The organism is Paenibacillus spiritus (genome assembly GCF_008710135.1).
Taxonomy (GTDB): Bacteria; Bacillota; Bacilli; order Paenibacillales; family Paenibacillaceae; genus Paenibacillus_AQ; species Paenibacillus_AQ glufosinatiresistens.
On sequence record NZ_VYKK01000021.1, the window covers coordinates 57,534 to 115,204 of the forward strand.

General features: G+C 59.4%; 51 protein-coding genes, 1 tRNA gene and 1 other annotated feature (2 of these 53 cut by a window edge). Of the genes, 46 read left to right on the forward strand and 6 right to left on the reverse strand.

Annotated elements, in window-relative coordinates; translation table 11 throughout:
• Positions 1-1,296: the beginning of a DEAD/DEAH box helicase gene (locus tag F4V43_RS14660; protein ID WP_223879907.1), read on the reverse strand. Its footprint begins 2,220 nt before the window's first position; the window shows 1,296 of its 3,516 coding nt (coding positions 1-1,296); the start codon lies at positions 1,294-1,296; its stop codon lies off the left edge, out of view.
• A 247-nt stretch (positions 1,297-1,543) separates the two neighbouring features.
• Between F4V43_RS14660 and F4V43_RS14665 the strand changes: the two genes are divergently transcribed.
• The 4 genes from F4V43_RS14665 to pstA all read left to right on the forward strand — a co-directional run bounded on the left by F4V43_RS14665 (position 1,544) and on the right by pstA (position 5,799).
• Entirely contained in the window at positions 1,544-2,971 is a 1,428-nt protein-coding gene (locus F4V43_RS14665; RefSeq protein WP_150459000.1) for an LpqB family beta-propeller domain-containing protein, read from the forward strand.
• 52 nt (positions 2,972-3,023) lie between these two features.
• The gene (locus F4V43_RS14670; RefSeq protein ID WP_150459001.1) at positions 3,024-3,884 is read left to right on the forward strand and encodes a phosphate ABC transporter substrate-binding protein; all 861 of its coding nucleotides are present in this window, start codon (positions 3,024-3,026) and stop codon (positions 3,882-3,884) included.
• A gap of 83 nt (positions 3,885-3,967) precedes the next feature.
• Positions 3,968-4,918: a phosphate ABC transporter permease subunit PstC gene (gene pstC / locus F4V43_RS14675; RefSeq protein ID WP_150459002.1), complete on the forward strand. Its 951-nt coding sequence runs from the start codon at positions 3,968-3,970 to the stop codon at positions 4,916-4,918.
• On the forward strand, positions 4,915-5,799 hold the full coding sequence (gene pstA, locus F4V43_RS14680) for a phosphate ABC transporter permease PstA (RefSeq protein WP_150459003.1): 885 nt from the start codon (positions 4,915-4,917) through the stop codon (positions 5,797-5,799). Before pstC ends, pstA begins: the two co-directional genes overlap by 4 nt.
• Positions 5,800-5,807: 8 nt before the next feature.
• Here the strand turns inward: pstA and F4V43_RS14685 are convergent, their stop codons facing one another.
• The 3 genes from F4V43_RS14685 to F4V43_RS14695 form a co-directional block, all read right to left on the reverse strand.
• Entirely contained in the window at positions 5,808-7,142 is a 1,335-nt protein-coding gene (locus F4V43_RS14685) for a DUF2252 domain-containing protein (RefSeq protein WP_150459004.1), read from the reverse strand.
• Positions 7,132-7,950 carry an Rpn family recombination-promoting nuclease/putative transposase gene (locus F4V43_RS14690; RefSeq protein ID WP_150459005.1) on the reverse strand — a complete coding sequence of 273 codons (819 nt, stop codon included), beginning with the start codon at positions 7,948-7,950 and terminating at the stop codon, positions 7,132-7,134. The genes F4V43_RS14685 and F4V43_RS14690 overlap by 11 nt, the downstream gene beginning before the upstream one ends.
• A 100-nt stretch (positions 7,951-8,050) precedes the next feature.
• A tRNA-Arg gene (locus tag F4V43_RS14695) sits at positions 8,051-8,124 on the reverse strand.
• A 132-nt stretch (positions 8,125-8,256) separates the two neighbouring features.
• Between F4V43_RS14695 and F4V43_RS14700 the strand changes: the two genes are divergently transcribed.
• The 18 genes from F4V43_RS14700 (at position 8,257) to F4V43_RS14785 (ending at position 30,723) form a co-directional block, all read left to right on the forward strand.
• The gene (locus F4V43_RS14700; RefSeq protein WP_191089599.1) at positions 8,257-9,180 is read left to right on the forward strand and encodes a hypothetical protein; all 924 of its coding nucleotides are present in this window, start codon (positions 8,257-8,259) and stop codon (positions 9,178-9,180) included.
• A 125-nt stretch (positions 9,181-9,305) separates the two neighbouring features.
• A complete protein-coding gene (gene tig, locus F4V43_RS14705; protein WP_150459006.1) occupies positions 9,306-10,640 on the forward strand; it encodes a trigger factor in 1,335 nt (444 codons plus the stop codon).
• Positions 10,641-10,876: 236 nt separating this feature from the next.
• A complete protein-coding gene (clpP, locus tag F4V43_RS14710) occupies positions 10,877-11,467 on the forward strand; it encodes an ATP-dependent Clp endopeptidase proteolytic subunit ClpP (RefSeq protein ID WP_150459007.1) in 591 nt (196 codons plus the stop codon).
• A 13-nt stretch (positions 11,468-11,480) separates the two neighbouring features.
• The gene (gene clpX / locus F4V43_RS14715; protein ID WP_150459008.1) at positions 11,481-12,737 is read left to right on the forward strand and encodes an ATP-dependent protease ATP-binding subunit ClpX; all 1,257 of its coding nucleotides are present in this window, start codon (positions 11,481-11,483) and stop codon (positions 12,735-12,737) included.
• Positions 12,738-12,893: 156 nt separating this feature from the next.
• Complete coding sequence (gene ispG, locus F4V43_RS14720) at positions 12,894-14,030, forward strand: flavodoxin-dependent (E)-4-hydroxy-3-methylbut-2-enyl-diphosphate synthase (RefSeq protein WP_150459009.1); 1,137 nt, start codon at positions 12,894-12,896, stop codon at positions 14,028-14,030.
• Positions 14,031-14,257: 227 nt separating this feature from the next.
• Complete coding sequence (lonB, locus tag F4V43_RS14725) at positions 14,258-15,967, forward strand: ATP-dependent protease LonB (RefSeq protein WP_150459010.1); 1,710 nt, start codon at positions 14,258-14,260, stop codon at positions 15,965-15,967.
• A gap of 135 nt (positions 15,968-16,102) precedes the next feature.
• Positions 16,103-18,472, forward strand: a complete 2,370-nt coding sequence (gene lon, locus F4V43_RS14730) for an endopeptidase La (RefSeq protein WP_150459011.1) — start codon at positions 16,103-16,105, stop codon at positions 18,470-18,472.
• Positions 18,473-18,495: 23 nt separating this feature from the next.
• Positions 18,496-19,173, forward strand: a complete 678-nt coding sequence (gene yihA, locus F4V43_RS14735; RefSeq protein WP_150459012.1) for a ribosome biogenesis GTP-binding protein YihA/YsxC — start codon at positions 18,496-18,498, stop codon at positions 19,171-19,173.
• A gap of 276 nt (positions 19,174-19,449) precedes the next feature.
• A complete protein-coding gene (hemA, locus tag F4V43_RS14740; RefSeq protein ID WP_150459058.1) occupies positions 19,450-20,826 on the forward strand; it encodes a glutamyl-tRNA reductase in 1,377 nt (458 codons plus the stop codon).
• Between the two features lie 16 nt (positions 20,827-20,842).
• A complete protein-coding gene (gene ccsA, locus F4V43_RS14745; protein WP_223879909.1) occupies positions 20,843-21,667 on the forward strand; it encodes a cytochrome c biogenesis protein CcsA in 825 nt (274 codons plus the stop codon).
• 4 nt (positions 21,668-21,671) lie between these two features.
• Positions 21,672-22,325 (forward strand): bifunctional precorrin-2 dehydrogenase/sirohydrochlorin ferrochelatase, encoded by a 654-nt coding sequence (locus tag F4V43_RS14750; protein WP_150459014.1) that lies wholly within the window; start codon positions 21,672-21,674, stop codon positions 22,323-22,325.
• Position 22,326: 1 nt separating this feature from the next.
• Complete coding sequence (gene hemC / locus F4V43_RS14755) at positions 22,327-23,268, forward strand: hydroxymethylbilane synthase (protein WP_150459015.1); 942 nt, start codon at positions 22,327-22,329, stop codon at positions 23,266-23,268.
• 6 nt (positions 23,269-23,274) lie between these two features.
• Positions 23,275-24,822 carry a uroporphyrinogen-III C-methyltransferase gene (cobA, locus tag F4V43_RS14760; protein ID WP_150459016.1) on the forward strand — a complete coding sequence of 516 codons (1,548 nt, stop codon included), beginning with the start codon at positions 23,275-23,277 and terminating at the stop codon, positions 24,820-24,822.
• Between the two features lie 179 nt (positions 24,823-25,001).
• On the forward strand, positions 25,002-25,988 hold the full coding sequence (locus F4V43_RS14765) for an SPL family radical SAM protein (RefSeq protein ID WP_191089600.1): 987 nt from the start codon (positions 25,002-25,004) through the stop codon (positions 25,986-25,988).
• A gap of 122 nt (positions 25,989-26,110) precedes the next feature.
• Positions 26,111-27,097: an aldo/keto reductase gene (locus F4V43_RS14770; RefSeq protein WP_150459018.1), complete on the forward strand. Its 987-nt coding sequence runs from the start codon at positions 26,111-26,113 to the stop codon at positions 27,095-27,097.
• 317 nt (positions 27,098-27,414) lie between these two features.
• The gene (gene hemB / locus F4V43_RS14775) at positions 27,415-28,416 is read left to right on the forward strand and encodes a porphobilinogen synthase (protein WP_150459019.1); all 1,002 of its coding nucleotides are present in this window, start codon (positions 27,415-27,417) and stop codon (positions 28,414-28,416) included.
• A gap of 55 nt (positions 28,417-28,471) precedes the next feature.
• The gene (gene hemL / locus F4V43_RS14780; RefSeq protein WP_150459020.1) at positions 28,472-29,773 is read left to right on the forward strand and encodes a glutamate-1-semialdehyde 2,1-aminomutase; all 1,302 of its coding nucleotides are present in this window, start codon (positions 28,472-28,474) and stop codon (positions 29,771-29,773) included.
• Between the two features lie 50 nt (positions 29,774-29,823).
• Entirely contained in the window at positions 29,824-30,723 is a 900-nt protein-coding gene (locus F4V43_RS14785; RefSeq protein WP_150459059.1) for an RluA family pseudouridine synthase, read from the forward strand.
• 109 nt (positions 30,724-30,832) lie between these two features.
• Here the strand turns inward: F4V43_RS14785 and greA are convergent, their stop codons facing one another.
• Complete coding sequence (gene greA / locus F4V43_RS14790) at positions 30,833-31,318, reverse strand: transcription elongation factor GreA (protein ID WP_150459021.1); 486 nt, start codon at positions 31,316-31,318, stop codon at positions 30,833-30,835.
• Between the two features lie 197 nt (positions 31,319-31,515).
• On the opposite strand from greA, the gene F4V43_RS14795 reads away from it, so the two are divergent.
• The 11 genes from F4V43_RS14795 to radC all read left to right on the forward strand — a co-directional run bounded on the left by F4V43_RS14795 (position 31,516) and on the right by radC (position 45,665).
• Positions 31,516-32,814: a LysM peptidoglycan-binding domain-containing protein gene (locus tag F4V43_RS14795; protein ID WP_191089601.1), complete on the forward strand. Its 1,299-nt coding sequence runs from the start codon at positions 31,516-31,518 to the stop codon at positions 32,812-32,814.
• A 145-nt stretch (positions 32,815-32,959) separates the two neighbouring features.
• Entirely contained in the window at positions 32,960-33,352 is a 393-nt protein-coding gene (locus F4V43_RS14800) for a GntR family transcriptional regulator (RefSeq protein WP_150459023.1), read from the forward strand.
• 10 nt (positions 33,353-33,362) lie between these two features.
• On the forward strand, positions 33,363-34,793 hold the full coding sequence (locus F4V43_RS14805; RefSeq protein ID WP_150459024.1) for a DUF5808 domain-containing protein: 1,431 nt from the start codon (positions 33,363-33,365) through the stop codon (positions 34,791-34,793).
• A gap of 438 nt (positions 34,794-35,231) precedes the next feature.
• The gene (locus F4V43_RS14810; protein WP_150459025.1) at positions 35,232-37,898 is read left to right on the forward strand and encodes a valine--tRNA ligase; all 2,667 of its coding nucleotides are present in this window, start codon (positions 35,232-35,234) and stop codon (positions 37,896-37,898) included.
• A gap of 7 nt (positions 37,899-37,905) precedes the next feature.
• Positions 37,906-39,291 carry a bifunctional folylpolyglutamate synthase/dihydrofolate synthase gene (locus F4V43_RS14815; protein WP_150459026.1) on the forward strand — a complete coding sequence of 462 codons (1,386 nt, stop codon included), beginning with the start codon at positions 37,906-37,908 and terminating at the stop codon, positions 39,289-39,291.
• Positions 39,292-39,298: 7 nt separating this feature from the next.
• Positions 39,299-40,687, forward strand: a complete 1,389-nt coding sequence (gene murC, locus F4V43_RS14820; RefSeq protein WP_150459027.1) for a UDP-N-acetylmuramate--L-alanine ligase — start codon at positions 39,299-39,301, stop codon at positions 40,685-40,687.
• 226 nt (positions 40,688-40,913) lie between these two features.
• Complete coding sequence (locus tag F4V43_RS14825) at positions 40,914-42,092, forward strand: GGDEF domain-containing protein (protein ID WP_150459028.1); 1,179 nt, start codon at positions 40,914-40,916, stop codon at positions 42,090-42,092.
• A gap of 127 nt (positions 42,093-42,219) precedes the next feature.
• Positions 42,220-43,623 carry an SPOR domain-containing protein gene (locus F4V43_RS14830; protein ID WP_150459029.1) on the forward strand — a complete coding sequence of 468 codons (1,404 nt, stop codon included), beginning with the start codon at positions 42,220-42,222 and terminating at the stop codon, positions 43,621-43,623.
• A 136-nt stretch (positions 43,624-43,759) separates the two neighbouring features.
• Positions 43,760-44,005, forward strand: coding sequence for a DUF4321 domain-containing protein (locus tag F4V43_RS14835; protein ID WP_150459030.1), 246 nt, complete (start codon positions 43,760-43,762; stop codon positions 44,003-44,005).
• Between the two features lie 14 nt (positions 44,006-44,019).
• Entirely contained in the window at positions 44,020-44,628 is a 609-nt protein-coding gene (locus F4V43_RS14840) for a Maf family protein (protein ID WP_150459031.1), read from the forward strand.
• A gap of 347 nt (positions 44,629-44,975) precedes the next feature.
• Positions 44,976-45,665, forward strand: coding sequence for a RadC family protein (gene radC, locus F4V43_RS14845; protein ID WP_150459032.1), 690 nt, complete (start codon positions 44,976-44,978; stop codon positions 45,663-45,665).
• Between the two features lie 181 nt (positions 45,666-45,846).
• On the opposite strand, the gene F4V43_RS14850 is transcribed toward radC, so the two are convergent.
• Positions 45,847-46,314, reverse strand: coding sequence for a hypothetical protein (locus F4V43_RS14850; RefSeq protein ID WP_150459033.1), 468 nt, complete (start codon positions 46,312-46,314; stop codon positions 45,847-45,849).
• Positions 46,315-47,321: 1,007 nt separating this feature from the next.
• Between F4V43_RS14850 and F4V43_RS14855 the strand changes: the two genes are divergently transcribed.
• The 13 genes from F4V43_RS14855 to obgE form a co-directional block, all read left to right on the forward strand.
• A complete protein-coding gene (locus F4V43_RS14855; protein WP_150459034.1) occupies positions 47,322-48,356 on the forward strand; it encodes a rod shape-determining protein in 1,035 nt (344 codons plus the stop codon).
• 37 nt (positions 48,357-48,393) lie between these two features.
• Complete coding sequence (mreC, locus tag F4V43_RS14860) at positions 48,394-49,266, forward strand: rod shape-determining protein MreC (RefSeq protein WP_223879910.1); 873 nt, start codon at positions 48,394-48,396, stop codon at positions 49,264-49,266.
• Positions 49,263-49,793: a rod shape-determining protein MreD gene (mreD, locus tag F4V43_RS14865; protein WP_150459035.1), complete on the forward strand. Its 531-nt coding sequence runs from the start codon at positions 49,263-49,265 to the stop codon at positions 49,791-49,793. The genes mreC and mreD overlap by 4 nt, the downstream gene beginning before the upstream one ends.
• An 82-nt stretch (positions 49,794-49,875) precedes the next feature.
• Complete coding sequence (locus F4V43_RS14870; RefSeq protein WP_150459036.1) at positions 49,876-50,535, forward strand: septum site-determining protein MinC; 660 nt, start codon at positions 49,876-49,878, stop codon at positions 50,533-50,535.
• Positions 50,536-50,541: 6 nt separating this feature from the next.
• Positions 50,542-51,336, forward strand: a complete 795-nt coding sequence (minD, locus tag F4V43_RS14875; protein ID WP_150459037.1) for a septum site-determining protein MinD — start codon at positions 50,542-50,544, stop codon at positions 51,334-51,336.
• Between the two features lie 264 nt (positions 51,337-51,600).
• Positions 51,601-52,353, forward strand: a complete 753-nt coding sequence (locus tag F4V43_RS14880) for a M23 family metallopeptidase (protein ID WP_150459038.1) — start codon at positions 51,601-51,603, stop codon at positions 52,351-52,353.
• Positions 52,346-53,188, forward strand: coding sequence for a M50 family metallopeptidase (locus F4V43_RS14885; protein WP_150459039.1), 843 nt, complete (start codon positions 52,346-52,348; stop codon positions 53,186-53,188). The genes F4V43_RS14880 and F4V43_RS14885 overlap by 8 nt, the downstream gene beginning before the upstream one ends.
• A gap of 50 nt (positions 53,189-53,238) precedes the next feature.
• The gene (locus F4V43_RS14890) at positions 53,239-54,504 is read left to right on the forward strand and encodes an Rne/Rng family ribonuclease (RefSeq protein ID WP_150459040.1); all 1,266 of its coding nucleotides are present in this window, start codon (positions 53,239-53,241) and stop codon (positions 54,502-54,504) included.
• 74 nt (positions 54,505-54,578) lie between these two features.
• Positions 54,579-54,665 (forward strand) — a sequence feature (ribosomal protein L21 leader region).
• 14 nt (positions 54,666-54,679) lie between these two features.
• Positions 54,680-54,991: a 50S ribosomal protein L21 gene (gene rplU / locus F4V43_RS14895; protein WP_150459041.1), complete on the forward strand. Its 312-nt coding sequence runs from the start codon at positions 54,680-54,682 to the stop codon at positions 54,989-54,991.
• A 12-nt stretch (positions 54,992-55,003) separates the two neighbouring features.
• Positions 55,004-55,339 carry a ribosomal-processing cysteine protease Prp gene (locus F4V43_RS14900; protein ID WP_150459042.1) on the forward strand — a complete coding sequence of 112 codons (336 nt, stop codon included), beginning with the start codon at positions 55,004-55,006 and terminating at the stop codon, positions 55,337-55,339.
• 19 nt (positions 55,340-55,358) lie between these two features.
• A complete protein-coding gene (rpmA, locus tag F4V43_RS14905) occupies positions 55,359-55,670 on the forward strand; it encodes a 50S ribosomal protein L27 (protein ID WP_150459043.1) in 312 nt (103 codons plus the stop codon).
• Between the two features lie 189 nt (positions 55,671-55,859).
• Positions 55,860-56,600: a Spo0B domain-containing protein gene (locus tag F4V43_RS14910; RefSeq protein WP_150459044.1), complete on the forward strand. Its 741-nt coding sequence runs from the start codon at positions 55,860-55,862 to the stop codon at positions 56,598-56,600.
• A 15-nt stretch (positions 56,601-56,615) separates the two neighbouring features.
• A protein-coding gene (gene obgE, locus F4V43_RS14915) for a GTPase ObgE (RefSeq protein ID WP_150459045.1) crosses the window boundary here: on the forward strand, positions 56,616-57,671 show its 5' portion. Its footprint extends 255 nt past the window's final position; 1,056 of the gene's 1,311 nt are visible here — the first part of the coding sequence; it begins with the start codon at positions 56,616-56,618; its stop codon lies off the right edge, out of view.

The window sequence follows — 57,671 nt, forward strand, 5'->3', positions numbered from 1 at the left end:
CGAATCGTCGATCTCCACGCGTCCCAAGAGAGACAAGCCCGGCACCACCGTATCCATAAAAGCTCCCGTCTGGCCCTCTGCGATCCGGATGCCGTCCCAGCCCGCCGAGTCGTTCAGACGCATCAGGGCGGCCAGGCGCTCGGCCCCTCCGGCCGCGAGGCGGATCAGCCGCCCTCCGGCAAGAGCGCAGCCATAGGCAGGCAGGGGAACCACCTGCTCCAGCCCGTCCATTTCCAGCCGGCAGGCGCCGTCTTCCGCGTCTCCCCGCAGGCGGAAGACGAGCGGAAGCGGTCCCGCTCCCGGGCGGAAGGGTTCGGTTGTCCCGTCCGGCCGTTCTACGAGGACGGAGGGCGCCGCCGCAAGCCGGGGAAGCAAGCCCTCCCAGAGCGCCGGAGGGATCGGCAGCGAGCCGGTGTCCGGCGCAGGAAGAGCCCGGTACAGCTTCTCGTCCTGCATGACGCCGAGCAGGCTGCGGATAACTTCGTCGTCCGCAGGAGAGAAGCAGTGGCGGACCGGCTCATAGCGGAAGGAACGGGTCGGCACACAGCGCTCGCCGCGCCGGATGCGTTCAAGGAAGCCCCGGATATCCCGCACCTCCGCCGGACGCTGCGTCCCCGCGCTCATTCCGGCTGCAAGCAGGTTCTCTCCCGCCGCGCCGGGAATCCATTCAAGCCTCCATTCCACCTTCAGCTCCTGCCGGTTCTCGGCATAGACGCCCGCCCGGCTCGGACGGGGAACGGAACGGCCGAAGACCTCCATCAGCCCGCCGACGAGCAGGCGGTCGCGGTCGGCGGCATGTCCGTCCGGAGCAGAGGAGACTTCTGCGGGGGATTCCGCGGAGCCCATACCGGGGCGTCTGACCGGTTGTTCCGGCTCTCCGCCGTCCGTCTCCAGCACGGCGACGAGCAGGGCGGCAATATGGCGGCAGTAAGCGCCGCTGCGGGCATAGTCACCGCAGGTGCATTCGGCCTGCACGCTGCCGTCTTCGTCAATCTCCGCCGCGACCTCGTGGATGCCGTGTTCCTTGACGCGCCCTTCATAGCGCGTAACCGCTGGATGGGAAGAGGAGGGGGCGTCTTCCCGCTGCTCATTCCGCCGCCGCGTCAGGCGGACATTCCCTTCCTTCCATAAGCTTCTCCCGGCTGCGGCCGCCCCGGGACCGCAGAGCAGGGCAATAACCCGCTCCGGAACCGTCAGAGCGCGGCTCATGCTCTGCTCTCCGGCCGGCCCGCTGCCGGCCGAACGCCCCGCCGGTCTTCGCCGGCGGGACTTGTGTGCTTCCCGTTCATGATTCATAACCTCCGTTGAATGTGGGATGTTACCCTCCAGTATACGACGGACGGGACGCGCGCCCAAGTTCAAGACGGATTTCGGGGAAGACCCCGTCATTTTACACGGCCTTAATAAGACGCCTCCCAAGCGCCTCCGCCGCCCGGATTCCGGCTGCGAACTTCATGTTCGCTGAACATTTCCGGGCAACGGCGTTGACAATCGGATCGGACAATAAGAGAAGCAGTTATCCATGCGAAAAGGGTGAATCCACTTGAAAAAAAGTCAATGGTTGTGCGCGGCGGCCGCTTCGGCGCTGATTCTCTCCCAAGGAGCCGGAAGCGTTCATGCGGCCGGCGCCAAGACGCAGGCTGTACCCGCTGCGGCGAAGACGATGGCCGCCTTGGCCGTCAAAGAAGGAACGGTCTCCTGGACGGTGAACGGCCGGACCGTGGCTCTCCAGACCATCGACGCCGGAGGCTATAAGCTGTACGCGGCAGGACAGGTGGCGGCGGCGCTCGGCGCCAGACTGACTGCGGGCGGAAGCGGCCTTGCGGCGGTAAGCAGCGACGGCATACATACGGTAGTGCTTAAGACGGGCTCCTCAGCCTATACCGTGGACGGGCAAGCCCGCTCCTTCAGCGCCGCTCCCGTATCCCACAAAGGCCGGATCTATGTTCAGCTCGGATCGCTGGTGAACGGTCTCGGCGGCGAGGTGCTGGCTTCGGAGGCAAAGCTGCTGCCTGCCGCCCGGCCGCAGGGCGAATTTGATACGCTTCGGGGAGCGGCTGATTCCGTCATCGCCACCCGCGAAGACGGCAAGGGCACCGAGGTGTACCGGTTCAGCCCGGTTCCGGGAAGCTACTCGCTCCTGACCGCCGACGAGCGCGCAGCCGATTTTGCGGTATCGGCCGACGGCCGGTTCGGGGCCTTCACCGACGATACCGGCCAGCTCAGTCTGATCAATCTGGCGACCGGCGCCATTGCTCCGGCCGGTACCGATACCAGCGTCAAGACCGACCTGATCTGGTCGGCGGACGGCAGCCGGATCTATGTGATCCAGGGCGACAAGCAGGAGAAGCTGGCAGCGGTGGACGCTTCGATCGGCTCCCTGACCGAGCTTCTTGCCGACAAGGTGGAGAACAAGTCGGAGCTGCGGGTATCGGCGGACGGAACGAGAGCGGTCTACATCGTCAACCTTACGGGTACCGCCAAGAACGACGCCGACAGCACGGAAGCCTCGCTGACCATCGATTACAGCCAGGCCGGCGAGCAGCTCTACAGCCTGGACCTGACGAAGAAGGACGCGAAGCCGGTGCAGCTTACCAATACGCCGGACAACAAGCTCTTCCCCGAGCTTCTGGCGGACGGAAGCGTCGTCTACTTGAGCGCGGATGCCGAAGGCAGCGATCCCAATGTGCTGAAACGGATCAAGCCAGGCGGAGCCGCCGAAGCCGTGCGTCTGGATATGGAGCCTTCCTGGATGGCGGGCTACGGCGGCGGGCTGATCGTGTCCGGCACGGCAGCGGACGGAACCTCGCGCATCTATACGGTTACAGCGGACGGAACCGCCTCCGAGCTGCTGCGAACCTCGAAGAGCATCGACGAAGTGGCCGTATCCCCGGGAGGCGGCGTATCGCTGGTGAGCGGCGGCAAGCTCTGGTTCGTACAGAACGGCAAAGCCGTGCAGCTGACCCGTTAACTTTCAATTATTCGACATTATACCGGCAAGAAGCCGAAAGGAGAATTCATCCATGAATCTGTTCAAAAAGCTCACCGTTACGGCCCTGACCGCCGTAATCACCGTTACCGCTTCCCTGGCCGGCTCGGCCATGGCGGCCGACAGCCTCAAGGGCAAAATCACCATCAACGGTTCGACTGCCCTGCTGCCGCTGACGCTTCAGGCCGCCAAAGAATTTCAGAAGCTCCATCCGAAGGTCAAGATTGCGGCTTCCGGCAAAGGCTCGGTAACCGGCCCGCAGGCCGTCAAGAAGGGCATCGCCGACATCGGAGCCTGCGACTGGGATGCCAGCATGGATGTGCCGGGCTTCAAGGCGTTCGACGGACAGGTGGCGAACAAAGTCGCAGTCATCCCGTTTGCAACGATCGTCAACAAGAGTGTTGGCGTGGACAATCTGACGACCGAGCAGCTTAAAGGCATTTACGCCGGCAAAATCACCAACTGGAAAGAGGTCGGAGGCTCCGACGCCGACATCGTTGTGGTCACCCGGGCCTTCGGCTCCGGCACCCGCGTCAACTACCAGGCCAAGGCGCTGGGCGGCGGCGACATCGTCAAGAAAGACAAGAATTACAAAGAAGTCGGCTCGAGCGGCGACATGAAGACCGCCATTGCCACCACTCCGAATGCCATCGGCTACATCGACCTCGTCTATGTAACGGGAAGCGACATCAAGGCCGTCAAGTTCAACGGCGTTGCCGCCACGGCGGACAATGTCATCAACGGCAGCTACAAGATCTGGGCATACGGCTACTATATGACCCAAGGTCAGCCGACCGGTGCTGCCAAGGCGTTCATCGAATACGTGCAGAGCGGCAAATTCCAGAACGGCTCCCTGAAGAAGCTGAAATTCATTCCGATCTCGGCCATGAAATAAGGGTATTCCGGGACCCATACATCAATCAATGACACGGCCAGCCCCGTTCATGCGGGGCTGGCCGTTTATGGAGGGACAACACTATGGAATCACAGACCATCGGTACCCCGGCCCCGGGCCGAAAAGCGTCCGCCGCGGCCGGCCGGGCCCGAGACCGGCGCCATGCGCGCCGGCTGATCGCCAACCGGCTGTCGGGGTATTATTTTCGCGGAAGCATCCTTGCCCTGTGTCTGGTGCTGGGGCTTGTGATCGTCTTTATCGGCCGGACGGCGCTCCTGCTCTTCGGGCAGATTTCGCCGGCGGATTTCTTCTTCTCCTTCAACTGGACGCCTGAAGAGGATGCTTTTGGGGCGGCCTCCTTTATCCTGAATACCGTATTGCTGACGCTGCTTACGCTGGCCATCGCGGTCCCGGTCTCGGTTGGCATGGCCGTGCTGACCGCGGAGATTGCGCCGAAGTGGCTGAAAGCCTTCATCCGGCCGACGTTGGACCTCCTGGTTGGCATTCCGTCCATCGTCTACGGGTACCTGGGCCTCACCGTGCTCCTGCCCTTCCTCCGCCATATCAGCGGTGAGAGCCTGGCTGACGGACTGCTCGCGGCAGCGCTCGTACTGGCGCTGATGGTGCTGCCCACCATCACCCGCGTCAGCGACGACGCCATTACCCTGGTGCCGCGCAAATACCGCGACGCTGCCTATGCGCTCGGTTCCACCCGCATCCAGACGATCTTCCGAATCGTCGTTCCGGCAGCGGGGCGCGGCATTCTCTCCGCCGTTATCCTCGGTATGACCCGGGCCATCGGGGAGACGATGGCGGTGGTGATGGTCATCGGCAATACGCCGCAGCTTGCCCGGACGCTGTTCACGCCGGCCTCGGTGCTGACCAGCAATATCGTCATGCAGATTTCGAACGTCGAGTTCGATTCGACATGGAATTATGCGCTTCATATGATGGCGTTCCTGCTGCTGCTGATTTCCTTTGCCATGATCATGATTGTCCGTATTCTGGGAAGAAAGAGAGGCGAGGCCAAATGAAGAACCTCCTCACGGCTCAACCGCGTACGCGCCGGGCGGCGAGAATGGACCGGATGGCAACGGGGGCACTGTATGGGCTGGGAGCGCTTGTTCTGCTGCTCGTCTTCTGGCTGCTGGCCGCCATTCTGAGCAAGGGTCTGCCCGGACTCCGCCTGTCCTTTCTCCTGGGGCAGCCCGAGGAGATCGATCCCGGCGGCGGCATCGGACCGGTCCTGTTCAATTCCTTCTATATTCTGCTCCTGTCTCTGCTGATTTCGGTACCGATCGGCGTCGGCGCGGGAATCTACATGGCGGAGTATGCGCCGGACAACAAGCTGACGGCCTTTCTGCGCATGTGCGTGGAATCCCTCGCTTCGGTTCCTTCCATCGTATTCGGGATGCTGGGACTCGCGATCTTTGCCGAGTATTTCGGCATTGGTCTGACGATTCTCGGCGCAGGCGTAAGTCTGGCAATGCTGAATCTGCCGATGCTGACCCGGGTGACGGAGGAGGCGATGCGGGCCGTTCCGGACGAACTGCGGGAAGCGGGGCACGCGCTCGGAATGACGAAATTCTATATCATCCGCCGGATTCTACTTCCGGTGGCTATGCCCGCCGTGGTGACCGGCATTTGTCTTGTCGCAGGCCGGGCGTTCGGCGAATCAGCGGTTATTATCCTGACTGCGGGTCTCAGCACTTCCGGCGAGATGTGGGACTTTAATCTGTTCTCTCCGGGCGAGACGCTGGCCGTTCATCTCTGGTATGTCCAGTCGGAAGCCATCGTGGAGGATGCCCGGCAGATCGCGGATAAGTCGGCAGCCGTGCTCGTCTTGTTCGTGCTGCTGATTAATCTTGCCTTCCGTCTGCCCATGTGGCGGGCCAAACGCCGTCATGGCGGCTGATTCTGCATTCAGCCCGGGGACCGCTCCCGGACCCATTGCTGAAACAGGGTATAATCCGTCTCTACCTGATCGGCGTAGAGGGAGGCCCACCGGGACAGGTAGCGGGCCATCGCCTTGCCGTCGGGACCCATGGCCCCGGCAATCTCCTCCTCGCTGTGATAGGGAAGCAGCCCTTCGGCGATATCCGAATCGGCGCGGGCGTGCAGCTTGGCCGTCAGCCGGCCCATGTGAACCACCGTCTTCTCCATATCCTCGAACGATTCGATATCTTCCAGCTTCAGCCGCTTCTTATACGCTGAGCGTTCGCGGACGTAGAAGTCCCGCCCGTCCAGGGAGAAATAGCCGAGGTACGGATCGGCACGGTGGTGCATGGCCCGCTGGGTCGCCGTCACCCGCTCCCCCTGATGGCTGAAGCGGAGCCAGAACGATTCCGAATAGGGAAGGAAGTAGGCTGGAATCGGGATGCGGACCTCTTTGGCCTCCAGTACCCGCTCGGCGCTTCCGTCCTTGTCGCGGGTTCCTTCCGGCGCAATGAGGAGGTAGTAGCGGGACAATCCGATCGAAGCGGTTCCCGATCCTTCCTTGATCGCGGCATCCTTGATGATTCCGGCGTGTTCGCGCGATTGCAGCGTCTCCAGGTAGGAGGGCCAGGCCGTTTCCAGCAGCGCCCGTTCGGCGGCTGACGGCTCCTTCAGCTCTTCATTGTCCACAAAAGCGCGCTCCTCCTGCAGCGACGCCGTCACCTGCTCCAGGAAATGCGCGGCGCGGCGTTTCTCCAGCTTGCGCAGCAGCTTTTTAACCGGGCCTCGGGCATTGTCCTCGTCCAGCTGATAGCGCCCGGGCTCCTTTTTGCCGTCGCAGAAGTCATGGATCCGCTCATAATACGCTTCGATATAGAGTTCCGCGCATTCCTCTTCCTGTTCCCGGCTCCAGCCCAGCTGGCGGCAGACCAGCGCAATGCTGACGGACATCCGCAAGAGATCGTACAGGTAAGAGCCGAGATAGCCCTCATCAAAATCATTCACATCATACACAAGCGCTCCGTTCTCGTTCCGAAAAGCGCCAAAGTTCTCGAAGTGCAGGTCGCCCTGAATCCATGTGGGCCGTTCCGGCGACGAGTGGTAGGGGAAATACTGCTGCGTCGCGTCGTAGTAGAACAGATAAGCGCTTCCTCTATAAAATGAATAGGGGCTCGCCAACATCTTGGCGTATTTCTCACGTCGTTTGCATGCTTCGAGTCCCATGATCTTCCCGTCGAATTCCTCCAAAACGGCCTCCAGCGTCATTCGGCGCAGTTCGCCGCGGGTCTTCACAACGCCTTCGGCTATGTTTCTATTGATCATCCTTGCCGCTCCCTTGACCTTCTGTCAGCCGGCGGATCTCTTCGGACGCCAGTCCGGTCAATTCGGCGACCAGAGCGGGCTCCATGCCTTTTGCCAGCATTTTCAGAGCCACGGTCTTGGCCTTGCCGGCCGCTCCCTGCTCAAGTCCTTCTTTCAGTCCTTCCCGACGGGCCCCGTTAATCATTGAGGCTTCGTCATGTAAAAATTTTTGCCGGGCCTCGTACTGCATTCTAGCCTCCGAATCCTGGCTGAGATATTTCAACGTTTCAAACGCCTTTTGAATGGCTGCTTCATTCTCCATTTCCCGCGCCTCCCAACTTGAAATGTCGCCCTCCCGCAAAAAGGTCAGCCACTTGGCGAGCGTCTTCCCCGAATGGCCTGCGGCGTCTGCCTTCAGCTTTGGCAGCTCCAGCATGTGGACTTCGATATCATCCGTCAGCGGCAGTCCGCTGCGGTCTTCCCTCAGATGGAACACACTGTGGCAGGCTGTTGTCCCGCCCAGCAGCTTGTAATTCATCAAGTTGATTGTGACGCATTTGCCGAGCGAACGATAGCCCTGCCCTTCGGCGAGCTGACCTGAATAGCGCCGGCTCCAGTAATAGAGCGTCCGCTTTTCTATATCGTACTTGTTGAACAGCTGCATTTCAATGTCGATCAGCCGTCCGTCCGCCGCCCTGGCGAAGACGTCGAAGATCGACTGTTTATCGAGCGGGGCATCCTTGTCGGTGTATGGATTCAGCAGCACGATTTCGGTCAACGGGGCCTCTAACAGCTTCGTGAAAACAACGCAAAAAGCACCGCATAATATCGGCTGATGACCGAAGTTATGCGGTGCTTCCGCGTGTGAATAAACGGATTATAACTGAATCAATGAAGGAGAGTAAAGACTTATCGTCTCCGTCGGGATACGTCCCAGGAGGGATTCGAACCCCCGACCGTACGCTTAGAAGGCGTATGCTCTATCCGGCTGAGCTACTGGGACAAAAAGCAAGCAAAAATTATTCTAGCACAAGGCAGCAGGAAAGACAATCTGTTTTTTCGCATAATCGAGCGGGTATGCTATAATCAACTGCTTGAGAGGAATTAGCGACGGACCGCTGTAAGGAGGAACCCCATGAATAAATTCCGGTCCACGGAGAAAGAGAACATCGTTCTGTTTCCCAAGACGCTGGATTATTATCAGATTCAACTGACGGTGATGCTGGAGAGCGAACGATATGGGGAAGCGATGGAGCTGCTGCATTTCCTGCTGCAATGCCAAGGTCAGGATGAACGGCACTATGAAGAATGGGGATCGCTGCTGGAGTGGCTGGAGGCAGCTTTTCCGGAGGCTGCGGGCGGGCGGGTGCCCGGGCAGCCCGAACCTGATGAGGAAGAGCCCGGCGAGCAGCAAATGGCCAGGAGTCTCGCGCTTGCCAAGCAGGAAGAGGACCGTGAGTATACGTCCAAGCTTCTGCACCGGGTTATGAACGAGCCGCTGTCGGAGTCCACGGTGCTTGCGCTGGAGCAGCTCGCCCATCTCGAAGGAGGGGAAGTGGACGAAGCGCTGACCGGCTGGATTCAGCGTCCGGGCATCCATCCCCTGCTCCAGTTCCGTACGCTTCAGACGCTGCGGCGCCGGGGCGTGCAGGGGATGGTCCGCCTTGAACGGGAGGCCGGACCCGTTGAGGTGGAGATCGAATATGTGCCTTTGCAGAACGAGGATTTCCCGCCGGCGGTTGCCCAGGTGCTGGAACGCGTAGCGGAGCAGACGGAGACGCATGAACCGACGCTGTACTATTTTGCCCAGGAGCTGTGGAGCCAATATGTAATGTCGGTGTACGGCTCGGAGGAGTACCGGTCCATGGTGGCCGGAGACGATACTCTGCTCGACCTCTGGGCAGGGGCGCTGCACCAGATCGTCTCGGAGAGCCTGAGCGGAGACCGCCGCGAAGAGGAGACGCGCTCCATGTACGGAATTACGGAGAGCATGCGGTTCCAATTTGAGCAGGCGTATCGCTCCATTGGCGGTTTCGTGAAATCTTCGATGCGGTTCTAGGTGTCTCCGACCGGCTTGCGACTTGAAAAGTCAAATAATGTTGGATATAATATGGTGGTTATTCTGTGCGTAATAGCTTGGAAATGAGCGAATCATGTGAACCTATTTGGAGGGGAAAGTATATCATGAAAGCAACCTGGGAAAAAATAGAGAAGAACCTCGGCGTTCTTGATGTTGAAGTTGATGCCGAGCGCGTCAAGGAGGCGCTGGACAAGGCCTTCAATAAAGTAGTCAAGAAAGCGAACGTGCCTGGCTTCCGCAAAGGCAAAGTGCCTCGCCCGATCTTTGAATCCCGCTTCGGCGTAGAGAGTCTGTACCAGGACGCCATCGACATCCTGCTGCCGGAAGCTTACAGAGAAGCCGTCGATCAGACCGACATCTTCCCTGTAGACCGTCCGGAAGTGGACATCGAGCAGTTCGGCAAAGGCCAGTCCTTCAAGTTCAAGGCCAAGGTAACAGTTAAGCCTGAAGTGAAGCTCGGCGAGTACAAGGGTCTGGAAGTTCCGGTCCGCAAAGCCGAAGTAACCGAAGAGGAACTCGGTGCGGAACTGAAGCGGCTGCAGGAACGCCATGCCGAGCTGTCCGTCATCGAAGACGAGCCTGCCAAGCTTGGCGACATCGCCGTCATCGACTTCGACGGCTATGTAGACGGCGAAGCTTTTGAAGGCGGGAAGGCTGAACGCCATTCCCTGGAGCTGGGCAGCAACTCCTTCATCCCGGGCTTTGAAGATCAGGTGGTCGGCATGTCTACCGGCGACTTCAAGGATGTTGAAGTGACTTTCCCAGAGACCTACCATGCTGAAGAACTGGCAGGCAAGGCTGCCGTGTTCAAAGTGAAGCTGCATGAAATCAAGCGCAAAGTTCTGCCTGAACTGGACGACGAGTTCGCCAAGGACGTCTCCGAGTTCGATACGCTGGAAGAATATAAGGCGGATCTGAAGAAGCAGCTGGAATCCCGCAAGGAGCAGGAACTGAAGGGCGAGCGCGAGAACGCCGTTGTCGAGCGCGCGGCTGAAGGCGCCGAAGTGGAAATTCCGGATGCCATGATCGACAGCGAAGTGGAGAACATGGTTCGCGACTTCGATACCCGTCTTCGCCAGCAGGGCATGAACATGGATATGTTCCTGAGCTTCTCCGGCCAGACCCGCGAAGATCTGGAGAGCCAGATGAAGGGCGACGCCGAGAAGCGCGTTCGCAACAACCTGGTGCTGGAAGTCATCGCGAAGCAAGAGAACATCACCGCTTCCGAGGAAGAAGTGGAAGAGGAACTGTCGGCAATGGCCGAAGCTTACAGACGTTCCGCTGAAGAAATCCGCAGCATCCTGGCAGCCAACGGCTCCCTGGGAAGCCTGAAGGAAGAAATCACTCTGCGCAAGACAATCGACTTCCTCGTGGAGAACAGCGTAGCAGTTGAGGCTCCGGCAGAAGAAGCGAGCAAGGAAGAAGCCAGCGCCGAGTAAGCGCTGATCTATACGCGTTCTCATCAGAACGGTCCCTGTGCATGGGGCCACATACTTGAGCGATAAGGCACGTATATTCTTTTACGTGCCTTATTTTTTCGGCTATCCGTCCCCGGAGGCTGCCGCGGACCCGGCCCGGAGGCGGACTTGAGCGAAAAATGACATCGCGACTTGAACGTGTTAAAATATTTCCGAAAAGGCAAGACTATTCCGTATAGAGAAAAGAGGTTGGTGACATGAGTCTAGTACCAATGGTTGTGGAATCGACAAACCGGGGGGAACGGTCTTACGATATTTACTCCAGGCTGCTCAAGGACCGTATCATTTTTCTGAGCAATGCGATTGACGATGATGTTGCCAATCTGGTCATTGCCCAATTGCTGTTCCTCGCTGCAGAAGATCCCGAGAAGGACATCCATCTCTACATCAATTCGCCCGGTGGTTCTGTGACTGCGGGCATGGGTATATATGATACGATGCAATACATCAAACCGGATGTATCCACGATTTGCGTGGGTATGGCGGCGAGCATGGGTTCGCTTCTGCTGACGGCGGGAGCGAAGGGCAAGCGTTACGCGCTTGCCAACAGCGAAGTGATGATTCACCAGCCGCTTGGCGGTGTCCAGGGTCAGGCTTCGGACATCTGGATTCACGCCGACTGGATTCTGAAGACCCGTCAGAAGCTGAATCAGATCTACGTGGAACGTACAGGTCAGCCCCTTGAGAAGATTGAACGCGATACGGATCGCGACAATTTCATGAGTGCGGAAGAAGCGATGGCTTACGGCCTGATTGACCAGGTTCTCACTTCACCGATTAAATCCTGAAGGGGTGGTAGAATTGTTTAAATTCAACGACGAAAAGGGACAGCTGAAATGCTCGTTCTGCGGCAAGTCGCAGGAGCAGGTTCGCAAGCTTGTCGCGGGCCCCGGCGTTTATATATGCGATGAGTGCATCGAGTTATGCACGGAGATTGTAGAAGAAGAGCTCGGTCATGAAGAGGAGCTGGACCTGAAAGATATTCCGAAGCCGAAGGAAATCCGCGACATCCTTGACCAGTATGTTATTGGCCAGGAACAGGCGAAGAAATCGCTGTCGGTAGCGGTATATAACCACTACAAGCGGATCAACTCCCAGAGCAAGGTAGAGGACGTCGAACTGACGAAGAGCAACATTCTGCTGCTCGGCCCGACCGGTTCCGGCAAGACGCTGCTTGCGCAGACCATGGCGAAGATCATCAACGTTCCTTTTGCGATCGCGGATGCAACTTCCCTGACGGAAGCAGGGTACGTGGGCGAGGATGTAGAGAACATTCTACTGAAGCTGATTCAGGCCGCCGACTACGACGTAGAGAAAGCCGAACGCGGCATCATCTATATTGATGAAATCGATAAAGTGGCCCGCAAATCCGAGAACCCGTCCATTACCCGCGACGTGTCGGGCGAGGGCGTGCAGCAGGCGCTGCTGAAGATTCTTGAAGGCACGGTAGCGTCGGTACCTCCGCAGGGCGGCCGCAAGCACCCTCATCAGGAATTCATCCAGATTGATACGACCAATATTCTGTTCATCGTCGGCGGAGCGTTCGACGGTCTGGAACAGATTATCAAGCGCCGGATCGGCAAGAAAGTGATCGGATTCAACGCAGGCGAAGGCGGCCAGGCCGACCTGAAGCCGGGCGAATACCTGTCGATGGTTTTGCCGGAGGATTTGCTGAAATTCGGTCTGATCCCCGAGTTTGTCGGCCGTCTGCCGGTTATCTCGACGCTGGAGCCGCTTGACGAGAAGACGCTGGTCCGCATTCTCTCCGAACCGAAGAATGCGCTGACGAAGCAGTACGTCAAGATGCTGGAGATGGACAACGTGGCGCTGCGCTTCGAACCGCAGGCTCTGGAAGCCATCGCCAGAGAAGCGATCAAGCGCAATACAGGCGCACGCGGTCTTCGCGCCATCATTGAGAGCATTATGCTCGACGTGATGTATGAGGTGCCTTCCCGCGATGACATTAAGGAATGCGTCATTACGGAACAGGTAGTCCAAGACAAGGCGCTGCCCGAGCTGAACCTGAAGAAAGACAAGAAGAAGGAAGAAAGCGCGTAAGCGAACCGCATAGAAACTTAACAGATCCCCGTTCGGGGGCGCGGATGCGAACGGCATTCCGCAGCCTTTCCGGCCGGGGCTGTTGCACAATTATAGACCTTAGCCTCCACCTCTTGAATGATAGGTGGGGCTTTGGCGTTATGGGGGAGAGCATTCATGTTTCTGAGACATCAGACGCGCCCGGTCAATGTGGGCGGAGTCATTATCGGAGGCAACAACGAAGTAGCGATTCAGAGCATGTGTACAACGAAGACGGCGGATGTAGAGGCGACCGTAGCCGAAATCCTGCGTCTGGAAGAAGCCGGCTGCCAGATCGTGCGCGTCACGGTTAACAATGAAGAGGCGGCTGCGGCGATCAAGGAAATCAAGAAGCGTATTCATATCCCGCTGGTTGCGGATATCCATTTCAATTACAAGCTGGCGCTGGCTGCAATTGAGAACGGAATCGACAAGGTTCGTATCAACCCGGGCAATATCGGCCGCCGGGAGAAGGTGGAAGCGGTCGTGAAGGCCTGCAAGGACAAGGGCATCCCGATCCGGATCGGCGTCAATGCCGGTTCGCTGGAGAACCATCTGCTCGAGAAGTACGGCTATCCGACCGCCGATGCCATGGTCGAGAGCGCTCTGTATCATATCGGCATTCTGGAAGAACTCGATTTCCATGATATTATCGTATCCCTGAAAGCATCGGACGTTCCGATGGCGATCGAGGCCTACCGCAAGGCAGCCGAGGTCATTCCGTATCCGCTGCATCTGGGCATTACGGAGTCCGGCACGCTGTTCGCCGGTACGGTGAAGAGCTCGGCAGGCATCGGCGCGCTGCTGTCGATGGGCATCGGAAGCACGGTACGCATCTCGCTGAGCGCCGATCCGGTGGAAGAGGTTAAGGTCGCCCGCGAGCTGCTGAAGACGTTCGGTCTGATCTCCAATGCAGCCACGCTGATCTCCTGCCCGACTTGCGGACGGCTGGATATCGACCTCTTCTCCATTGCCAATGAAGTGGAAGAGTATATCTCCAAGCTGAAGGTGCCGATCAAGGTATCGGTGCTCGGCTGCGCGGTCAACGGGCCCGGGGAAGCGCGGGAAGCCGATATCGGCATCGCCGGCGCCCGCGGCGAAGGATTGCTGTTCCGCTACGGCCAAATGATCCGCAAAGTTCCGGAAGCAGAGCTTCTGAGCGAGCTGAAGAAGGAGATTGACCATATCGTTGCCCACTTCGAGGCAACGGGCGAAATTCCGGGACGCAAAGAGCATGCCGCGGGCCTGGCTCCGGCGCAGACCGGAAGCTTCTAAGCAGAACACGCGGTTCACGAATAAGCAAGACGGCCTTGGTCCTGAATGATAGAGGACAAGGCCGTTTTGCTTGTCATAGAGAGCGGCTGCCGTGCGCCGCTGGACGCCTCTTCCGCGCCGACGCCGCCTTTGCCGAAAGAGCAGGCTTTTTGCCGGCAAAGTTTAGCTCCTGCCGAAACGGCTATACTACCTAGTAGCGATAGCCGAAAGAAACGGGAGGTAAAGAGATGGAATTGAGCTTATTGCTGATGGTCGTGCAGCTGTTCTTTGCGACGGTCATCGGCGTTTATTTCTGGAACCAGCTGCGCGGGCAAAAGACGAACAAGACGGCGGTAGAGCGGGAGTCGCGGAAGGAGCTGGAGAAGCTGCGCAAGATGCGCGCCGTCTCGCTGACCAAACCGCTGGCCGAGAGGACACGTCCGTCCGGCATTCAGGACATTGTCGGGCAGAAGGATGGTCTCAAGGCGCTGAAGGCGGCGCTGTGCAGCGCGAATCCGCAGCATGTCCTTATCTACGGACCGCCGGGGGTAGGCAAGACCGCTGCCGCTCGGGTGGTGATGGAGGAAGCGAAGAAGAATCCGCAGTCGCCGTTCAAGGCGGACGCGAGGTTCACCGAAATCGACGCTACGACGGCCCGGTTCGACGAGCGCGGAATCGCCGATCCGCTGATCGGCTCGGTGCATGATCCGATCTATCAGGGCGCAGGCGCGATGGGAGTAGTCGGAGTGCCGCAGCCCAAGCCCGGTGCCGTAACGAAGGCTCACGGAGGAATTCTGTTCCTTGATGAGATCGGGGAACTGCACCCGATTCAGATGAACAAGCTGCTGAAGGTGCTGGAAGACCGGAAAGTGCTGCTGGAGAGCGCCTACTACAATTCGGAGGACAGCAATACCCCGGCGTATATTCACGACATTTTTCAGAACGGCCTTCCTGCCGATTTCCGGCTCGTCGGCGCCACAACCCGGTCGCCGCAGGAAATTTCGCCTGCGCTCCGGTCGCGCTGCATGGAGATCTACTTCCGGCCTCTGCTGCCGGAGGAGATCGCCCTGATTGCCCGGGATGCCATCCAGAAGATTGGCCTAAGGCCCAACTCCGCTGCGGTTGAAGTGGTTCAGCAGTATGCGACCAACGGCCGGGAAGCGGTCAATATGATCCAGCTTGCCGCCGGCCTTGCATTCACCGAGGGCCGGGATACGCTCGCTGCGGCCGATCTGGAGTGGGTGGCGGGCAGCAGTCAGCTTCCGCTGCGCAGCGAACGGCGGGTGCCGTCCGAGCCGCAGGTGGGAGTAGTCAACGGCCTGGCAGTCTATGGACCCGGGATGGGGATGCTGCTGGAGATTGAGGTGTCAGCCGTTCCGGCTGAGGACGGCAAAGGGCGTCTCCATATTACGGGCGTCGTCGACGAAGAAGAGATAGGCGGAGGGTCCCGGACCATCCGGCGCAAGAGCATGGCCAAGGGATCGGTGGAGAATGTGCTGACGGTGCTCCGGGGAATGGGGCTGGCCCCCGACCGGTACGATGTTCACGTCAACTTCCCGGGAGGGACGCCGATCGACGGCCCGTCGGCGGGAATTGCGATGGCGGCGGCCATCGCTTCCGCCATTCGCCGGCTTCCTGTTGACAACACGGTGGCCATGACCGGAGAACTGGGCATCCACGGCCGGGTCAAGCCGGTCGGCGGCGTTGTTGCCAAGGTGGAAGCTGCCTTCCAGGCGGGAGCGACGACGGTGCTGATTCCCAAGGAGAACTGGCAGTCGCTCTTTGCCGATCTTTCCCCGCTGCGGGTTGTGCCGGTGGAGACGATTGAGGAAGTATTCCTGCACCTCTTCGGAGAACCTATGCGGGAGGTCCGGCTGCCGGCAGCGGCGGGAGAGACCTTCTCTTCGCCGGCTTCGGTGCTGAAAGCCGATGCTTCCGGGGAGAGCACCGCACTGTAGTCCCGGCGGCGTCCCGGTTCATAAGCGGTTCCTTGGTTGGAACCGTTGGTGTTTTATGTAACCTTTTGATAAAATACAAGGAAGCAATAAATAGTCGATTCAATTTGAACGGGAGCCGTTGGAGGTGTGAAAGCGATGGGTGCAAAACCAGGCAAGGGTCGTCGTTTTCCTTTACTGCCGCTTCGCGGTCTTCTTGTGTATCCCAGCATGGTGCTTCATCTGGATGTGGGTCGCGAGAAGTCGGTCAGAGCGCTGGAGAAGGCGATGGTCGAAGACAACTTAATCCTCCTCTGTTCTCAATCGGAAGTGAATATTGAGGAGCCGGGACAAGAAGACATCTTCCGTATCGGAACTGTCGCGAACGTCCGGCAAATGCTGAAGCTGCCTAACGGAACAATCCGCGTGCTGGTGGAAGGCGTGGAGCGGGCCGAGATCATTCATTATACCGATAACGAGGAGTACCATGAGGTTCTGGCCCGCGAGCTTCATGAAGAAGCGGCGGACGGCCAGGAGAGCGACGCGCTGATGCGCACCGTTCTGAACCAGTTCGAGCATTATATTACCCTCTCCAAAAAAGTGACGCCGGAGACGCTGGCCGCCGTCTCGGATATTGAGGAGCCGGGCCGGCTGGCCGATGTCATTACCAGTCATCTGGCGCTGAAGATCAAGGATAAACAGGAGATCCTGGAGACCATTGATGTCCGCCGGCGGCTGGAGAGGCTGCTCGACATGCTCAACAACGAGCGCGAGGTGCTGGAGCTGGAGCGCAAGATCAACCAGCGGGTCAAGAAGCAGATGGAGAAGACGCAGAAGGAATACTATCTCCGCGAGCAGATGAAGGCGATTCAGAAGGAGCTCGGGGACAAGGAAGGCCGCGCCGGCGAAGCCGAAGAGCTGCGGGAGCAGGCTGAAGAGAAGAATCTGCCGGAGAAGGTCAAGGAGAAGATCGACAAGGAGATCGACCGTCTCGAGAAGATGCCGTCCAGTTCGGCGGAAGGCGGCGTGATCCGCAATTACGTCGATTGGCTGCTCGGTCTGCCGTGGAACGACTGGACCGAGGATGATCTGGACATCGCCAAGGCGGAGCAGGTGCTGGATGCCGATCATTACGGGCTGGAGAAGCCGAAGGAGCGGGTCCTGGAATATCTGGCCGTCCAGAAGCTGGTCAAGAAGCTCAAAGGACCGATTCTCTGTCTGGTAGGACCGCCGGGAGTCGGCAAAACCTCGCTGGCGCGGTCGATCGCCCGCTCCCTTGGCCGCAAGTTCGTCCGTATCTCGCTGGGCGGCGTCCGGGACGAAGCCGAGATTCGCGGCCATCGCCGGACTTACGTCGGGGCGATGCCGGGCCGGATCATTCAAGGTATGAAGACGGCAGGATCGCTGAATCCCGTCTTCCTGCTCGATGAGATCGACAAGATGGCATCGGATTTCCGGGGCGACCCTTCGGCCGCGCTCCTGGAGGTGCTGGACCCGGAACAGAACAACACGTTCAGCGATCATTTTGTTGAACTGCCGTTCGACCTCTCCAATGTCATGTTCATTACAACGGCGAATGCGGTCCACAACATTCCGCGTCCGCTGCTGGACCGGATGGAGATGCTCTATATCCCCGGGTACACGGAGCTTGAGAAGCTTCAGATCGCGGAGCGCTATCTGCTGCCCAAGCAGAAGAAGAATCACGGTCTGGAGCCCGAACAGCTGGAAGTCGGCGAAGAAGCGCTGCTGAGGGTGATCCGGGAGTACACCCGGGAATCGGGCGTGCGGGGACTGGAGCAGCAGATTGCGGCGCTGTGCCGCAAGGCGGCCAAGCGAATCGTCTCCAGCGAGGAAGAGACGGTCGTCCGGATTGCGCCGGAAGAGGTCAAGGATTATCTCGGTTCCCCGAAATACCGGTACGGCGTGGCCGAACTGGAGGACCAGATCGGGACGGTAACCGGATTGGCCTGGACGGAAGTCGGCGGAGATACGCTGCTGATCGAGGTCACGGTAGTTCCCGGCAGCGGAAAGCTGACTCTGACGGGACAGCTTGGGGATGTCATGAAGGAATCGGCGCAAGCTGCCTTCAGCTACACCCGTTCGCGAGCGGAGGAGCTTGGCATCCCGTCCGATTTCTACGAGAAGAACGATATTCATATTCATATTCCCGAGGGTGCAATACCGAAGGATGGACCGTCGGCGGGCATTACCATTGCGACGGCCCTGATCTCCGCTCTCACCAAGCGCCATGTCTCCAAGGATGTGGCGATGACGGGCGAGATTACGCTTCGCGGGCGGGTGTTGCCGATCGGCGGACTGAAGGAAAAGTCGCTTGCCGCGCACCGCGCCGGCTACAAGAAGATCCTGCTGCCCAAAGACAATGAACGCGATCTGAAAGACATCCCGGACAGCGTCAAGCATGATGTGCAGTTCGTTCCCGTATCCCATATGGATCAGGTTCTGCTGCATGCGCTCGTCGAGAAGAGCGGGCTGCTCGGCGCAGAAGGACAGATGCCGAGTCTGCATTAACCGCATAACGGAAAGGAACCTCTATGAAAGTTACGAGTGCCGAATTTCGGATCAGTGCCGTAGGGCCTGGCCAATACCCGGAAGACGGCCTGCCGGAGATCGCCCTTGCCGGGCGGTCGAACGTGGGCAAATCTTCCCTCATCAACCGGATGATTAACCGCAAGAACTTGGCAAGAACCAGCTCCACACCGGGCAAGACGCAGCATATGAACTATTACTTGATCAATGAGAAGCTGTACCTCGTCGATTTTCCGGGTTACGGATACGCCAAGGTCTCCAAGACCCAGCGGGCCGCCTGGGGACGCATGGTCGAGAAGTATTTGAGCGAGCGGGAGACGCTGAAGCTGGTGCTGCTGGTCGTAGACCTTCGCCATCCGCCGTCCGCCGACGACAAGATGATGTTCGACTGGCTGAGACATTACAGCATTCCTTTCTGTGTGGTGGCCACCAAAGCCGACAAGATTCCGAAGACGCGCTGGCCCAAGCACATCAAGATTATGAAGGAAGCGCTGGGCGTTCTGCCGGGAGACCGCTTCCTGTCGTTCTCCTCGGAGCTGGGACTCGGCAAGGAGGAACTCTGGACGCTGATTCAGGAAGCGGCGCTTTCTCCGGAGAATGAGACGGAGCCGGCGGCGGACACAGGAACAGACACAGGAACAGACACCCAGATGCAAGCGGAGACGGCCTCCGGCGAAGAATAAGCCGGCGGTCCCCGCAGGGACAACGAAGAGAAGAGCAGTCCTTCTTACGGGAAGGATTGCTTTTTTTTGCGGGAATTCCCCAGTTTATAATGATTCTAATTTCATATATAATTCAAAAAGAGGACAAAGTTGCGGGATATTCATGTGATATACTTAACATGACCTTTTACAAATTGACAGACGATGATCAATACATCGTTTTTTGGTTTATAATAAAGCATTGAATTCGTTCCAGCGGCAATGAATTCATACTGGATCAGGAAGGTGAACTTGCACATGCACATTGTCGTCGTTGGCCTGAATTACCGTACGGCGCCCGTGGAGATTAGAGAACAGTTCGCTTTTGCGGATCAGGAACTTCCGGCGGCGCTCCGCCAGCTGATGGGTGTCAAGAGCGTACTGGAAGGTGTCATTGTGGCGACCTGCAACCGTACGGAAATTTATGTGGTGGTCGACCGACTGCATATGTGCGGATACTTTATCCGCAGCTTTATTGAGCAGTGGTTCGGCGTCAAGAGCGAGCAGTTCGCCCAACATATGTATATTTATGAAGACGACCGCGCCGTCGAGCATCTGCTGCGGGTGACCTGCGGACTGGACTCGATGGTGATTGGAGAGACCCAGATTCTTGGACAGGTGCGCAGCGCGTTCCTGAAGGCCCAGGAGGAGAAGGCGACCGCTTCCTGGTTCAACCGGCTGTTCAAGCAGGCGGTGACGCTCGGCAAACGGGCCCACAGCGAGACGTCGATCGGCGAGAGCGCCGTATCGGTCAGCTATGCGGCTACCGAGCTGGGCAAGCGGATCTTCGGTTCCTTCTCCGGCAAGAAAGCTCTCATCCTTGGAGCGGGCAAAATGAGCGAACTTACGATCAAGCATCTCTACGCGGGAGGCGCCGCCGAAGTGGTCGTCGCCAACCGGACGCTTGCCCGGGCGGCGGAACTGGCCGGGAAGTTCAACGGCCGGCCCTGCACGATGGAGCAGGGATTCGAGTACCTGCGCGAAGCCGATATTGTCATCAGCTCCACAGGAGCGGAAGGGTATGTGCTTCATGCGGACCGGATTGCGGACATCATGAAGGGCCGTCCGGCACGGCCGCTGTTCATGATCGATATTGCGGTTCCCCGCGATATTGATCCGGCAGCGGGTGAAGTGCCCGGCGTCTTCCTGTATGATATCGACGATCTCGAAGGCATTGTCGAGAGCAATCTCGAGATGCGGCGGACCGAAGCGGTGAAGATCGAGCGCATGATCGCCGAAGAGGCCGCCGACTTCCGGCATTGGCTGAAGACGCTCGGCGTACAGCCGGTGATCCGCGCGCTTCAGGATAAGGGCAACCATATCCATGAGGAGACGATGAACAGCCTGTTCAACAAGCTGCCTGAACTGGACGAGCATCAGCGCAAGGTGATCCGGCGGCTGACCAAGAGCATTGTCAACCAGATGATGCATGAGCCGATCAATGCCATCAAGGAAATGTCGGGCGGCAAGCACGGCAATGAAGCGATTGATTATTTTACCCGAATCTTTGCGCTTGGAGAGCAGGACGGTTCCGAGGCTTCGGAAGAGAGCGACAGGGCCGCTGCGCTCCGCGCCCAAGGAACGGGTTCAGGCGCTGCGGCGCTGCCCGTTACTCTGGCGCCTGCCGGCCTGTAGGGCGGTGGGATGGCCAGTGACATTGAATGAAGTGTATGATACCGCGCTTACGGTGTATGCCCTGGGCCTGCTGTTTGTATTCACGGACTGCTTGAGAAGAAGCCCGGGCTTACAACGGGCGGGCGCAGGGCTTCTTGTTGTCACAGCGGTGTTTCAACTGACCGGCCTCGGCTATCGCTGGAAGGAGAACGGGGGATTGCCGATCTACACGCCTTATGACTTCCTGTTCGGCTTCTCCACGGTGATTGTGTTCGTATCGCTGGCGCTTGCCTGGAGACGGCGCTCGGAATTCACGGTGCTGCTGCTGAGCGTGGCGGGCTACAGCGCTTTTCTGCTCAACCGGGTATGGCTGACGGCCGAAGATCATACGCTGCAGAGCTGGAGCGCCGTTCACGGCTGGCTGGCGGTACATATTATATTGGCCAATCTGAGCTTCGCGGCGCTGACGCTGGGAGCAGTCTTTGCTCTCATGTATCTCTTCCTGCATGCCCGGCTCAAGAAGAAACGCTGGGACGACCGCGTCCGCCGGCTGCCGAGCCTCGAACTGCTGGACCGTTATACGTACGGATCGGTGCTGGCCGGTACGCCGCTGCTGGCGGTGTCCCTGCTGGCGGCGGGGTTTTCGATCGTATCGGAAGGGCGTCTGCCGCTGCTGCGCGATCTCAAGGTGTGGACGACGCTGATCGGCTTCGGCGTTTTTGCGGCATACTTGCCGGTGAAGCGCAGAGGCCGGATCGGCGGCGTGGCGATGGCCCGCTGGGCGGCGGCCGGCTACGGCTTTATCATTTTGAATTTTCTGCTGAATTCCTGGTCGAATTTTCACCAGTGGGGCGGGGAGTGAACGCATGGCGGTCTATTTGCCGATTATGTTGGACTGCCGGGGCCGGCGCTGTCTGGTCGTGGGAGGCGGAGCGGTCGCTGTCCGCAAAATCAGGAGCCTGCTGGAAGCGCAGGCTCTGGTGACGGTGGTAAGCCCCGCGCTTGCGCCGGGGCTGGAAGAGCTTGCCGCCGCGGGCGCCGTCGATTGGAGACGGCGCGCGTTCGCGCCGGGAGACACGGCGGGCGCCTGGCTGGTGTTCGCGGCGACCGGCGACCGGGAGGTCAACGCCGCGGCAGTCCGCGAGGCGAAGGCCGCGGGCATACCGGTCAGCGCCGCGGACGATCCGGAAGCGGGCGATTTCATCAGCCCGGCGGTGGTGCGGCGCGGCCGTCTGACGGTCGCGGTGTCCACTTCGGGAGCCGGGCCGGGAGCCGCGGCGGGCATCGCCGCCGCGCTGGAGGACTTTCTGGGCGAGGGCTACGAGCCCTACCTCGACTGGCTGCACCGGATGCGAAGCGAGATCAAGCGCCGGGAGCCGCGGCCGGAAATCCGGCGGAAGCTGCTGCGAAAGCTGGCTTCACCGGAAGAATTTGAAGCGTTCCAAGGAAGAGACTGGATGGCAGAAGAGTGGAGTCCGGAGCGGATTGAGGCCTGGATGACCGAGAATCGGGAGGAATAGCATGCGCAAGATTGTGGTAGGCAGCAGACAAAGCGCGCTCGCGCTGACACAGACGGGCCAGGTCATTGCCGATCTGGAACGGCTGGCCGCCGAGCACGGAATGGAAGTGGCTTTTGAAGTTCACAAGATCATAACCAAGGGCGACCGCATTCTGGATGTAACGCTGTCCAAGGTGGGAGGCAAGGGCTTGTTCGTCAAAGAGATTGAACAGGCGATGCTGGATGGCAGAATCGATATGGCGGTCCACAGCATGAAGGATATGCCGTCCGAGCTGCCGGAGGGGCTGATGAACGGGGCGGTGCCCAGGCGCGTCGACCCCCGGGATTGTCTGATCTCCCGGGATGGGCTGACACTTGAGCAGCTTCCTTCCGGAGCGCGGGTTGGCACCAGCAGTCTGCGCCGGTCGAGCCAGCTTGCCTCGCTGCGGCCGGATCTGCGGATCGAGCCGGTCCGGGGCAATATCGACTCCCGGCTGGGCAAGCTGGCCAGCGGAGAATACGACGCCATCGTCCTGGCCGCCGCCGGTCTGCACCGGATGGGGTGGCTCGACCGAGTGACGGAATATTTGGCTCCGTCGCTCTGCATCCCGGCCGTCGGCCAGGGTTCGCTCGGCATCGAGTGCCGGCAAGACGACGCCGAGCTGCGGAAGCTGCTTGCGCTCTATAACGATCCGGCAACGGCGGTCACGGTAGAAGCGGAGCGCGCTTTCCTGGGCGCGTTGAACGGCGGCTGTCAGGTGCCGATCGGCGCGCATGCGGTGCTGGAGAAGACGGGTGCGGCGGGCGGAAGCATGACGCTGACCGGGATGGTTGGCACGCCCAACGGAGGAACCATTCTGAGAGAAAGCCGCATCGGGGATGATCCGGTACGGCTGGGACTAGAGGTGGCGGCGGCGCTTAGAGCGCAGGGAGCGGAAGCGATTCTGGCAGAAGCAAGGGGATGAGAGAAGATGACGGGACGAGTCTATCTGGTGGGAGCGGGGCCCGGGGATGCCCGGCTGATTACGTTGAAAGGGCTGGACTGCATTCGGAAGAGCGACGTGCTGGTCTATGACCGTCTGGCCAGCCCCAGACTGCTGAAATGGATGAAGCCCGGCGGAGAGAAAATCTATGTCGGCAAAACGACCAACCGGCACACGATGAAGCAGGAGGAGATCAACCGCCTGCTCGTGGAGCTGGCGCTTCAGGGCAAGACGGTGACCCGGCTGAAGGGCGGGGACCCGACCATCTTCGGCCGGGTGGGCGAAGAAGCCGAGCTGCTCCGGCAGCACGGGGTGCCTTACGAAATCGTGCCGGGCGTTACTTCGGCGATCGCGGTGCCGGCCTATGCCGGCATTCCGGTGACGCACCGGGATTATGCGTCGTCCTTGTCGATTATCACCGGCCACGAAAGCCCGGACAAGCTGGACCAGGCCATCCATTGGGATAAGCTGACGCAGGCGACGGGAACGCTGATCTTCATGATGGGTGTAGCCAAGATCGGCTACATCAGTTCCAATCTGATCAAGCACGGCCGCCCGCCGGAGACGCCGGTGGCGCTTGTGCGCTGGGGCACCCGCGCTGAGCAGGAGACGCTTGTAGGCACGCTGGCCGATATTGAGGCCAAGGTGACGGCGTTGAACTTCCAGTCGCCGGCCGTGATTGTGGTCGGTGAAGTGGTCGGCCAGCGCGAGAAGCTGCAATGGGCGGAAGCGCTGCCGCTCTTCGGCAGACGGATTCTGGTGACCCGTTCTCGGTCCCAGGCGAGCGAACTGGTGGAGCGGATTGAAGAGCTTGGCGGGGAGCCTTACGAATTTCCGGTCATCGAGACGGTGCCGCCGCGCAGCGAAGAGCGGATTGCCGCTCTCCGCGAGGCGCTGTCCGCGCTTCATACCTATGACTGGGTCTTCTTCACAAGTGTGAACGGCGTAGAGTTCTTCTTCCGCCATCTGGCCGAGCTGCGGGTGGATGTGCGCGGGCTTGCCCGCGCCCGCATCGCGGCGGTCGGCCCGGCAACGGCGGCGGCGCTGGCGGAGCGCGGCCTGCTGGCCGAGGAGCTTCCGGGGCGTTTTCAGGCCGAAGGGCTCCTGGAGACATTCGGCCCGGACCTCGTGCCGGGACAGAAGGTTCTGCTCCCGCGCGGCGATCTGGCCCGGAACTGGCTGCCCGAGAAGCTGGCCGAGCTCGGACTCTCCGTTACGGAGGCGCAGACCTATGAGACCGTTCCGGTTGCGGAAGACGACGAGGAGCTAAGGAAGCTGCTGCAGGAGGGGGGCATTCATGCCGTGACCTTCACCAGTTCTTCGACGGTGCGCAATCTGCTGGAGGCGCTGCGCGGCATGGGGTTCGAGGAACCGGCGCGCGCGCTGGACGGCGCAGCGGTCGCCTGCATCGGTCCGGTGACGGCCGCAACCGCCGAGGAGGCGGGGCTCTCGCCGAAGCTGCTCGCGAAGGAAGCGACGATTGTCTCGCTTGTGGAGGAGCTGTGCCGCTGGAATGCCGAGACGCGGAAGCCGTGAATGCTTAAAGGAATACCGGATAAGGCAAAGGGATTTTTGCGGCTGGACTGCAAAAATCCCTTTGCCGCTTCTGCAGACAGCCGGCGTCGTCACATTCTCTCGGAAACCGATCCGCTTGTGAACCGGAACCGGAACATGCTACAATACAAGAACAAATGTTCTTGTCCGGGAGGGCGGATATGCCGAGAATATATGAACACATGAACGTCAAGACCGGCATGACTCCGGTGAAGGAAGAGCGAATGCCGTTTGGCTGGTCCATCAATCCGTACCGCGGCTGCGCGCACGGGTGCAGCTTCTGCTTTGCCCGGGGATTTCAGCATTTTATGAATCTCGGCGCGGACGATGAATTTCAGAATCACATCCTGCTGAAGACGAACGCTCCCGAGGCGCTGGAGGCACAGCTTGCCAAGCTCGCGGTGCGTCATCGCTACGATCTCGGCGAGATGCGGCGGCGGCTCGGCCAGGTCATGATTGGAACCGTAACGGACCCGTACCAGCCGGTCGAGGGCCGAATGAAGCTGACCCGCCGCTGTCTGGAGGTGCTGGCCCGCTACGGCGTAGGCGCTTCGGTCACGACGCGCTCGCCGCTGATTCTGCGCGATCTCGACCTGCTGCGCCGGATGGACGGGGTCTCCGTCAACATCAGTATGAACACCTTGGATGCGAAGCTGACGCGGAGGCTGGAGCCGGAAGCGCCTCTCCCGGCCAAGCGCCTGGAGACGCTGAAGGCTCTCAGCGAAGCGGGTATTCGCACAAGCGTGTTCATCGCGCCGATCCTTCCCTTGCTGACCGACGGTCCGGAGGATCTGGAGGAGCTGTTCGCAGCCGCCGCGGAGCGGGGAGCCGGGTCTTTCATGACCTCGGTTCTGCGGCTGTCTCCGGAGGTCAAGCGCGGGTATTTCCGGTCGCTGGCTGAACACTATCCGGACCGGTTGAACGGGTACCGGGAGCTGTATGCCGGCGGCGCCTACGCTTCCGATGAATACCGGGAGAAGCTGCGCCGCCTGACCGATGAGCTGAGCCGGAAGTACACGCCGTCTGCGCCGCTCTACAAGCCGGCGGAAGCAGAGGAAGCGCCTTCCGGTATCCGGCCGGGCTCCCCGGCTCCCGGAGAAGCCTGCGGCGAGCCGGCTTATCCGCCGGAGCAGCTCTCTTTCTTCTGACCGGGACAGCGTAGACGTCTGGCCGGCCGCCCGGCTTTTGCCGGAGACCGGTCTGGAGTAGAATAAGAGGGAGTGGACAGCTTGGTAACGGCAGAGACTTTTCCGAAACGGAGGGTTGAAGGATGAAGAAGCGGAAATTGGGCGCATCCGGGCTGGAGGTATCCGCCCTGGGGCTCGGCTGCATGGGCATGTCGGATTTCTACGGAAGCCGGAATGACGAAGAATCGATTCGGACCATCCATCTGGCGCTGGACCGGGGATTGAACTTTCTCGATACGGCGGACATGTACGGCGTAGGCCGGAATGAGGAGCTGGTCGGCCGAGCCATCAGAGGACGGCGGGGCGACGTCGTGCTGGCCACAAAATTCGGCAATGTGAGGGCGGAAGACGGCACTCCCCTGGGCGTGTGCGGGCGTCCGGAATATGTGAAGAAGGCTTGCGACGACAGTCTGCGCCGTCTCGGCGTGGATTACATCGACCTCTATTACCAGCACCGGGTGGACCCGGATACGCCGATTGAAGAGACGGTCGGAGCGATGGCCGATCTGGTCCGGGCGGGCAAGGTCCGCTGCCTCGGTCTGTCGGAGGCGTCGGCCGATACCATCGGACGTGCGCTCGGCGTCCATCCGATTGCGGCGCTGCAGACGGAATATTCACTCTGGAGCCGGGATGTCGAAGACCGGATTCTGCCTTTTTGCCGTGAGCATGGGGTGAGTTTCGTTGCTTACAGCCCGCTGGGCCGCGGTTTCCTGACCGGGCAGATCAAGTCGTTCGAGGATCTGGAGCCGGATGACTACCGGCGGATGTCGCCCCGCTTCCAGGGCGAGAATTTCATCAAGAATCTCGAACTGGTCGAGCGCATCCACGAGATTGCACGCGAGAAGGGCTGCTCGTCTTCCCAGCTGGCGCTGGCCTGGCTGCTGTCGCGCGGCGAGGATGTCGTGCCGATTCCCGGAACGAAGCGCCGCCGCTATCTGGAGGAGAATCTGGAAGCCCTCGATGTGCTTCTCACTCCCGAAGAGCTGCTCCGGATTGAGGAGGCGGCGCCTCAGGGCTTTGCCTCGGGCGAACGCTATCCCCAGGCTTCAATGAAGCTGTTGAACCAGTAAGGCAGACCGCAGGGGCTGCGGCAAGCCGCAAGCACCTGAACCTGCAACAATCTTGAAACTTGCAGGTACCAGAGTCTGCAAGCACCAGAGCCTGCAAGCACCAGAGCCTGCAAGCACCTGAACCTGCAACGATCTGAAACTTGCAGGCACCAGAGTCTGCAAGCACCAGAGAGCCTGCAAGCACCAGAGTCTGCAAAGCGCCTGAATCCGCCGCAAGAACCCGAATCCGCAGCTGACTTGCCCTGCGGCGGGTTTCTTGTGTTTTGCGCGGAATTGGGACAGTATAGAGAGTGCATAACGATTAGGAGGAACCTGAGATGAGTTTTCCGATAGTACGGCATCGCCGCCTGCGCGGCTCGGCCGGAATCCGCGGCATGGTCCGCGAGACCGTATTGAATCCGCTGGATTTGATCCAGCCGATCTTTGTCACTTTTGGCACCGGCGTGAAGAATGAGATCAGCTCCATGCCCGGCGTGTTCCATTTCTCGCTCGATACGCTGAAGGAAGAAGTCGATGAAATTGCTTCCCTCGGAATACCTGCCGTCCTGCTGTTCGGCGTTCCCGAGACGAAGGATGCCGTAGGCTCGTCGGCCTACGCCGACGAAGGAATCGTACAGGAAGCGACCCGGCTGATCAAGAGCTGGTACCCCGAACTGATTGTCATCGCCGACACCTGTCTGTGCGAGTTCACGGACCACGGCCACTGCGGCATGGTTCATACCCATACCGCTGCCGACGGGACGGTAACGGGCGACGTCATGAATGACGCTTCGCTCGCTCTTCTGGCGCGGACTGCGGTCTCCCAGGCCAAGGCGGGGGCCGATATCATCGCGCCTTCGAACATGATGGACGGCTTCGTGCAGGCGATCCGTTCGGGCCTTGACGAGGCCGGCTATGAGCATGTGCCGATCATGTCCTACTCGGTCAAGTATGCGTCCGCCTATTACGGACCGTTCCGCGAGGCCGCCGACTCGGCGCCGCAGTTCGGCGACCGCAAGACGTACCAGATGGACCCGGCGAATTTGCGGGAAGCGATCCGCGAAGCGGAGACCGATGTTCTGGAGGGCGCGGACATGCTGATGGTGAAGCCTGCCCTTGCTTACCTGGATGTGGTCCGGGTCATCCGTGACCAGTTCGACCTGCCCCTGGTCGCCTACAATGTGAGCGGCGAGTATTCAATGGTCAAGGCGGCTGCGCAGGCCGGCTGGATCAACGAGAAAGTAATTGTGCTGGAGACGCTGACAGGCATGAAGCGCGCCGGCGCCGACATGATTATTACCTATCACGCCAAAGACGCGGTTCGCTGGCTGCGCGAGTAGGGGACGCTCCCTGCCGGGGAGCGGAGGAACTTCCAACATAAAGGAGTGGCGACTTATGGCCAAGGAACGAACAGTGCGCCGGGAAGAAGCTTCCCGGGCCGCTTTTGAAGAAGCGAAGCAGTATATCCCCGGCGGGGTGAACAGCCCGGTTCGGGCGTTCAAATCGGTCGGCCTGACACCGGTCTATGTGGACCGGGGAAGCGGATCGCGGATCTGCGACATCGACGGGAACGAGTTCATCGACTACGTGCTGTCCTGGGGCCCGCTGATTATGGGACACGCCCACCCCGAGGTGGTGGATGCACTGCAGCGGACGGCCGCCAAGGGAACGAGCTTCGGCGCTCCGACGCTGCTGGAGACGGAAATGGCAAAGACGGTTGCAGAACGGGTCGCTTCGGTCGATATCGTGCGAATGGTCAATTCCGGAACGGAAGCGACCATGAGCGCCATCCGGCTGGCGCGCGGATATACCGGCCGCAACAAAATCCTGAAATTTGAAGGCTCCTACCATGGGCACGGCGACAGCCTGCTCATCAAAGCCGGCTCGGGCGTAGCTACGCTCGGCCTCCCGGACAGTCCGGGAGTGCCGGAAGGAATTGCCGCCAATACCATTGCCGTTCCGTATAATGACCTGGAATCGGTGCGGGCGGCCTTTGAGCGGTTCGGCGACGACATCGCCGCCGTCATCGTGGAGCCGGTAGCGGGCAATATGGGAGTCGTGCCGCCCCGGCCGGGCTTCCTGGAAGGCCTGCGCGAGCTGACGGCCGGAGCGGGCGCCCTGCTGATCTTCGACGAGGTCATGACCGGCTTTCGGGTCGGATACGGCTGCGCGCAGGGAAGATTCGGCATTACGCCGGACCTGACCTGCTTCGGCAAGGTTATCGGCGGCGGCCTTCCCGTCGGCGCCTACGGCGGACGGCGGGACATTATGGAGAGAATTGCGCCGAGCGGTCCGATCTACCAGGCCGGGACGCTGAGCGGCAATCCGCTGGCGATGGCGGCCGGATATACGACCCTCAAGCTGCTGACGCCGGAAGTCTATGACCGGCTGGAGGTTCTGGGGGCCCGTCTGGAAGAGGGGCTTGCAGCCAATGCCCGGGAGACCGGCATTCCGCTGACCGTCAACCGCGTCGGCTCCATGGTCTGCCCGTTCTTCACGGAAGGACCGGTTACCGACTATGACTCCGCGAAGAGCAGCGATCAGGCGCGCTTCCGGGCCTATTTCGGCGAAATGCTGAACCGCGGAATCAATGTGCCGCCTTCCCAGTTCGAAGGCATGTTCCTGTCCGCCGCCCATACCGAGCAGGACATCGACGACACGCTGGAAGCGCACCGGGCCGCGCTGAAATCGCTGTGAGCGGGGCGGTGCCGGCAAGCTGGACCCGGCGCGGCGAGTGGCTGGAGGCCATGCCCGGCAAGCCGGTCGCAGGTGCGTCCGAGCCGGCCCTGGCGGCCGAAGACTGGCTGCGGAACGCCGCCAAGGTCCCGGAGAAGCTGCTGGCCCGCCTGCTTCGCGAAGGCGGCGTGCAGTGGCGGGGCGACCGGCTGCGCGTCGCTCTTTTTCCGCCCCGGGAGCCGGGCCTGGCCCCCGACTGGTGCGGACTGGACGTCCTCTATGAGGACGACTTCTGTCTGGTCGCGCTCAAGCCCGCGGGGATGAATGTCCATCCCGACGGAAGCGGACGGGAGGAGCCGACGCTGGACGGAGCGGTAGCGGGACATTATGCCATGACCGGACAGGCCTGCGCCGTTCGCCACATCCACCGGCTGGATAAGGATACGTCCGGACCGGTGCTGTACGCCAAGAATGAGCTGGCCCAGCTTGTGCTGGATGAGGCGATGGCCGCGAAGATGATCTCCCGTCGCTATGCCGCGCTGGTATACGGCGAAGTGCCGGATACCCTCCAGGTCATCGACGAGCCGATCGGCCGCGACCGCCACCATTCGGGCCGCCGCCGGGTATCTCCTTCGGGCCAGAACGCGGTAACCCGGATCACCGGCCTGGAGAAGTACCGGGGCGCCAGTCTGGTTCGTCTGGAGTTGGAGACGGGACGGACGCACCAGATCCGCGTGCATTTCAGCCATCTGGGCTTCCCGCTGATCGGGGACCTGCTGTACGGAGGCGGCCCGGTTCCCGGGCGGCCCCGTGCCGGCGCCGCCGTGAAGCGGCAGGCGCTTCACGGCGAATCGCTGGTCTTTCCCCATCCGTGGACGCGGGAGAAGACAGAGGTTGTCTGCCCGTGGCCGGAGGATCTGGAGCGCCTGCGGCGCGACCTGGAAGCGGGCGGACCGCCTGCAGGTCGCTAGGAAGCCCGCCACAAGGAACAAGAGCAGCAAAAAGCCCGAGAGTCGCACGGCAGAAGCCGGCGACTTTCGGGCTTTTAGTTTTGGAGATGAATGCAGTCCGGAGATAAAGTCAGCTCAGCTTGATTTCCAGCAGCTCGTACGTAATCACGCCAACCGGCGCTTCGACGCGGATCGCATCTCCCGCCTTCTTGCCCATCAGCTCCTTGCCGAGCGGACTCTCATAGGACAGTTTGTTGTTGGAGACATCGGCTTCCGCCGGGCTGACAATCCGGTATTCGATCCGTTCGTTGAATTCCACATCGTTCAGAACGACCGTGGAACCGACGCTTACAGCAGAGACATCCAGACTGTCGGCGCTGACCACACGGGCGTTCTTGAGCATATTCTCAAGCGTCTTGATGCGGGTCTCCATGAACGCCTGATCGTCCTTGGCGGAATGATATTCGCTGTTCTCCTTCAGGTCGCCGTAGCTGATCGCCAGCTTCAGCCGCTGGGACAATTCTTTGCGGCCCGCTCCCTTCAACTGCTTCAATTCTTCTTCCAGCTGGGCGTAGCCTTCCGGTGTCAGGATGATCTGATCTTCTTTGCTTGCCATTCCTTGGTACCCCCGTTACTCGTATTTATCTCTATTGTACCTCAAATGCCGCCGGTTTTAAAAATGAAACCCGAGATTCGCCCTGCCCGGCAGGAATGGGACGCCGATCGGGGCATATACATGGGAAGAGCGTGATTATGGGCCCGGCCCCCGGACAGGTTCGGGACGAGACAGGGCCAAGAAGGAGGATATTTCCCGTGTTTGACCAGTCGAACGGCTTGCGGTTTGATATTTATGAACGTGTTCAGCTGCCACAAGACCTGCCGGGAATCGCCGAGCTGGAGGAAGTGGAGCTGGTGCCGGATATCCGGGTGGTTCCCAAAGGCAGTCAGGCCGAGCTCTACGGCCGCCTCGTGCTGACCGGTCTGTACCGAAGCGAAGATGACCGAACCCAGCGTCTGGAGCATTTCATTCCGGTGGAAATTACGGTGCCGCTGACCCGGGTCGGCTCGATCGAAGAGGTCGGTGTAGAGATCGACAATTTCGATATTGACCTGCTGTCGATGCGCACCGTCAACCTGACGGGAGTCCTGTCGCTGCGCGGCGTCGGAGAGCCGGCAGGAATGCCGGCCTGGCAGAAGGAAGAATACACGGTCGCCTATGCGCCTTCCGGGTCAGCGTCCGACCAGCGGGCAGAGCCTGCATCGCCGGCAGAGGAAGAGTCGCTGTACGAGAACTCGCTGTGGACGTATGGCGAAGGGCTGAGCGAGGAGAGCGAGCCGGAGCGCGACTCGGAAGAACCGCAGGCGTACGAACCGGAGACCGGCTTCTACCCGGGGCTTCAGAACGAACCGGAGCTGACGGTGGCCGCGCTCGGCCTGGATAAGAAGGACGAGAGCGTAACCTTCCGTGAAAAATGCGAATCGGAGCCGGTCGAAGCCGCTCCGGAAGAAGGTTGGGCGGCGCTTAGCCAGGCGGCGCCGCGGGAGGCGGCTGCGCCGGCGGCTACGCTGGCGGACGGCGAAGAAGCAGCCGGCGTACGGGAGCCTGAAGCGGAGGAGCCGGCCGCCGCGGAATGGGCGGACGCCGCCTCTTCCGCTCCTTGGGCGACGCCGCTTGAAGCAGCGGCTCCGCTGGACCCCGAAGCGGCGGAAGACGCCGCCGCATTCCCCCCGGAAGAGAAGCCCGACCTGAAGGTGGCGCTCGGAAGCAAGAAGGAAGCGTCCGGCGACGGAGGCGCTGCGGTTACCTTCTCCTCCCTGCTCTCGTCCAGCCGAAGCCTCGGCGAGCGGACCGGAAGCCCGGACCCGGAAGAGAAAGAGGAGCAGGGTGCGGCGGCGGGCGCGGCATCCGGCGAGCCGGAATGGAAGAGCCGGTTCATCCGGAGTCTGGAGGGGACGGAGCCTTTCCGCAGGGTCCGCCTGTGCATTGTTCAGCGGGAAGAGACGTTGGACAGCATCGCCGAGAAATACCGGATCAGCGCGAGAGAGCTGACGCTCTACAACCGCCTGGCGTCCGGAGCGGTGGAGGAAGGACAAATTCTGTATATTCCCTGAACAAAAGAAGAGCGGGCGGAAGATCAGGCGGGTACGCGTATAAGCGGCCGCCTGATTTTTTTGCTGAGTTTGCATATCCGTAGTATATGTATTAGTATTAATAATACTTAATGCGGCGAACATGGCCAAAGGAGGCTCGCGTATCATGATTATCAGGCTGGATTTCAAAAGCGAGGTGCCCATTTACCAGCAGCTCCGCAACGCGGTCGTCATTGCCATCGGCACCGGGGAACTGGAGCCGGGCGAGAAGCTGCCGGCGATCCGGCAGCTGGCCGGTGAACTCGGCATCAATGCGATGACGGTCAACAAGGCTTACGCCATGCTGAAGGCGGAAGGCTTCCTGCGCGTGGACCGGCGGCACGGAGCCAGCGTGGCGGCCGCTTCGTCCGGCGGACCGGAGGAACGGGAGAAACTGCAGCGCGCTCTGCAGCTTGTCATCAGCGAAGCGCGGCTGCACGGAATCGGCCGTCAGGAATTTATGGACGTCTGCACCGGAATCTTCGCCGCCATGAAGCCCGCGGGCCGGGCAGACGAGTAGGAGGGAACCGATGTTATTTGCACTTATTCTCGGCGGAGCCGGACTGATCGTATATCTGGCCGCCGCCGCTTCTTACGGCAAGACCGAGAAGGTTCCGGGCGGTGCCGTCATTCTCGGGACCGGAATTCCCGCGGGCAATACCGGAGACCCCGAGCTGGACGAGATTCGCCGGCTCTATGGCGGGAGGAACCGGCGGTTGAACGTGACCGGGCTGACACTGCTGCTGGCGCTGCTGGCCGTCTTGTCCTTCACGCCGCTTGCGGACTATGCATCGGCTGCCTTTCTGGGAATGCTGGCCTGGACTTCCGTGATGTGCCTGATGCGCTACAGGCTGTACTTGTCCGCGCACCGGAGCAGCGCGGAGCTCAAGCGCAGACGGGGCTGGACGCTCGGGGAGGCCCGGGTGGTCTATGCGGATACGAAGCTCGCGCTGATGAAGAACCGGGGATCGCTCTCTCCCTGGCTGCACGCCATACCGCTTGGGCTGGCGCTGGCGGCGGTCCGGTCGGGGCTGGGCGATTCCGATTCCGCGCTGCCGGCCGTCGCTTGTACGGCGATGGGCACTTCGCTTCTGTATTTCGTTCTCGCGCTGGCTTTCCGGCGGATGAAGGCGAAGGTGTACAGCCGCAACAGGGAATGGAATGAAGCGCTGAACACTTCGGTCCGGCGGGCCTATTCCGCGCTGTGGCTGGCGCTCTCCCTGCTGGACAGCGGCCTGGCTGCGGCTCTGACCCTGCTTGCGCCGAGGGAAGAACCGGCTCTTGCCGTGTGGTGGACTGTCTTCGCGGTTCTTCAGACGCTCGTTCCGCTGGGATTTATCTGCGGGGTCGCCAGGTATATGGGCCGGGAGAAGCGGCATGGACTGGAGATGGACGACGCCCCGCTCGCCACGGACGACGATGCTCTATGGATCAACGGCATGACATATTACAATCCGGATGACCGGAGCGTCATGGTTGCGAAGCGGACGGGCATCGGCACCACCTTCAATATGGCGACCCGGGCCGGGCGGTGGAGCACCCGCATTGCCATCCTGCTGGGCGCCCTGGTGCTGGCCGGCGTCAGCGCTCTCTTAGTCTGGGAGGACTTCAGCGAGCCGCGTCTGAACCTGACTGCGTCCGGTACGGTCGAAATCCGAAGCACGATGTACAACTTCGATTTTCCGGCCTCGGACATCCGGGAAGTCGCCCTGGTCGACAAGCTGCCGGGCGGTACGAAGACGAACGGTTCCGCGACCTCGCGGTATGCGCGCGGAATATTCCGTCTGAAGGGATACGGCCCAACCCGGCTGTACGTCTATAAGGAAACGCCGCCCTATCTGATGATCCGGCTGGCTGATGGCTACAAGCAGCAGCGGGTCGTGTTCAACGAGAAGGACCCGGCGCAGACCCGCCGTCTGTACGAGAAGCTTCGGGCGGCCGAGGCTCCTCCGGTTGACTAGCCCAAGCGCAGACGGTATTATGGGAATAAGCATATCTTACAACCCAAGGCAGTACGTGAAAGACTGGGAACGGGAAGAGTAGACGGCAGACCCTACAGAGAGCGGAACGGCAGGCGCTGGAAGTTCCGCAGGAAGTCAGGCCGGCGAAGTCGCCCCGGAGTCGTTCGATTGAGACGGGAGCGAAGAGGTTCCCGGGTAGGTCGAGCCGGATGCAGGCCGTTATCCTGGTTGAGTGTCGCGCCCCGCCCGCAGCTGACTGGTCAGCCGGGACGGATGACGGCCGGAAGAACTTCCGCCGCGCGCGAAACAAAGGTGGTACCGCGAAAGAATGGCCTTTCGTCCTTTGAGGACGAAAGGCCTTTTTGTATGCTTCGGGACAGATCCGGTTCTTGCAGGCTCTCCCCCGTCACATTCATAATGCAATGGAGGTCAACACAAATGGCAGAGAATCAACCGGCAACGCTCGACATGCCGACGACTTACGATCCGAAGGCAGCCGAGCAGAAATGGTACACGTACTGGCAGGAGGGCGGCTATTTCCGCGCGGGACGCATCCCCGAAGCGAAGCCGTTCACTATTGTTATCCCGCCCCCTAACGTAACGGGCATGCTGCATATCGGCCATGCGCTCGACTTTACGCTCCAGGATATTCTGATCCGCACGAAGCGGATGCAGGGTTATGATGCGCTCTGGCTGCCGGGCGCCGATCATGCGGGAATTGCCACCCAGACGAAGGTGGAGCAGAAGCTGCGCGAGCAAGGCGTCAGCCGCTATGATCTGGGCCGCGAGAAATTCCTGGAGCAGGTATGGTCCTGGAAGGAACAGTACGCCGGCACGATCCGCGAACAGTGGGCGAAAATGGGCCTGTCGCTGGATTACTCCAGAGAGCGGTTCACGCTGGATGAAGGTCTGTCGCAGGCGGTTCGGGAAGTCTTCGTCCGCTTGTTCGAGAAGGGCCTGATCTACCGGGGCAAACGGATTATCAACTGGGACCCGGCCGCCCGGACGGCACTGTCGGACATTGAGGTGGAGTACAAGGAAGTGAACGGCCATCTGTATCATCTGCGCTATCCGCTGGCGGACGGCAGCGGCTCCATTACGGTAGCGACGACCCGCCCCGAGACGATGCTCGGCGATACGGCGGTGGCGGTTCATCCGGAAGACGAGCGCTATAAGAACATGGTCGGCAAAATGCTGAAGCTGCCGGTAATCGGCCGCGAAATTCCGGTGATCGCCGACGAGTACGTCGAGAAGGACTTTGGCAGCGGCGCGGTGAAGATTACGCCGGCCCACGACCCGAACGACTTTGAAGTCGGCCAGCGCCATCATCTCCCGCAGATCGTCGTCATGGACGAGACCGGTACGATGAATGCGGAAGCCGGACCGTACCAAGGGCTCGACCGCGCGGACTGCCGCAAGCGCATCGTGGCCGATCTCAAGGAGCAGGGCGTTCTCGTAAATATCGAGGACCATGTGCACCAGGTCGGACACAGCGAGCGCTCCGGCGCCGTTGTCGAGCCGTATCTCTCGACGCAGTGGTTCGTGGCCATGGAGCCGCTGGCCGAGGCCACCATCCGGAGCCAGAAAGACGGCAGCGGCGTGAACTTTGTGCCGGACCGTTTTGAGAAGATCTACCTGCACTGGATCGAGAATGTCCGCGACTGGTGCATCTCCCGCCAGCTCTGGTGGGGGCACCGCATTCCGGCTTGGTATTCGGAATCGACCGGCGAGATGGTCGTCGCCCGCACAGAGGAAGAGGCCAGAGCGAAGAGCGGCCTGACCGACCTCCGCCAGGATGAGGATGTGCTCGACACCTGGTTCAGCTCCGCCCTGTGGCCGTTCTCGACGCTGGGCTGGCCGGACGAGGAAGCCGCCGACTTCAAGCGCTATTACCCGACCGATGTCCTGGTTACCGGATATGACATCATCTACTTCTGGGTGGCCCGGATGATCTTCACGGCGCTGGAGTTCACCGGCGAGAAGCCGTTCCGCGATGTGCTGATTCACGGTCTTGTCCGCGACGCGGAAGGACGCAAAATGTCCAAATCGCTCGGCAACGGCGTCGATCCGCTTGAAGTCATCGAGAAATACGGAGCCGATGCGATGCGCTTCATGATCTCGACGGGCAGCACGCCGGGACAGGATCTGCGCTTCCGCTGGGAGAAGGTCGAGCAGGCGCGGAATTTTGCCAACAAGATCTGGAACGCTTCGCGCTTCGCGCTGATGAATCTGGAGGGCGTAACGTATGACCGGATCGACATTTCCGGCGAGCTTGGAACGGCGGACCGCTGGATCCTTCACCGGCTGAACGAAACTTCGCGGGATGTTTCGCGTCTAATAGACGCCTATGACTTTGGCGAGACCGGCCGTCTGCTCTACAACTTCATCTGGGACGATCTGTGCGACTGGTATATCGAATTCGCCAAGCTCTCTCTCTACGGGGAAGATGCGGCGGCCAAGGCCAAGACCCAATCGGTGCTGGCTTACGTGCTGGACCGGACGCTCCGTCTGATTCATCCGTTCATGCCGTACATCTCCGAAGAGATCTGGCAGCATCTGCCGCATGACGGCGAGACGATTGCGCTGGCCGCCTGGCCGGTATTCGACGAAACGCTGGCAAGCGACGCGGCGGTGGCCGAGATGAACCTGCTGATGGACATGATCCGCAGCGTTCGCAATATCCGGGCCGAAGTGAATGTGCCGATGAGCAAGAAGGTGGAGCTGATCGTCAAGGCTGCCGACGAGGACACGCTGGGCATTATCCGGCGCAACGCCGGCTACATCAGCCGGTTCGCCAATACGTCTTCTTTTGAGGCGGGACTGAACCCGGCCGTACCGGACAAAATGATGTCCGGCGTCGTAACCGGCGCCGAGCTGCTGCTGCCGCTGGCCGGTCTGATCGACATCGACCAGGAGATCAAGCGTCTCGAGAAGGAAGCGCAGACGCTGACCTCGGAAGTGGAGCGCGTAGACAAGAAGCTGTCCAATCCCGGCTTTGTCGCCAAGGCTCCGGCCAAGGTGATTGAGGAGGAGAAGGCCAAGCAGGCCGACTACGCCGCCAAGCGGGACAAAGTGCTGGCCCGCATCGCCGAGCTGAGAGGATAAGAGACCTATGGAACACAGAGATCAAGGGGCGGGCCTGACCGCCCCTGCCTTTACTTACAATGAAGCGGTCGAATGGATCAACGGGCTGATTCCGTTCGGCATCCGCCCGGGACTGGAGCGGATCGAACGGTTGATGGAAGCCCTCGGCCACCCGCACCGCCGGCTGAAGTTTATTCATGTGGCGGGAACGAACGGCAAGGGTTCGACCTGCGCGTTCCTGACCTCCGCGCTGCTGCGGTCGGGATATGCGGTCGGCACCTACACCTCCCCGTATATTACGAAATTCACGAACCGTTTCCAGTTCAACGGGGAAGACATTCCCGAAGAGACGCTTGCGCAGCTGGCTTCGCGGCTGCGGCCGCTGGTCGAGGAGATTGCCTTGACCGAGCTCGGCTCGCCGACGATGTTCGAGGTCTCGACGGCTCTGGCGATTCTCTACTACGCCGAAGTCTGCTATCCCGACGTCGTCGTATGGGAGACAGGCCTGGGGGGAAGGCTGGATGTTACCAACATCGTGACCCCGATTGTCTCAATCATTACCAACGTCGGCTACGACCACACGGATGTGCTGGGCGATACCCTGACGGCCATCGCGGGCGAGAAGGCGGGCATTATTAAGCCCGGCGTCCCTGCCGTCAGCTGCGTGGACCAGCCAGAGGCCGTCGCCGTGCTCAAGGCCCGCGCGGCCGAGTGCCGTTCGACGCTCTATCTTGCCGGCGAGCAGTTCTCCTATGAGACGGAGGACTACCGGGAAGGCAGCCGGGAGCAGCAGTTCAGCTTCAACGGACCGTTCCGTTCGCTGAAGCTGGCCATCGGCCTGAAGGGCGAGCATCAGGTCGCCAACGCAGCTGGCGCGATGATGGCGCTGGAGGTGCTGCGTCAGTACTTGGCTTTCATGCTGGAGGACGAGGATGTGCTCGCGGGCTTCCGCGAGGCGTCCTGGGCCGGAAGGCTGGAAGAGATCGAGGGAACGCCGCGAGTCGTGCTCGACGGCGCCCACAATCCCGAGGGGGCGGCGAGCCTTGCGGCGAGCCTCCCGCATTTTTACCGTTACAATCGACTAAATTTGATGATGGGTATGCTGGCTAACAAGCATCATGAGTCCTACTTCAAGCATATACTTCCTATAGTGGATACGCTTATCCTGACCGAACCGGATTTCCGGAAGAAAATGGACGCCGAGCAGCTTCGGGCAATCGCGGAGAGTCTGCGGGAGAAGTATGCCAAGGAGAACTTGAACATCGTGGTGGAGCCGGACTGGCAGGCAGCGCTGGCGGACCTGCGGTCCCGGACCGGCGGGGACGATCTGGCTGTCGTCACAGGTACGCTCTATCTGATATCCGATGTGCGCGGCGCGCTTTTGCGGCAACCCGATTCTGAAAAAGGCTGGTGACTGACTGTTGAATACTACGGAACGCGTTCATTTTATAGGAATCGGCGGCTACGGGATGAGCGCCATCGCCAGAGTGATGCTGGAGATGGGCTATACGGTTACGGGATCGGACGTGGCGGCGCAGGAATTGACGGAGAAGCTGATCCAGAAGGGCGCCAAGGTCTATATCGGCCATGAAGCCGAGCAGGTGCAGGGCGCCGATCTGGTCGTGTACTCGACCGCTCTTCCGAAGGACAATGTGGAACGGGTGGAGGCCGAACGGCTGAATATCCCGATTCTTCACCGCTCGCAGATGCTGGCGCGGCTGCTCAACGAACGCAAGGGCGTTGCGGTTGCGGGAGCGCACGGCAAGACGACAACGTCGTCCATGATCGCGCTGGTCATGGAGGAGTGCGGCGTGGATCCCACTTATATTATCGGCGGAGAGATCATGAACGTCGGCACGAACGCCAAGGCGGGACAGGGCGAATTCGTGGTGGCGGAAGCCGACGAGAGCGACGGCTCTTTCCTTCAGTATCATCCCTGGCTGGGCATTGTGACCAATATTGAGCCCGACCATCTGGAGAATTACGGCGGCGACTTCGAGCAGCTCAAGAAAGCCTATGTGCAGTTCCTGAACCAGCTGCGCGAGGACGGAACAGCCGTGGTCTGCGCGGATGATCCGACGGTGGCTTCCCTGCTGCCGCAGGTGAAGGCATCGGTGGTCAGCTACGGCATTGATTCGCAGACAGCCGATTACACGGCCGAAGATATTCAGCTTGGAGACCGCCAGGTCTCCTTCACGATGAAGCACGGAGCGGAGGCGCTCGGCGAAATCCGGCTGTCCGTTCCGGGCAGACATAATGTGTACAATGCCATGGCAACGGTCATTGTCTGCCTGAAGGCAGGGATTCCGTTCGCCGACATTGCCGGGGCGATTATCCGGTTCAACGGGGCGAAACGCCGTTTCCAGGTGCTGGGGGAAGTGGACGATATTCTCGTTATCGACGACTACGCCCATCACCCGACGGAGATTCAGGCAACCATCAGCGCCGCCAAGGCAACCGGCAAACGGATCATCGCCGTCTTCCAACCGCAGCGCTATACGCGCACCTTCTTCCTGCTGGATGCGTTCAGCCGGGCCTTCGGCGAAGCGGACGAGGTCATCATTACGGATATTTACTCGCCTGCGGGCGAGAAACAGATTGAAGGCGTCAGCTCGGGCAAGCTGGTGGAACTGATTATCGCCAACAGCAATCCCGGAGCCCGGCATCTGCCTGCCAAGGAGGACGTCCTGGCCGATCTGAAAGACCGGATCGCTCCTGGCGATCTGGTGCTCACGATGGGAGCGGGCGACATCTGGAAGGTCGGCTATCAGCTGGCCGATCACCTGAAGCAGCGCGCAGGCTCCCGGTAGACGGGACGAACGAGCCGCTGCAGGCGGAACTAGACGATAAATAGGCGTTGAGCAGACAGGCGCAGCTTCCCCGGAAGCTGCGCCTGTCTGTCTTGGCTTCAGCCTGAAGAGGCAGAAGGCAGCTGCCGAAACATTGAAATGCAAAAAAACGGAAGATTTCTTTCCCGGAATCGGTTAATATTGGACTATCGTCCTTTTGCGAACGCTTACGAACCGATGGTGATACATGATGGATTTTGAGGTCGATATTCGGACCCTTCTGCTTACGCTCGTTCTGGGCAATCTTTTTACGCTGCTGCTGATCACTTCCTACCGGCGCCGCTATCCTACCGAAGGAATCGGAACCTGGTTCGTCGTGGCCAAGTGGCTGCAATCGCTCTGCTGGTTCCTGCTGCTTCTCCGGGGACGGATTCCCGATATGCCGTTCATTCCGATCAGCAACGCCGCCATGCTCGGCGGCGGAGGACTGGAGATTGTCTCGCTGCTGTCCATCAAGGGCTGCTTCGGCCCTGCGGTCCGGCGCTATTATATTGCACTCTCGGTCTTCAGCGTCATTCTGTACGGAGGCGTCTATATAGTGCACAATCAGGAGAATTTGCGGATTGCCGCAGCTTCCTTTGCTGCCATGCTGTTCGTGGTTTATCCGGCCGGCCGTTTCGGACTGGGCCGGGAGGGATCCCCGCTTCAGCGGGCGATCGGTCTGCTCTATGGCGGAATGGCCGTTATTTTTGCGGCTCGGAGCGTGTCGGCTCTGCAGAACGGGCCCTCGCAGACCGTATTTACGCCGGGCCATGTGTCCAATCTGTATTATCTCGGCATGTTCCTGCTGATGAATCTCGGAACAGCGGCATTTGTCCTGCTCTCCCGGGAGCAGTCGCTGGATGAACTGAAGCGGATGGCCATGTTCGATGAACTGACCGGGCTTCTGAACCGGCGCTCGTTCCTGGAGCTCGCCCAGCCTGCGCTGGACCGTGCCCGCCGAATGCGCGAGACGATCTCTTTTATTCTGATGGATATCGACCATTTCAAACAGGTCAACGATGTATATGGCCATGCGGCGGGAGACCGGGTGCTGCGCGAGTTCGCAGCCGCAGCCGGCGGGGCGCTGATGGGAGAAGGGCTGCTGGGCCGTTACGGCGGGGAGGAGTTCGCCGTTCTTCTGCCCGGCTTGGACGAAGGAAGCAGCGACGAGACGATCGGACGGCTGAATGCGGCGATCGGAGGGCTGTCAGTAGAGGGGGTACCGCTTCGCTATTCGGTCAGCATCGGTGTCATCACTCTGATTCCGGGCAGCGCGGCTACCCTTGATTATCTGTACCGGCTGAGCGATACGGCGTTGTATCAGGCCAAACGAGAAGGCCGCAACCGCGTGGTCCGCGTCGAACCCGGATGCGGCGGCAGTTAGCCGCTTCCCCCCTGTCTGGGGCGGAAGCGGCCTTTTTGGGGAGGAAGGCGTGCCGGGCCTGTCATATTTCTCTATCGTCTATCATATCATCTCTTAACGAACGAAATCATTATGGGAGGGGATCAGGATGAGCAGCGGAAGGATGACATTCCGGTTCGATGAAGGAAGGGACAAGCCGGGGAACGAACCCGTTCGCGCGGACAGGCCGGTGCCGGTAGAGGGGCCGATGCAGACGGACAAGCCGATGCAGACGGACAAGCCGATGCAGAAGGACGAGCCGGACAGATGGGGCAGAGCGGCGGCTCCGGCTGCGGCGCAAGCGGGCAGCTTCAGCGAAGCGGGAGACCGGAAGCCGGCACGCTGGGCCCGCCCTCCGGAGAGAACGGAGCTTGAGGAAGAGGGGGAATCCCGCTCCAGGACGGCCGCAGCCCAGCCGGTTCTGGCCTCCTTGCGCCGCCGGATGCCGGGCAGAGAGACGGAACGGCCGCAGGTGCCGCCCCGGCCCTGGTGGGAGCCGGAACCCCGGGAGCCGCGGGAGCTTCTGCCCGTGCAGGACCGCTGGCCGGAAGAAGAGGAAGAGCGTCCGGCGGGAAGCTATGCCGATTTTGATTACGGGTCTCCTCTCGCGGGAGCCGAAGATTCCCCTTATTCCGACTCACCTTACTCGCTTGCGGATGCCGAAGACCCGGGAAGCGGGAGCGGCTACCGTTCCCGCCCTCCCGCTTCCTGGTGGCGGTTCCCGCTGCTTGTCGCCGGAGCGATCGGCATTGGGCTGGTGCTGGGCTATGCGGCGCTGTCGCTGCTCGGCGGCGCGGATGCCGGCGGAGCGGAAGGCGCCGGCAACGCGGCCAAGCCCGGAGCGGTGGGGGTAACCCCGGCCGCAGCGGCCGATCCGATACCGGCCCAGCGGTACTATCTGCTCCAGTACGGCGTGTTCAGCTCGCCGTCGGGAGCGGAGCAGGCCCGCGGGGAGCTGGCGGCCGCCGGGCTGGCCGCCGCCGTCGACTCCTCAGACGGCAATCGGGTGTACGCGGGGCTGTCCCCGGACCGCGAGCAAGCCAAGCGTCTGGGGCTTGCCCTGAAAGACCGGGGCATCGAGCTGTATGTGCGGGAAGTGGCGCTGCCTTCGTCGGGACAGCCCGCTGCCGACGCGGATTCGTCCGCTCTCAGCGGATACTTCGCCGCTTCCGGCGATCTGCTCGCCCGGCTGAGCGCCTTGTCGGCTTCTCTGCTGAGCGGCGGAACGGCCGACCAGTCCGGCATCTCCGATCTGCATCTTCGCTGGTCGGAGGCGGCCAAGGCCTTGGAGGCCGGCTTGCCGGAGTCTGCCCGGACAGAGACAGCGGTGATCGGAGGCGCCGTTGCCCGGGCCGTGGCGGCGCTGAGCGAGTATGACAAGAGCGGAGCGGACGGGCTGCTGTGGGAGGTCCAGAACTCCATGCTGACGATGATGACCGGGGAGAAACGGCTGCTGGAGCTCCTCTCGGCGTCTTCGCCGGATACGGGTTCGGCTTCTGTCTCCGGCCTGTAGAGATAGACGATTCGGGCTTGTCGGCCATGCTCCCACCGGCTGCGCTTTACCTCGCGCAGCGCTGATTGGACATTGTGCCGGCAAGCCCTTTCCCTTTATAATGAGGGGGTGTCATTTCAGGGCGGGGGATATTGAAATGAAAAAGAAAAATGCGGGTACGCTGATCCTGTTCATCATTCTGGGCTGGTTGGCCGGAGCCTGGGCGTCCCGGCTGCTGGAACCGGTTCAGGGGCTGGAATTCCTGACGCGTTCGAAGATGCTGGAGTGGAATCCGAGGGCCGATCTCGATATTATCGCCTACGATATCGCCATCCGCTTCAAGCTTGGTCTGCTCAGTCTGGCGGGCATTATCGCAGCCGTCTGGCTGTACCGGAGAAAATAAGGAGGGATGGCCGGATGTTAAACGGCGTACAGCGGCCGGAACGAATGCTGCTGCTTGCTTCGGGCTCGCCCCGGAGACGGGAACTGCTGGCGCTGCTGAATTTGCCCTTTGAGGTGATTCCAAGCGATGCCGACGAGACCACGCCGGAGGGCTGGTCTCCGGAAGAGATCGTCACGGCGCTCGCCGTCCGCAAGGCGGAGGCAGTGGCCGCCGGCTCTGCCGGAAGAGAGGCCGTTGTAATCGGCAGCGATACCATCGTCGTTCTGGACGGGAAGGTGCTCGGCAAGCCTGCGGACGAGACCGAGGCGGCAGCCATGCTAAGCCGCCTGTCGGGCCGCACGCACGAAGTGTTCACGGGCGTCGCCTGCCTCGGCCTGCCGGACGGCAAGGTCCGCACCGGCTTCACCCGTGCCCGGGTGAGCATGCGGAACATCGACGGGCGGGAGATCGCCGCCTATGTCGCAACCGGCGAACCGATGGACAAGGCCGGCGCCTACGCGGTCCAGGGACTCGCGGCCGTGTTCATCGAGCGTATCGAGGGCGATTATCACGGCATCGTCGGGCTGCCGATTTATCTGCTGCACGGACTGCTGCAGGAATTCGGAATCAGCGCGCTGGCTTGAAGCGGCTCCTCGCTGCAAATATGGACGGCTGTCTCCCCGCAAGGGGATGACAGCCGTCTTATTTTTGGCCTATTCCGTACAGGGAGGATCCGACTCGATTGTGGGGGGCGGTCATGGTATAATGGGCAGGGATTATCCGAATACGCGTGAAGCCTGTCAGGATATGGCGGAATTTACCGGCCCCCTCAGGTTGACAAGGCGTTTCAAGCTGGTATTGTTTAAAAGGGAAACCAGGAAAGCAGTCTCTCGTTTTCGTACAGAGTGGAGACATGCCGTCCCCGACAGTGCGGTGGTCCATCGCATGTGCTGTACGCCGGGCGGCTTTTCATTGAAGGGAAGATACCGGGATGGAAACGACAACGATTATGCTGCGGGACCTCCCCCATGAAGAACGACCGAGAGAGCGCATGATGCAATATGGGGCGGAAGCACTCAGCCAGGCGGAACTGCTGGCCATTCTGCTGCGCACAGGGACACGCCGGGAATCGGCGATCGCGGTGGCGCAGCGCATTTTGGGACAGGCCGGAGGCCTGCGGAAGCTGGCGGATCTCGGAGTCGAGGAATTGACCGGGATCAAGGGAATCGGCCCGGCCAAGGCGGTGCAGTTGAAGGCAGCCATCGAGCTGGGACGGCGCATGGCGGGTTCGCGTCTGGGCGAGCCGGTGACGATCCGCAGCCCGCAAGACGCGGCTGATCTGCTCAGCGAACAGCTCCGCTATCTTCAGAAGGAACATTTTGTATGCCTGTTTCTGAATACGAAGAATCACGTCATTGCGCAGGAGACGCTGTCCATGGGCAGCCTGAACGCATCGATCGTGCATCCGCGCGAGGTCTATCGGGCGGCTATCAAATACAGCAGCGCTTCCATTGTATGCGCGCACAATCATCCGAGCGGCGATCCCGCTCCGAGTCCGGAGGACATCGCGCTGACGCGGCGGCTGTTCCAGGCGGGAGAGATCGTCGGCATTGATCTGCTTGACCATCTGATTATCGGGGACGGCAGCTTTGTGAGTCTGAAAGAAAAGGGAATTATCTAGCATTTCTTAAAGTCTTTTTATACTGATATTTATTCAGTCTTCTAACTTGCAGAATACTTATAGAGCTTTGTTAAGGTAATTGCCTTTTTGAAAATCAGTTCTATCATAGAGAAAACAGCCACCTTTAAATTTAGATGGCTGTCTATCTTAAAGTCTTTTGAATGTAAGTAGAAATGTGGGATTAATCATATGCTCTTATATAACCCGTGGCAGTCCCAGAGTTATTAAAGATATGGAGTCTATATTTTCTTCCAGTACTCATATAAAAATTTGTTGTTGAAATTCCACTATCTAAATCTAAATAAACAAAATCCGAATCATTAAAGTCAGGGGTATGCCAAACGCCATTATAAAACACCTCAACAGTTGCGAATGTCGAAGGGTCTTTTGTTGTTGATTGTAAGGTAACTCGTCCATATATTCCTTGGCCGTCAACAGCCCCGGTGTATCCTTGTGAATAAGGAGCAACGCTTACGTATGATTCTGAAACTGCAGCTGTACTAAAAGTTGTTGAAGCATTAGAAGCATTATCAGTTATGGGAGTGGTTTCTGTGCTTGTAGAGATGGAACCGTCCGCTGCTAAAACAGTGGTCGAAGCAATCAAAGAAAGTGATAGGCCTAAGCATAAAGTCAAAGCAGATTTTCGCATAAAAGATTACCTCCTTTTTTTGGTAAACATAATATAGCATTTCTTTAAATTTATGTAAAGTATAGATTCATTTCACTAAAACGTGTAATATTTAATTTTCATGGTATTTATGACTTGGTTTGTAATGTAATTTTTTTTCACGTATAATATTCTCAAGTTACCCAAATTGTTTATGCTTATTTAAACTCAAGTAAAGCACGTGTAAGCAAACCTGTACCAAGCTACACTATGTTTAGAAGTCAGCGGAAAGGAATAAGTCAACTTATCATAGCGAGTCGCCAAGCGGCGGTAATGCTACACTTTATTGGAAAGTATTCAATCAGGTGGACTTCCTTTTTACGTTTTTATCAATTTGCGCAGGTTTTTATGGTTTTCTTACTGAGGAATCACAGAAACGGCGGACTGTTCTTTTAGCATCCCACGATATTATTCGTATCGTAGCGCGGTCGGCTAGAACCTGCTTTTTCGTTTAATCCATCTGCTTTTGCATTTCGTAGCTGGTTATGGAGTTACCACATCGACCGCAGTTAGAACAAAGCGAAGAGGATGCTTGGGGCATAAACTACGGCGTGAATCTTAATCGTAGGTCCACCTCGAAACATGCTTCAAAGTTTGGTCTAAAATCCCGGCGACGAAACCGGTTGTACACCTTAAACCACGAGCCATAATATTCGAGTTAGGTTCGCGCCAAGGCGCTCCTGTCCGGGCTATCCATAGCATAGTGTCTAGCATCTTGTAATAATCTTGCGAAGGGTTCCTCTTTGTGGGTCTCGTTCCGCCGACAGCGGTCCTTAATATTAGTCGTCGCATAGTTCATATCACTCATCATGTCTATCGTTTGTCTAATTTATAGGTTTTAGGTTTGCATACATTGTCTAGTTGAGCCTCAAATTGTTAAATTGAGTTTATGTGTTAGAAAACCTAAAACTGCATCATTCACTTTTAATCTTTATTAAAATTTCAACTTCATTTACGAAATATATTGATTGGGAAAGGGAGTTTACAGCATGTTAGGTGGTTTCACGAAGGATTTGGGAATTGATTTGGGGACGGCGAACACGCTTGTCTACGTACGCGGGAAGGGCATTGTCGTCCGCGAACCTTCCGTCGTCGCGATCCGCACCGATACGAAGACGATTGAAGCCGTAGGCGAATCCGCCAAAAAGATGATCGGCCGCACCCCCGGCAATATCCGGGCGATCCGTCCGATGAAGGACGGCGTCATTGCCGATTTCGACACAACGGCTACCATGATTAAATATTTCATCCGCCAGGCGCAGAAGCAGCGCTCCATGTTCCAGCGTCATCCTAATGTCATGATCTGCGTGCCATCCGGGATTACCGCTGTGGAGCAGCGGGCGGTTGAAGATGCGACGAAGCAGGCAGGCGCGCGCGAAGCCTACATAATCGAGGAGCCGTTCGCGGCGGCGATCGGCGCCGACCTTCCGGTCTGGGAGCCGACGGGCAGCATGGTCGTCGATATCGGCGGCGGCACTACGGAAGTCGCCGTGATTTCGCTCGGCGGCATCGTGACGAGCCGGTCCGTGCGCGTAGCCGGCGACGAGATGGACGAGTCAATCATTCAGTACATCAAGCGCCAGTACAACCTGATGATCGGGGAACGTACGGCTGAACAGCTCAAGATGGACATCGGTTCGGCCCTGCCGCTCGATCCGGCGGAGAATATGGAGATTCGCGGCCGTGATCTGGTAACGGGTCTGCCGAAGACGATTACCATCACTTCGGACGAAATCAGCGAAGCGCTTGCCGATACGGTCGGCGCCATGATTGAAGCCGTCAAGGTCACGCTGGAGAAATGTCCGCCGGAGCTCGCCGCCGACATTATGGACCGCGGCATCGTGCTTACGGGCGGCGGCGCTCTGCTCCGCAACCTCGACAAGCTGCTGGCCCGCGAGACGGGGATGCCGGTTATCGTCGCCGAGAATCCGCTGGACTGCGTCGCCGTCGGCACAGGCAAGGCGCTGGAGAATATCCACCGGTTCAAATCCCGCGGCGGCATGTCCCTCCGTTCCAAGCGATAGAGCGCGTGAATGAAATCCAGTCTTAGAGGGTGTTGAAGTGTTCAAGCTGCTCGGCAATAAACGATTGTTCATTATGCTGATGACGTTGGTCCTGTTCATCGTGGTGATGGGCTTCTCGCTCGGCACCCGCAAGTCGCTGTCCTGGCCTGAGAATTTCGTCCGCGATACGACCGGCTTTGTGCAAAGTCTGTTCTACAAGCCCGCTGGAGCTATAGCGGGCTTCTTTGAAGACGTTGGGAATCTGAAAGACATGGCGGAGGAGAATGAGAGACTCAAGATTGTGGTGGCCCAGTATGCGCGGGACAAGGCCAACTACAATCTGATTGAGGCTGACAATAAACGGTATGAGTCGCTGTGGAATCTTACACAGGCGCAGCGTAATAAATACGACTACGAATACCACTACGCCCAAGTGGTGAGCATCACGACCGAGCCGGGCAACAGCACGCTTGTCATTGATCTTGGTTCGCGGGACGGCGTCAAGCCGAATATGTCGGTCATTTCCGAGAAGGGTCTGGTAGGCATCGTCAGCCAGGTCAGCAAGTTCACGTCCACCGTCAAGCTGGTGACGATGATGGACAGCAGCGATCCCAATTCCCAGCCTCCGATCGCAGCGACGGCCGAAGGCAAGGTGGACAAGACGTTCGGGATGGTGGAGCGGTATGACCAGGCTTCGAACCGCCTCATCATGACCCGGATCAATGCGAACGACCCGATCGCCAAGGGCGACCAGATCATTTCTTCCGGCATCGGCGGCGTGTATCCGCGCGGACTCATTATCGGTACTGTTGAGAGTGTCAAAACCAGCGATTACGGTCTTACCCGCACCGCGATCATTAACCCTGCCGCAAAGTACGAGGACTGGAAGCAGCTGCTTGTCGTCTTCACGCCCGAGGAGGGTCAGGAGTGAGCGGTCGCAAATCGGTCTGTATCCTGCTTCTGTTTCTGCTGTTCATCCTGGAAGGAACTCTCCTTCCCTGGTTGATTCCGGATGTCTGGGAACCCCGGATTGCAGCCGATCTGGTATTCGTCGTCCTGCTGTTCGTAACCGTCTATCATCACAGGCATACCGCGCTTATTCTCGGTCTTGCCTTCGGCATGCTGCATGATCTGGTGTTTTACGGGCGGATGCTCGGCGCCCATTCGCTCGCTGTAGGGGTATCCGCTTATCTGATCGGCCTTATCTTTCAGATGCCGCGGGCGCCCTTGCCTGTCATGATGACGATTGTTCTCTTGGGTACCTGGCTGAAAGACAGTCTGCTGTTCGGCATATACAGAGTGTTCAAGCTCAACAGCCAGCCGTACGATTGGGCGCTGCTGCATCATATTCTGCCGACCATGCTGTTTCATTTCGCCGTTGGTCTTCTTCTCTACATCCCCGTCCGCAAAGAATTGGAGAAGCTTGGAAGATACGTCCGCAAAGAAGAGAATGTCTGATGGGGACACTGGCGATTTTTGCCGCCAAGCAGGAACTTTGCGTTGCGGAGACGAATGAGTGGATGTAAGGAAGGAGGGGCGTATGACAGTTAAATCCAAGCATATCAGGATCAAGGGCATCAAGGACGGCCTGGTCTTCCTGTTAGACGACAAGTGTCCCTTTGAGGAACTGCTCGACGAGCTTCGGTACAAGCTGGAGCATAGTCATCAGCATATTTTGACCGGTCCGATCGTTCATGTCGATGTTCGGATGGGAGAGAGAACGGTAACCGACGAGGAGAAGGAGTCTGTGCTGGACATTCTGCGCCGGCCCGGCAATCTTCTCATCCGCTCCGTGGAATGCGTAGAGACGAAGCCGGTGGAAGAACTGCCGGCGATGGCGGTCATGAGCGGGATTCTGCGGTCCGGCCAGGTGCTGACGCACCGCGGCGATCTGCTCTTCCTGGGAGACGTCAATCCTGGCGGATCGATCTTTTGTACAGGCGATATCCTGATTCTGGGCGCCCTCCGGGGCATGGCCCATGCCGGTACGGAGGGCAACGAGAATGCGATTATCGCCGCTTCGCTGATGGCGCCGACCCAGTTGCGCATCGCCGATATTATCAGCCGTCCCCCCGACGAGTGGGAGACCCGAGAGAGCAGCATGGAATTCGCTTCCCTGGCAGAAGGTGTGATGCAGATCGATAAGATTCATCATATCGTCAGGAAGCGTCCCGAGCTAAATGTGTTCAAAGGAGTGTAGACCTCCATGGGAGAAGCGATCGTAGTTACGTCCGGCAAGGGCGGGGTCGGCAAGACGACCACGACGGCCAATATCGGCACAGCCCTGGCGCTGCAGGGCAAGAAGGTATGTCTGGTGGATACGGATATCGGGCTGCGCAATCTCGATGTCGTAATGGGACTGGAGAACCGGATTATTTATGATCTTGTCGATGTTGCCGAGGGACGCTGCCGCCTGAACCAGGCGCTCGTCAAGGACAAGCGCTTCGACGAGCTGTATATGCTGCCTGCTGCCCAGACGAAGGACAAGACCTCCGTCAGTCCGGAGCAGGTGCGCGATATTGTGCTGGAGCTTAAGAAAGATTACGAGTATGTGCTGATTGATTGTCCGGCAGGCATCGAGCACGGGTTTCGCAATGCCATCGCCGGAGCCGACAAGGCCATTGTCGTCACCACTCCCGAGAATGCGGCTGTCCGGGATGCCGATCGGGTAATCGGTCTCCTGGAACAGTCGGATGTGGAGTCGCCCCGGCTGGTCGTCAACCGCATTCGGCCGGGTCTCATGAAATCGGGAGACATGCTGGATATCGAGGATATTCTGCAGGTGCTCAACATCGACCTGATCGGCATTGTTCCCGACGATGAACTGGTTATCAAGGCGGCGAACAGCGGCGAACCGACGGTAATGAATCCCGACTCGAATGCGGCGATTGCATATCGGAATATCGCCCGCCGCATTCTTGGGGATGCCGTTCCGCTGATGCAGCTTGACCGCAAGCCCGGCGCCTTCAAGAAGCTGAAGAAGTTCTTCGGGCTCGGCTGATGGTTTGCTGTGCCCGGGTAATTATGAGTTATGAATTATGAATTATAAATTATGGAACTATGGAATTTCGAAATCACGAAATTACGAAATCACGAAATCACGAAATCACGAAATCACGGAACCCTTCTCCGCTGCCCTGCGGAGAAGTTTTTTTTGCTGTCCACTCTTGGTCTGCTTGGTTCCGGCCCACTTCCTTCCCTTCGTTCTGCCGGACTGTCCCCCCACATAGGATAGTAGTAAACAAGCCTGCCGGAGGGATTCGATATGGGCATTAAGCTGGAGTGGCCGGATTACCGCGGGGAAGGCAGAGAGCCCGATCCAGAAGAAATATGGAAGAGGCAGCAGCTAAGCTGGAAGCGAGATTCAGGCGGGACAGGCTTCAGAAGATTGTGGCGGGGCACAATCCGCCGGACTGTAGTCAGCGCCGTCATCTTCGGGCTGATTTGGGGATTCTATGCCGCGCAGCCGTCCTGGGGGACGGAAGCCCGCCGGTTTATAGGCTCGGCGCTGAATCAGGATATGGATTTTACAGCCGCCAGAGACTGGTACGCCCGCTATTTCGGCGGGGCTCCCGCCTTTATTCCGATATTTGGCGAGGATGAAGGAAACGTCCGCAAAGTAACGGGCCTCCATACGCTCGCCCCGCCGCTTGCGGGCCGTATCGTTCAGCCGTTCGCCGTTACGCTGAAGGGCATCGAGATTGAAGCGACGGAGATGCAGCAGGACGGGGATACAGAGGCCAAGACGCCGGTTGCCAGCGTAGACGTCGGCCGGGTGCTGGCCGTCTCGCGCGAAGCGCAGGGCGGGTATCGCGTTACGGTACAGCACAGCGGCGGACTTGAAGCCGAGTACGGACATCTGACCGGGACAGTGCTCAAGGCCGATGACTGGCTTCAGGAAGGAGAGGCGGTCGGATGGCTGGAAGAGCGGCCGGGCGAAGCGAAGCCGCTGCTTTATTTTGCCCTGAAGCAGGGCCCAACCTATATCGATCCGTCGGATGAGATCGCCTTTGATTAGGCTGAGGGGCATTCTTTTCTCTCTTCACCCGCTGTTTGTCATTGTTCTGCTCTTCTCCGTCCTGACCGGCCAGTTCCTGGAACTGCTGACCTTGTTCGCGATTGTGCTGATTCATGAGATGGGCCATGTCTGGGCCGCCTCGGCGGCCGGCGCGGATGTCAAGTCCGTGCAGCTTCTCCCGTTCGGAGGGGTGGCCGTGATCGAGGGGCATGGACGGCTGACCGCAGGCAAGGAGATTGGAATTGCGCTGGCCGGTCCTTTGCAGAATTTTATTATGATCGGCGCCGTCGAACTGCTGAAGACTGCCGGCTGGGGAGACGCCGGGTTCATGGATTACCTGGTGCGCGCCAACCTGATGATTGCGCTGTTCAATCTGCTGCCGATTCTGCCGCTGGATGGCGGAAAGGTGATGCAGTCCTTGCTCAGCCTCCTTGCTCCCTACTACAGCACGCTCCTCTGGACCGGACGCATCAGCCTGGCCGCAAGCTGCGGAGTGATGCTCTATGCATCCGCGCCTCTCCTTGAAGGAGGCGGGATACGGCTGAATCTGCTGATGATCGCGGCTTTTCTGCTCTATTCCAACTGGAGCGATCACCGCAATCTGCCTTATCGCTTCATGACGTTCCTCATGTACAGGGAATCGGTGAGCGAACGGAACAAGGCGCTGGGGATAGCGGCCAGGCCGATTGTAGCGCCGCTTGCGAAACCTTTGGATGAAATTCTGCGTCTATTTAAACGGAATCATTATCATCTCATCTATGTACTCGATGCGCAGGGCAATGTGATTACCGTGGTGCCGGAGCAGCGGCTGATCTCCTCGTTCTTCGGACGGTGAGAACAGCGGAGCGCGAAGCCGGCGGCAAGTAGAACGCAGAGGTGAAGCTTATGAAGCAAATGATTGTCGAATGCCGGCCCGGCATGACCCGGATGGCGCTGACGGAGAACGGACGGCTTGTGGAGTACGCGGCCGAACGCGATCAGCAGCAGGGCCTGGTCGGAAGCTTTTACAAAGGCAGGGTTATCAATGTTCTGCCTGGCATGCAGGCCGCTTTTGTAGATATCGGACAGAAGAAGAACGCTTTTCTATATATAGACGACGTGCTGCATCCCCATCTGGACAGGCAGCCAACGGTCAAACCTTCGATCGAGACGCTGCTGAAGCCGGGACAGACGCTCGTCGTCCAGGTGCGCAAGGAACCTCATGGCAGCAAGGGGGCAAGGGTGACGACTCATTACTCCCTGCCGGGACGTTGGATGGTCTATATGCCTTTTGCGGACTATGTCGGGGTATCCAAACGGATCGCGCAGGAATCCGAGCGCAGCCGTCTGAAGGTTTTGGGAGAACGGCTGCGAAGCGGTGAAGAGGGCCTTATTCTTCGGACGGTATCCGAAGGCGAGAGTGAAGAAGCGGTAGCCGGCGATTTGGCCGCGCTGCGCGCCCAATGGAAGAATATCGAGAACCAAGCGCTGAACGCTCCGGCGCCCTCCCTGCTCCACCGGGATCTGAGCATGGTCCAGCGGCTGATCCGGGATGCGTTCGATCCGGAATCGGACGAGCTTTACATGGATTCCGCATCGGCGGCTGCCGAAGCCCGGGCTTATCTGGAAGAGATTGCAGCCCATGCGTCTAACCGCATCAGAATCTATGAAGGAACCGAGCCGATTCTCTCTGCATTCGGAGTAGAGGGGAGCCTTCACCGCGCATTCAGCCGGAAGATCACGCTTGACGGAGGCGCGACGCTGATCTGGGAGGAGACGGAAGCCCTCACGGTTATTGACGTCAATACCGCCCAGTATACGGGAGGCTCCGATCTGGAGGATACCGTAACCCGCACGAATCTGCTGGCCGCCGAGGAGATCGGACGGCTGATGCGCCTCCGGGACACGGGCGGTATCATTCTTGCGGACTTTATTGATATGCAGAAGCCGGATCACCGCAGACAAGTGGTGGAGAAACTGGAGGCTGTCACCCGCAGAGACCGGACACAGACGCATATTCTGGGCTGGACCCGGCTTGGACTGCTGGAAATGACGCGCAAGAAAGTCCGCCATGATGCTCTGGTTCCGTCCGGCAAGCCCTGCGAATGCTGCGGGGGAACGGGCCGGGCGGACGGCTCGCCGATGCGCATCCCGGGACAGGAGCTACTCTGATCGGTGAAAGCAATTGACTTCTTGACGTGTCCGTGATATGATCTTCAAGTATGTGTGCGGTTATTGTAATCTTGCACATGCTGTAACCGCTCCGAGCAGGTATGCAAGCGCAGTTCCTTTGCGGTTCTGCCACCTGGCATCAGGCGAGTCTGAGACATGAGGAGGTGCAAGTACAATGTATGCAATTATCGAAACTGGCGGCAAGCAGTACAAAGTTCAAGAGGGCGATGTTCTGTTTATCGAGAAGCTGAACGCAGAAGACGGCGCAAGCGTAACGTTTGACCGTGTCCTGGCAGTGTCCGGCGAGAACGGCCTGACAGCGGGAACTCCGCTCGTTAGCGGCGCTACCGTAACGGCGAAGGTGGAGAAGCATGGTAAGGGTCAGAAGGTTGTCGTATTCAAATACAAACCGAAGAAGAACTACCACAAGAAGCAAGGCCACCGTCAACCGTACACCAAAGTAACGATCGAGAAGATTCAAGCGTAAGCGGGTGCGTTAATGATTAACGTCATCATCTCGCGGGATTCTTCCCATGGAACGATCACCGCTTTTGCGGTGGAGGGCCATGCGAATTATGCCAGAAGAGGCGAAGATATCGTCTGCGCCGGGGTTTCGGCCGTTACGGTCGGCACCGTCAATGCGATAGAGGCTTTGACCGGCGTCGTTCTGGAGAGCTCGATGAAGGGCGGCTTCCTCAGCGGGAATGTCGTTCGGACGGAGAATCCGGAAATGTCGGCGAAGGTGCAGCTGCTTCTGGAATCCATGATCGTAATGCTGCGGACTATCGCGGATTCATACGGGAAGTATATTCAGATACAGGAAGTTATTAATTGAAGAAGGAGGTAGACTTTTCATGTTGAAATTGGACCTTCAGTTGTTTGCTTCTAAGAAGGGCGTAGGCTCGACGAAGAACGGACGAGACAGCCATTCCAAGCGTCTTGGCGCCAAGCGTGCCGACGGACAGACAGTTACCGGCGGCAGCATTCTGGTTCGCCAGCGCGGAACGAAGATTCATCCCGGCACGAATGTCGGCATCGGCAAGGACGACACGCTGTTCGCTAAGGTTGACGGCGTTGTGAAGTTCGAGCGTCTGGGACGTGACCGCAAGAAAGTGAGCGTCTACCCGGTGGAAGTTGCTCCGGTAGCAGCTGCTCTGGAAGTGTAATTCTTCGTTATTACGGTTTAAGAAGCCTCCGGCATGAGCGCCGGAGGCTTTTTTTGAAATATGCGAGGCGAACGGGCCGGCAGCGGATGAATTTGCGGGTATTCCTATGGTATACTTTGTTAAAATGACGAACGTCCGGCCCAAGAGAATGCTTGAGCGACGTTCTGGTACCGGGGACGTGGACTGAGCATGAAATCCTGGATAACAGCGGCCGGCTGGCCGGCGCTGTCGCTTCTTATCCCGGCCGGCCTGGCCTTGTGGAAGCCTTCATGGGAGACTTCGCTGCTGCTGGCGGCCTGGGCCGCGGCGGCTATGGCTGCGGCCGTTCTTCTGTGCCGCGGAAGGCTGCAGGAAGAACTCCGCCGGCAGGAGCACTGCTTGCAGGAGCAAGCAATTCGAACGCTGAATCATCATCGGCATGATTGGATGAACGATCTGCAGGTGCTGTACGGATATATTCAGCTTGGCAAGCCTGATAAATCTGTGCAGTGTGTGGAAAGAATAAAGGAGCGCATCGCTCTGGACAGCCGGATTGCCAAGCTCGGCATCCCGCCGCTGGTCTTCTTTCTTCAGTCCTACCGCACCTCGGGCGGCGGGCTGCTGCTGGATATTGAAGTCGAGGAAGGGCTGTTTCTGGAGGACAGGCTGTCTCCTGAAGGAAGCGCGGAGCTGGCCTCGGCAGTGGCCCAGACGGTTGCGGCTTATGAACGGGGCTTGCCGGAGATTCATGGGGAGCCTCCGGTGCTGGAGCTGTCGTTCCGTTCGGAAGGACCCGATCTCATCATTGTTTTTGAAGGCGAAGACCCGGAAGGAAATCCCGATCTCATGCAGAGACGCATTTCCAGCATAATACGGGACAAGAGAATTCGGGCCGAGCGGCTGGATCCGCAGGAGTCCGATTTTCAACTGCGCATCCCTATGGGCGTGTGAGGAAGGTGAAGATTAATGTTTGTAGATAAAGCGAAGATTTATGTAAAAGGCGGCGACGGAGGCGACGGGCTCGTCGCTTTCCGCCGGGAGAAATATGTGCCGGAGGGCGGACCGGCCGGCGGCGACGGCGGCAAGGGGGGCGACATCATCTTCCGTGTCGACGAAGGACTGCGGACGCTGATGGACTTCCGCTACCAGCGGCATTTCAAAGCCCAACGCGGAGAGAAAGGCCGCAACAAGAGCCAGCACGGGGCCGGCGCCGAGAATATGGTCGTTCGGATTCCGCCGGGAACGGTTCTGTACGATGACGATACCGGCGAGTTGATTGCCGATATGACGCGTCACGGCCAGCAGATCGTAGTGGCCCGGGGCGGCCGGGGCGGCCGGGGGAATATCCGGTTCGCCACGCCGAATAACCCGGCGCCGGAGCTTGCGGAGAACGGCGAGGAAGGCCAGGAACGGTATATCGTGATGGAGCTGAAAGTGATGGCGGATGTCGGGCTGGTCGGGTTCCCGAGCGTGGGCAAGTCGACGCTGCTGTCCGTGGTGTCCGCGGCGAAGCCGAAGATCGGCGCGTATCATTTTACAACCATCACTCCAAATCTTGGCGTAGTCGATGTCGGCGACGGCAGAAGCTTCGTTATGGCCGACCTGCCGGGACTGATCGAAGGCGCTTCGGAAGGCGTCGGTCTCGGACATGAGTTTTTGCGCCATGTAGAGCGGACCCGGATCATCATCCATGTGATCGACATGGCGGGTTCCGAAGGCCGCGATCCGTTCGAGGACTGGGTGAAGATCAACGAAGAGCTGAAGCAGTATAATGCAGGATTGGCGGATCGGCCGCAGGTGGTTGCCGCCAACAAGATGGATATGCCGGAAGCGCAGGAGCATCTGGAATCTTTCCGGCGTCAGCTCGGCGACATTCGTCCGGACATTGAGATTATGCCCATCTCTTCGCTGACCCGGCAGGGCGTGCAGGAGCTGCTCTACCGGGCGGCCGATCTGCTGGATTCCATTCCGGCAGTGGCGGAGGTTCAGCCTGAAGGAGATGCAGCCGAACGCAAGGTGTAC

What these genes read in the sequence shown, in the direction of transcription:
- rplU (WP_150459041.1), top strand. Translation starts at nt 54,680, where the DNA reads ATGTATGCAATTATCGAAACTGGCGGCAAGCAGTACAAAGTTCAAGAG.
- hemB (WP_150459019.1), top strand. Translation starts at nt 27,415, where the DNA reads ATGAGTTTTCCGATAGTACGGCATCGCCGCCTGCGCGGCTCGGCCGGA.
- hemC (WP_150459015.1), top strand. Translation starts at nt 22,327, where the DNA reads ATGCGCAAGATTGTGGTAGGCAGCAGACAAAGCGCGCTCGCGCTGACA.
- F4V43_RS14825 (WP_150459028.1), top strand. Translation starts at nt 40,914, where the DNA reads ATGATGGATTTTGAGGTCGATATTCGGACCCTTCTGCTTACGCTCGTT.
- F4V43_RS14670 (WP_150459001.1), top strand. Translation starts at nt 3,024, where the DNA reads ATGAATCTGTTCAAAAAGCTCACCGTTACGGCCCTGACCGCCGTAATC.
- F4V43_RS14805 (WP_150459024.1), top strand. Translation starts at nt 33,363, where the DNA reads ATGTTATTTGCACTTATTCTCGGCGGAGCCGGACTGATCGTATATCTG.
- F4V43_RS14855 (WP_150459034.1), top strand. Translation starts at nt 47,322, where the DNA reads ATGTTAGGTGGTTTCACGAAGGATTTGGGAATTGATTTGGGGACGGCG.
- F4V43_RS14750 (WP_150459014.1), top strand. Translation starts at nt 21,672, where the DNA reads ATGGCGGTCTATTTGCCGATTATGTTGGACTGCCGGGGCCGGCGCTGT.
- lon (WP_150459011.1), top strand. Translation starts at nt 16,103, where the DNA reads ATGGGTGCAAAACCAGGCAAGGGTCGTCGTTTTCCTTTACTGCCGCTT.
- F4V43_RS14810 (WP_150459025.1), top strand. Translation starts at nt 35,232, where the DNA reads ATGGCAGAGAATCAACCGGCAACGCTCGACATGCCGACGACTTACGAT.
- F4V43_RS14880 (WP_150459038.1), top strand. Translation starts at nt 51,601, where the DNA reads ATGGGCATTAAGCTGGAGTGGCCGGATTACCGCGGGGAAGGCAGAGAG.
- F4V43_RS14765 (WP_191089600.1), top strand. Translation starts at nt 25,002, where the DNA reads ATGCCGAGAATATATGAACACATGAACGTCAAGACCGGCATGACTCCG.
- minD (WP_150459037.1), top strand. Translation starts at nt 50,542, where the DNA reads ATGGGAGAAGCGATCGTAGTTACGTCCGGCAAGGGCGGGGTCGGCAAG.
- F4V43_RS14870 (WP_150459036.1), top strand. Translation starts at nt 49,876, where the DNA reads ATGACAGTTAAATCCAAGCATATCAGGATCAAGGGCATCAAGGACGGC.
- F4V43_RS14900 (WP_150459042.1), top strand. Translation starts at nt 55,004, where the DNA reads ATGATTAACGTCATCATCTCGCGGGATTCTTCCCATGGAACGATCACC.
- pstC (WP_150459002.1), top strand. Translation starts at nt 3,968, where the DNA reads ATGGAATCACAGACCATCGGTACCCCGGCCCCGGGCCGAAAAGCGTCC.
- F4V43_RS14700 (WP_191089599.1), top strand. Translation starts at nt 8,257, where the DNA reads ATGAATAAATTCCGGTCCACGGAGAAAGAGAACATCGTTCTGTTTCCC.
- tig (WP_150459006.1), top strand. Translation starts at nt 9,306, where the DNA reads ATGAAAGCAACCTGGGAAAAAATAGAGAAGAACCTCGGCGTTCTTGAT.
- F4V43_RS14835 (WP_150459030.1), top strand. Translation starts at nt 43,760, where the DNA reads ATGAAAAAGAAAAATGCGGGTACGCTGATCCTGTTCATCATTCTGGGC.
- F4V43_RS14685 (WP_150459004.1), bottom strand. Translation starts at nt 7,142, where the DNA reads ATGATCAATAGAAACATAGCCGAAGGCGTTGTGAAGACCCGCGGCGAA.
- ispG (WP_150459009.1), top strand. Translation starts at nt 12,894, where the DNA reads ATGTTTCTGAGACATCAGACGCGCCCGGTCAATGTGGGCGGAGTCATT.
- F4V43_RS14890 (WP_150459040.1), top strand. Translation starts at nt 53,239, where the DNA reads ATGAAGCAAATGATTGTCGAATGCCGGCCCGGCATGACCCGGATGGCG.
- radC (WP_150459032.1), top strand. Translation starts at nt 44,976, where the DNA reads ATGGAAACGACAACGATTATGCTGCGGGACCTCCCCCATGAAGAACGA.
- greA (WP_150459021.1), bottom strand. Translation starts at nt 31,318, where the DNA reads ATGGCAAGCAAAGAAGATCAGATCATCCTGACACCGGAAGGCTACGCC.
- F4V43_RS14840 (WP_150459031.1), top strand. Translation starts at nt 44,020, where the DNA reads ATGTTAAACGGCGTACAGCGGCCGGAACGAATGCTGCTGCTTGCTTCG.
- rpmA (WP_150459043.1), top strand. Translation starts at nt 55,359, where the DNA reads ATGTTGAAATTGGACCTTCAGTTGTTTGCTTCTAAGAAGGGCGTAGGC.
- F4V43_RS14770 (WP_150459018.1), top strand. Translation starts at nt 26,111, where the DNA reads ATGAAGAAGCGGAAATTGGGCGCATCCGGGCTGGAGGTATCCGCCCTG.
- cobA (WP_150459016.1), top strand. Translation starts at nt 23,275, where the DNA reads ATGACGGGACGAGTCTATCTGGTGGGAGCGGGGCCCGGGGATGCCCGG.
- F4V43_RS14850 (WP_150459033.1), bottom strand. Translation starts at nt 46,314, where the DNA reads ATGCGAAAATCTGCTTTGACTTTATGCTTAGGCCTATCACTTTCTTTG.
- hemA (WP_150459058.1), top strand. Translation starts at nt 19,450, where the DNA reads ATGCACATTGTCGTCGTTGGCCTGAATTACCGTACGGCGCCCGTGGAG.
- clpP (WP_150459007.1), top strand. Translation starts at nt 10,877, where the DNA reads ATGAGTCTAGTACCAATGGTTGTGGAATCGACAAACCGGGGGGAACGG.
- lonB (WP_150459010.1), top strand. Translation starts at nt 14,258, where the DNA reads ATGGAATTGAGCTTATTGCTGATGGTCGTGCAGCTGTTCTTTGCGACG.
- F4V43_RS14815 (WP_150459026.1), top strand. Translation starts at nt 37,906, where the DNA reads ATGGAACACAGAGATCAAGGGGCGGGCCTGACCGCCCCTGCCTTTACT.
- F4V43_RS14800 (WP_150459023.1), top strand. Translation starts at nt 32,960, where the DNA reads ATGATTATCAGGCTGGATTTCAAAAGCGAGGTGCCCATTTACCAGCAG.
- F4V43_RS14830 (WP_150459029.1), top strand. Translation starts at nt 42,220, where the DNA reads ATGAGCAGCGGAAGGATGACATTCCGGTTCGATGAAGGAAGGGACAAG.
- F4V43_RS14785 (WP_150459059.1), top strand. Translation starts at nt 29,824, where the DNA reads ATGCCCGGCAAGCCGGTCGCAGGTGCGTCCGAGCCGGCCCTGGCGGCC.
- pstA (WP_150459003.1), top strand. Translation starts at nt 4,915, where the DNA reads ATGAAGAACCTCCTCACGGCTCAACCGCGTACGCGCCGGGCGGCGAGA.
- F4V43_RS14910 (WP_150459044.1), top strand. Translation starts at nt 55,860, where the DNA reads ATGAAATCCTGGATAACAGCGGCCGGCTGGCCGGCGCTGTCGCTTCTT.
- hemL (WP_150459020.1), top strand. Translation starts at nt 28,472, where the DNA reads ATGGCCAAGGAACGAACAGTGCGCCGGGAAGAAGCTTCCCGGGCCGCT.
- yihA (WP_150459012.1), top strand. Translation starts at nt 18,496, where the DNA reads ATGAAAGTTACGAGTGCCGAATTTCGGATCAGTGCCGTAGGGCCTGGC.